This is a genomic window from Rhodanobacter sp. MP7CTX1 (assembly GCF_014205795.1).
Classification (GTDB): Bacteria; Pseudomonadota; Gammaproteobacteria; order Xanthomonadales; family Rhodanobacteraceae; genus Rhodanobacter.
The window spans coordinates 115,343-173,013 of the sequence record NZ_JACHCN010000009.1; the positions used below are offsets into that span (position 1 = coordinate 115,343).

51 protein-coding genes (2 of these 51 running past the window's edge) are annotated in these 57,671 nt (G+C 62.6%); 29 read left to right on the plus strand and 22 right to left on the minus strand.

All coding sequences use genetic code 11. From position 1 onward, the window contains the following. From HDE77_RS12680 to HDE77_RS12690, 3 genes are all read left to right on the plus strand, one after another. On the plus strand, positions 1-32 hold the 3' portion of the coding sequence (locus tag HDE77_RS12680; RefSeq protein WP_184417696.1) for an FUSC family protein. The gene continues 610 nt to the left of window position 1, outside the view; only the last 32 of its 642 coding nucleotides appear in the window; the start codon falls outside the window, past its left edge; the stop codon is at positions 30-32. Positions 33-128: 96 nt separating this feature from the next. Further along, a complete protein-coding gene (gene folE, locus HDE77_RS12685) occupies positions 129-731 on the plus strand; it encodes a GTP cyclohydrolase I FolE (RefSeq protein WP_184417697.1) in 603 nt (200 codons plus the stop codon). Next, the gene (locus tag HDE77_RS12690) at positions 731-1,060 is read left to right on the plus strand and encodes an EF-hand domain-containing protein (protein ID WP_184417698.1); all 330 of its coding nucleotides are present in this window, start codon (positions 731-733) and stop codon (positions 1,058-1,060) included. Before folE ends, HDE77_RS12690 begins: the two co-directional genes overlap by 1 nt. 191 nt (positions 1,061-1,251) lie before the next feature. On the opposite strand, the gene HDE77_RS12695 is transcribed toward HDE77_RS12690, so the two are convergent. The 5 genes from HDE77_RS12695 to HDE77_RS12715 are packed head-to-tail and all read right to left on the minus strand — an operon-like array spanning position 1,252 to position 5,634. After that, positions 1,252-2,457 carry an ABC transporter permease gene (locus HDE77_RS12695; RefSeq protein WP_184417699.1) on the minus strand — a complete coding sequence of 402 codons (1,206 nt, stop codon included), beginning with the start codon at positions 2,455-2,457 and terminating at the stop codon, positions 1,252-1,254. After that, the gene (locus tag HDE77_RS12700; RefSeq protein ID WP_184417700.1) at positions 2,454-3,188 is read right to left on the minus strand and encodes an ATP-binding cassette domain-containing protein; all 735 of its coding nucleotides are present in this window, start codon (positions 3,186-3,188) and stop codon (positions 2,454-2,456) included. Before HDE77_RS12700 ends, HDE77_RS12695 begins: the two co-directional genes overlap by 4 nt. Beyond that, positions 3,185-4,765, minus strand: a complete 1,581-nt coding sequence (locus tag HDE77_RS12705) for an alpha/beta hydrolase (protein WP_184417701.1) — start codon at positions 4,763-4,765, stop codon at positions 3,185-3,187. Before HDE77_RS12705 ends, HDE77_RS12700 begins: the two co-directional genes overlap by 4 nt. Positions 4,766-4,770: 5 nt before the next feature. Then, complete coding sequence (locus HDE77_RS12710; RefSeq protein WP_184417702.1) at positions 4,771-4,968, minus strand: helix-turn-helix transcriptional regulator; 198 nt, start codon at positions 4,966-4,968, stop codon at positions 4,771-4,773. A 48-nt stretch (positions 4,969-5,016) separates the two neighbouring features. After that, positions 5,017-5,634 carry a hypothetical protein gene (locus HDE77_RS12715; RefSeq protein WP_184417703.1) on the minus strand — a complete coding sequence of 206 codons (618 nt, stop codon included), beginning with the start codon at positions 5,632-5,634 and terminating at the stop codon, positions 5,017-5,019. 356 nt (positions 5,635-5,990) lie between these two features. Between HDE77_RS12715 and HDE77_RS12720 the strand changes: the two genes are divergently transcribed. The 8 genes from HDE77_RS12720 to HDE77_RS12755 all read left to right on the plus strand — a co-directional run bounded on the left by HDE77_RS12720 (position 5,991) and on the right by HDE77_RS12755 (position 16,765). After that, positions 5,991-6,506, plus strand: a complete 516-nt coding sequence (locus tag HDE77_RS12720; RefSeq protein WP_184417704.1) for a spore coat protein U domain-containing protein — start codon at positions 5,991-5,993, stop codon at positions 6,504-6,506. A gap of 12 nt (positions 6,507-6,518) precedes the next feature. Then, on the plus strand, positions 6,519-7,265 hold the full coding sequence (locus tag HDE77_RS12725) for a molecular chaperone (RefSeq protein WP_184417705.1): 747 nt from the start codon (positions 6,519-6,521) through the stop codon (positions 7,263-7,265). 10 nt (positions 7,266-7,275) lie between these two features. Continuing rightward, complete coding sequence (locus HDE77_RS12730) at positions 7,276-9,636, plus strand: fimbria/pilus outer membrane usher protein (RefSeq protein ID WP_255482697.1); 2,361 nt, start codon at positions 7,276-7,278, stop codon at positions 9,634-9,636. Beyond that, complete coding sequence (locus HDE77_RS12735; protein ID WP_184417707.1) at positions 9,633-10,631, plus strand: spore coat U domain-containing protein; 999 nt, start codon at positions 9,633-9,635, stop codon at positions 10,629-10,631. The genes HDE77_RS12730 and HDE77_RS12735 overlap by 4 nt, the downstream gene beginning before the upstream one ends. A gap of 761 nt (positions 10,632-11,392) precedes the next feature. After that, the gene (locus tag HDE77_RS12740; RefSeq protein ID WP_184417708.1) at positions 11,393-11,986 is read left to right on the plus strand and encodes a fimbrial protein; all 594 of its coding nucleotides are present in this window, start codon (positions 11,393-11,395) and stop codon (positions 11,984-11,986) included. A 104-nt stretch (positions 11,987-12,090) separates the two neighbouring features. Next, positions 12,091-12,831: a molecular chaperone gene (locus HDE77_RS12745; protein WP_184417709.1), complete on the plus strand. Its 741-nt coding sequence runs from the start codon at positions 12,091-12,093 to the stop codon at positions 12,829-12,831. 17 nt (positions 12,832-12,848) lie between these two features. Next, positions 12,849-15,587, plus strand: a complete 2,739-nt coding sequence (locus HDE77_RS12750) for a fimbria/pilus outer membrane usher protein (protein WP_255482698.1) — start codon at positions 12,849-12,851, stop codon at positions 15,585-15,587. Continuing rightward, positions 15,584-16,765, plus strand: a complete 1,182-nt coding sequence (locus HDE77_RS12755; protein ID WP_184417711.1) for a fimbrial protein — start codon at positions 15,584-15,586, stop codon at positions 16,763-16,765. Before HDE77_RS12750 ends, HDE77_RS12755 begins: the two co-directional genes overlap by 4 nt. A 964-nt stretch (positions 16,766-17,729) precedes the next feature. On the opposite strand, the gene HDE77_RS12760 is transcribed toward HDE77_RS12755, so the two are convergent. After that, positions 17,730-18,476, minus strand: a complete 747-nt coding sequence (locus HDE77_RS12760; RefSeq protein ID WP_184417713.1) for an FAD-binding oxidoreductase — start codon at positions 18,474-18,476, stop codon at positions 17,730-17,732. A gap of 184 nt (positions 18,477-18,660) precedes the next feature. Between HDE77_RS12760 and HDE77_RS12765 the strand changes: the two genes are divergently transcribed. The 3 genes from HDE77_RS12765 (at position 18,661) to HDE77_RS12775 (ending at position 21,227) form a co-directional block, all read left to right on the plus strand. Continuing rightward, positions 18,661-19,635 carry an ABC transporter ATP-binding protein gene (locus HDE77_RS12765; protein ID WP_184417715.1) on the plus strand — a complete coding sequence of 325 codons (975 nt, stop codon included), beginning with the start codon at positions 18,661-18,663 and terminating at the stop codon, positions 19,633-19,635. Further along, positions 19,632-20,411, plus strand: coding sequence for an ABC transporter permease (locus tag HDE77_RS12770; protein ID WP_184417717.1), 780 nt, complete (start codon positions 19,632-19,634; stop codon positions 20,409-20,411). Before HDE77_RS12765 ends, HDE77_RS12770 begins: the two co-directional genes overlap by 4 nt. A gap of 96 nt (positions 20,412-20,507) precedes the next feature. Next, positions 20,508-21,227 (plus strand): pseudouridine synthase, encoded by a 720-nt coding sequence (locus HDE77_RS12775; protein WP_184417719.1) that lies wholly within the window; start codon positions 20,508-20,510, stop codon positions 21,225-21,227. A gap of 216 nt (positions 21,228-21,443) precedes the next feature. Here the strand turns inward: HDE77_RS12775 and tsaD are convergent, their stop codons facing one another. After that, a complete protein-coding gene (tsaD, locus tag HDE77_RS12780) occupies positions 21,444-22,481 on the minus strand; it encodes a tRNA (adenosine(37)-N6)-threonylcarbamoyltransferase complex transferase subunit TsaD (protein ID WP_184417827.1) in 1,038 nt (345 codons plus the stop codon). A 95-nt stretch (positions 22,482-22,576) separates the two neighbouring features. On the opposite strand from tsaD, the gene rpsU reads away from it, so the two are divergent. The 5 genes from rpsU to HDE77_RS12805 all read left to right on the plus strand — a co-directional run bounded on the left by rpsU (position 22,577) and on the right by HDE77_RS12805 (position 26,356). Next, a complete protein-coding gene (rpsU, locus tag HDE77_RS12785) occupies positions 22,577-22,792 on the plus strand; it encodes a 30S ribosomal protein S21 (protein ID WP_077483322.1) in 216 nt (71 codons plus the stop codon). Positions 22,793-22,986: 194 nt separating this feature from the next. Then, a complete protein-coding gene (locus HDE77_RS12790; protein ID WP_184417721.1) occupies positions 22,987-23,433 on the plus strand; it encodes a GatB/YqeY domain-containing protein in 447 nt (148 codons plus the stop codon). Positions 23,434-23,653: 220 nt separating this feature from the next. After that, a complete protein-coding gene (locus tag HDE77_RS12795; protein WP_184417723.1) occupies positions 23,654-23,824 on the plus strand; it encodes a DUF1328 family protein in 171 nt (56 codons plus the stop codon). 31 nt (positions 23,825-23,855) lie between these two features. Next, positions 23,856-25,586, plus strand: coding sequence for a DNA primase (gene dnaG, locus HDE77_RS12800; protein WP_184417725.1), 1,731 nt, complete (start codon positions 23,856-23,858; stop codon positions 25,584-25,586). 131 nt (positions 25,587-25,717) lie between these two features. Beyond that, positions 25,718-26,356 carry a DedA family protein gene (locus tag HDE77_RS12805; RefSeq protein WP_184417727.1) on the plus strand — a complete coding sequence of 213 codons (639 nt, stop codon included), beginning with the start codon at positions 25,718-25,720 and terminating at the stop codon, positions 26,354-26,356. Positions 26,357-26,511: 155 nt separating this feature from the next. On the opposite strand, the gene HDE77_RS12810 is transcribed toward HDE77_RS12805, so the two are convergent. The 7 genes from HDE77_RS12810 to HDE77_RS12840 all read right to left on the minus strand — a co-directional run bounded on the left by HDE77_RS12810 (position 26,512) and on the right by HDE77_RS12840 (position 38,356). Continuing rightward, a complete protein-coding gene (locus HDE77_RS12810; RefSeq protein ID WP_184417729.1) occupies positions 26,512-27,294 on the minus strand; it encodes a DUF4239 domain-containing protein in 783 nt (260 codons plus the stop codon). Positions 27,295-27,412: 118 nt separating this feature from the next. Continuing rightward, positions 27,413-28,927, minus strand: coding sequence for an efflux transporter outer membrane subunit (locus tag HDE77_RS12815; protein ID WP_184417731.1), 1,515 nt, complete (start codon positions 28,925-28,927; stop codon positions 27,413-27,415). Positions 28,928-28,929: 2 nt separating this feature from the next. After that, positions 28,930-32,025, minus strand: coding sequence for a CusA/CzcA family heavy metal efflux RND transporter (locus HDE77_RS12820; RefSeq protein ID WP_184417733.1), 3,096 nt, complete (start codon positions 32,023-32,025; stop codon positions 28,930-28,932). After that, on the minus strand, positions 32,018-33,139 hold the full coding sequence (locus HDE77_RS12825; RefSeq protein WP_184417735.1) for an efflux RND transporter periplasmic adaptor subunit: 1,122 nt from the start codon (positions 33,137-33,139) through the stop codon (positions 32,018-32,020). Before HDE77_RS12825 ends, HDE77_RS12820 begins: the two co-directional genes overlap by 8 nt. 280 nt (positions 33,140-33,419) lie before the next feature. Then, entirely contained in the window at positions 33,420-35,081 is a 1,662-nt protein-coding gene (locus HDE77_RS12830; RefSeq protein ID WP_184417737.1) for a Na/Pi cotransporter family protein, read from the minus strand. A 219-nt stretch (positions 35,082-35,300) separates the two neighbouring features. Beyond that, positions 35,301-37,964, minus strand: coding sequence for a magnesium-translocating P-type ATPase (gene mgtA / locus HDE77_RS12835; protein ID WP_184417739.1), 2,664 nt, complete (start codon positions 37,962-37,964; stop codon positions 35,301-35,303). Between the two features lie 155 nt (positions 37,965-38,119). Beyond that, a complete protein-coding gene (locus HDE77_RS12840; protein ID WP_184417740.1) occupies positions 38,120-38,356 on the minus strand; it encodes a hypothetical protein in 237 nt (78 codons plus the stop codon). 478 nt (positions 38,357-38,834) lie between these two features. Here HDE77_RS12840 and HDE77_RS12845 point away from each other — a divergent pair, with 478 nt between their 5' ends. Beyond that, entirely contained in the window at positions 38,835-40,412 is a 1,578-nt protein-coding gene (locus HDE77_RS12845) for a tetratricopeptide repeat-containing sulfotransferase family protein (protein WP_184417741.1), read from the plus strand. A 12-nt stretch (positions 40,413-40,424) separates the two neighbouring features. Here HDE77_RS12845 and cyoE read toward each other — a convergent pair whose 3' ends face one another. The 4 genes from cyoE to HDE77_RS12865 are packed head-to-tail and all read right to left on the minus strand — an operon-like array spanning position 40,425 to position 43,869. Then, positions 40,425-41,339: a heme o synthase gene (gene cyoE, locus HDE77_RS12850; RefSeq protein ID WP_184417742.1), complete on the minus strand. Its 915-nt coding sequence runs from the start codon at positions 41,337-41,339 to the stop codon at positions 40,425-40,427. 1 nt (position 41,340) lies between these two features. Continuing rightward, complete coding sequence (locus tag HDE77_RS12855) at positions 41,341-42,516, minus strand: COX15/CtaA family protein (protein WP_184417743.1); 1,176 nt, start codon at positions 42,514-42,516, stop codon at positions 41,341-41,343. Continuing rightward, positions 42,516-43,085, minus strand: a complete 570-nt coding sequence (locus tag HDE77_RS12860; RefSeq protein ID WP_184417744.1) for a hypothetical protein — start codon at positions 43,083-43,085, stop codon at positions 42,516-42,518. Before HDE77_RS12860 ends, HDE77_RS12855 begins: the two co-directional genes overlap by 1 nt. A gap of 52 nt (positions 43,086-43,137) precedes the next feature. Next, positions 43,138-43,869: an SURF1 family protein gene (locus tag HDE77_RS12865; RefSeq protein WP_184417745.1), complete on the minus strand. Its 732-nt coding sequence runs from the start codon at positions 43,867-43,869 to the stop codon at positions 43,138-43,140. Between the two features lie 59 nt (positions 43,870-43,928). Between HDE77_RS12865 and HDE77_RS12870 the strand changes: the two genes are divergently transcribed. Further along, a complete protein-coding gene (locus tag HDE77_RS12870; RefSeq protein WP_184417746.1) occupies positions 43,929-44,144 on the plus strand; it encodes a twin transmembrane helix small protein in 216 nt (71 codons plus the stop codon). Between the two features lie 135 nt (positions 44,145-44,279). Here HDE77_RS12870 and HDE77_RS12875 read toward each other — a convergent pair whose 3' ends face one another. Then, positions 44,280-45,287 (minus strand): NAD-dependent epimerase, encoded by a 1,008-nt coding sequence (locus HDE77_RS12875; protein WP_184417748.1) that lies wholly within the window; start codon positions 45,285-45,287, stop codon positions 44,280-44,282. A 107-nt stretch (positions 45,288-45,394) separates the two neighbouring features. After that, a complete protein-coding gene (gene tviB / locus HDE77_RS12880; RefSeq protein ID WP_184417750.1) occupies positions 45,395-46,672 on the minus strand; it encodes a Vi polysaccharide biosynthesis UDP-N-acetylglucosamine C-6 dehydrogenase TviB in 1,278 nt (425 codons plus the stop codon). Between the two features lie 202 nt (positions 46,673-46,874). Here tviB and HDE77_RS12885 point away from each other — a divergent pair, with 202 nt between their 5' ends. The 8 genes from HDE77_RS12885 to HDE77_RS12920 all read left to right on the plus strand — a co-directional run bounded on the left by HDE77_RS12885 (position 46,875) and on the right by HDE77_RS12920 (position 56,187). After that, on the plus strand, positions 46,875-47,495 hold the full coding sequence (locus HDE77_RS12885; RefSeq protein WP_184417752.1) for an XrtA/PEP-CTERM system exopolysaccharide export protein: 621 nt from the start codon (positions 46,875-46,877) through the stop codon (positions 47,493-47,495). Between the two features lie 20 nt (positions 47,496-47,515). Continuing rightward, positions 47,516-49,066 (plus strand): XrtA system polysaccharide chain length determinant, encoded by a 1,551-nt coding sequence (locus tag HDE77_RS12890; protein WP_184417754.1) that lies wholly within the window; start codon positions 47,516-47,518, stop codon positions 49,064-49,066. Beyond that, positions 49,063-49,842: a CpsD/CapB family tyrosine-protein kinase gene (locus HDE77_RS12895; protein WP_255482699.1), complete on the plus strand. Its 780-nt coding sequence runs from the start codon at positions 49,063-49,065 to the stop codon at positions 49,840-49,842. The genes HDE77_RS12890 and HDE77_RS12895 overlap by 4 nt, the downstream gene beginning before the upstream one ends. 106 nt (positions 49,843-49,948) lie before the next feature. Next, the gene (locus HDE77_RS12900) at positions 49,949-51,358 is read left to right on the plus strand and encodes a surface lipoprotein assembly modifier (protein ID WP_184417756.1); all 1,410 of its coding nucleotides are present in this window, start codon (positions 49,949-49,951) and stop codon (positions 51,356-51,358) included. 166 nt (positions 51,359-51,524) lie between these two features. Continuing rightward, on the plus strand, positions 51,525-52,325 hold the full coding sequence (locus tag HDE77_RS12905) for an alpha/beta hydrolase (RefSeq protein ID WP_184417758.1): 801 nt from the start codon (positions 51,525-51,527) through the stop codon (positions 52,323-52,325). Then, the gene (locus HDE77_RS12910) at positions 52,322-53,179 is read left to right on the plus strand and encodes a hypothetical protein (protein ID WP_184417760.1); all 858 of its coding nucleotides are present in this window, start codon (positions 52,322-52,324) and stop codon (positions 53,177-53,179) included. Before HDE77_RS12905 ends, HDE77_RS12910 begins: the two co-directional genes overlap by 4 nt. Further along, positions 53,176-54,177 carry a UDP-glucose 4-epimerase GalE gene (gene galE / locus HDE77_RS12915; RefSeq protein WP_184417762.1) on the plus strand — a complete coding sequence of 334 codons (1,002 nt, stop codon included), beginning with the start codon at positions 53,176-53,178 and terminating at the stop codon, positions 54,175-54,177. The genes HDE77_RS12910 and galE overlap by 4 nt, the downstream gene beginning before the upstream one ends. 168 nt (positions 54,178-54,345) lie before the next feature. Next, positions 54,346-56,187, plus strand: a complete 1,842-nt coding sequence (locus HDE77_RS12920) for a hypothetical protein (RefSeq protein ID WP_255482701.1) — start codon at positions 54,346-54,348, stop codon at positions 56,185-56,187. A gap of 112 nt (positions 56,188-56,299) precedes the next feature. Here the strand turns inward: HDE77_RS12920 and HDE77_RS12925 are convergent, their stop codons facing one another. Together HDE77_RS12925 and HDE77_RS12930 are read right to left on the minus strand one after the other, a co-directional pair. Then, a complete protein-coding gene (locus HDE77_RS12925; protein WP_184417764.1) occupies positions 56,300-57,490 on the minus strand; it encodes a hypothetical protein in 1,191 nt (396 codons plus the stop codon). After that, on the minus strand, positions 57,490-57,671 hold the 3' portion of the coding sequence (locus HDE77_RS12930; protein WP_184417765.1) for a glycosyltransferase family 4 protein. Its footprint extends 988 nt past the window's final position; the window shows 182 of its 1,170 coding nt (coding positions 989-1,170); the start codon falls outside the window, past its right edge — the gene reads right to left on this strand; it ends in the stop codon at positions 57,490-57,492. The genes HDE77_RS12925 and HDE77_RS12930 overlap by 1 nt, the downstream gene beginning before the upstream one ends.

The window sequence follows — 57,671 nt, forward strand, 5'->3', positions numbered from 1 at the left end:
CGAACGGTCCTTCGTCGAACGGCTCTTCGTAACGTGAAGCCGCCGGCGTCGCCCGGCCAGACGGCCCGGCAATACCTCGACGGGCACGACCGTTACACTACCCGTCTGTCTGATCCCCAAGGACTCTCATGAGCAAGCAGCCACCGGATACCGGCGTCACCCAGGATCAAGCCGAGGAGGCCGTGCGCGTACTACTGCGCTGGTCAGGCGAGGACCCGCAACGCGAAGGCCTGCTCGACACGCCCAAGCGAGTGGTAAAGGCTTATCGCGACTGGTTCTCCGGTTACCAGACCGACCCCGCTGACTACTTGCGCCGCACATTCAAGGAAGTGGCCGGGTACGACGAGATGGTGGTCCTGCGCGATATCGAATTCGAGAGCCATTGCGAACATCACATGGCGCCGATCATCGGCCGCGCGCATGTCGGTTACATGCCGACCAACCGAGTGGTCGGCATCAGCAAGCTGGCCCGCGTGGTGGAGGGTTACGCGCGCCGCTTCCAGGTGCAGGAAAAGCTCACAGCGCAGATCGCCCAGTGCATCCAGGAAACCCTGAATCCCGCTGGTGTGGCCGTGGTGATCGACGCCAGCCACGAATGCATGACCACCCGCGGCGTGCACAAGCGCGGCGTGTCGATGATCACCAGTCAGATGCTGGGCGCGTTCCGCGACGACGCACGCACCCGGGCCGAGTTCCTGCAATTCATCGGTATCCACGGCAGCAGTCGTTGATGCGTCGCCTCATCATCGCAGCGGCGTTGTGCATGCCGCTGGCCACGCTCGCGCAAAGCACACCGGCCGAATACCTCAAGCTGTTCGACAGCAACGGTGACGGCAAGGTGAGCGAGGCTGAGTACGTGGCCTACATGAGCCAGGGCTTCTACCGCATGGATACCAATCACGACGGTGTACTGGAATCCAGCGAGCTACCCGGCGGCCGCGGCAAGCCGATCACGCTGAAAGAGTTCCAGGACAATCTTTGCCGCCAGTTCCACCAGCTCGACCGCCATCATCACGGCTACCTCAACGCACAGGAACTGACGGCGCCGCCGCAGGGTTGAAGCACGCCGTGTGGCACCAGCTTCGTACCGCTCCCTCCCCTGTTTGCAGGGAGGGTTGGGGTGGGGCCGCTCTTCGCCCGCAGATCAAAAGCTCCCCCCTCCCAAACTCCCCCTGCCAGCAGGGGGAGGAGCAATGCGCGCGGACTCGAACCGCTCTCTCCCCTGCTTGCGGGGAGGAACACACCCAAACGTCAGGCTGAAATCGCCAGTCGCTCCGAGCGATACAGCTGGATCGTCATCAGCACGGCCACCACCGCCGCTGCCAGGCTACCGACCAGGCACAGGCCTAGCTGTTCCGCAGTGACTCCGTCGCCGCGCAATAGCTGCATGATGCCGAGGCTTTGACCCAGTAGCGGCATTGCGTACATCCATGCCTGCGCCTTGATCGGCATGATGGCCAGCACCAGGCTGGGGATGATCGGCACCAGCATCAGCAGTGAGAGGTAGGTTTGCGCCTCGCGATAACTTTTCGCAAATGCCGCCACCATCGATTGCAAGGCAGCCAGCAGCAAGACCACCGGCAGCATCAGCAGCAGAACGTGAGCAGCGAAGTGCGGGCCAAGATCCAGTTCCATGCCGACTTTCTCGGCGGGAATGAAACGCCCCACGACGGCAAATGCCAACAGTGTGATCAGAAGGCTGACGGTGGAGAACGCGCAGATAGCCGCCAGCTTGCCGCTGAGGATTTTCCAACGGGCCACCGGGTTCGCGAACAACGGCTCCAGCGACTGCCGCTCGCGTTCGCCGGCGGTGAGATCAATCGCCAGATACATGCCGCCCATGAAGATGGTGATCACGAAGAAGTAGGGCAGCATCGCGAACATCAGTACGGCGCGCGATTGCGGCGTTGCCTGATCACGTCTGGCCACCTGCAGCGGCCACGCGGTGGTAGGCGATAGTCCACGCGCCACCAGGCGCATCGCGCCTTGCTGGCGGGCATAGCCTTCGACAAGTTGGGACACCCGCTCGACAGCAGTGTTGGCATCGCGCTGCGAAGAGTCGTAGATCAATTCGACTTGTACCGGTTCGCCCTTGCGCCACGCCTTGCCGTAGTCCGATGCAATGCGCAGCACCACATCGGCGTCCTGTTTGCGCACGGCCCGTTCCGGATCGGCAATCGGCGCGCCCGGCACCACACCGCCGGCTTTCAGCGCATCGATCAAGTTGGGCGCGTATTCGGCGCCGATCACGGGCACTGGCAGGGGCTTCTCTGCCTTATCCAGCTCGCGGTTCAGCGTGATGTTGAGCAACATGACGAACAGGATCGGCCCCAGCAGCGGGCCGGTGAGGAACGCGCTGATCAGGGTGCGGCGATCGCGCAGATTTTCCTTCACTTCCTTCAGGAATACGGTGAGGAACGCGCGACTACGCTGAGCTTTCGTCGTGTCGGTATTCATGCGGCCAGCCCCTCGTCGCTGCCAATGATCTTGACGAATGCATCCTCCAGATTGTTCTCGCCGGTCTGTGCCCTGAGCGCGTCCGGCGATTCGTCGGCCACTACGCGGCCATGTGCGATCACCACGATGCGGTCACACAGCGCAGCCACCTCCTGCATGATGTGGCTGGAAAACAGCACGCAACGGCCCTCGCCTTTCAGCCGGGTCATGAACTGACGCAGCGCACGCGTGGCCATCACGTCGAGCCCGTTGGTGGGCTCGTCAAGAATCACATTGCGCGGGTCATGCACCAGCGCCCGGGCGATTGCGGTCTTCACCCGCTGGCCCTGCGAGAAACCTTCAGTGCGGCGATCGGCGATGTCGTCCATCTCCAGCGCCTTGATCAGTGCGTCGCGACGGCTGGCCAACAGCGCTTCGGGCAGGCCATGCAGACGCGCGAAGTAGTCGATGTTTTCACGCGCCGTGAGCCGCTTGTACAGGCCTCGCGCATCCGGCAACACGCCAAGCTGCCGGCGCACGCCGAGCGGATCGACCGCCGCGTCGATACCGTCGACCAGCACCTGGCCACGATCCGGCGTCATCAGGGTGTACAGCATGCGTAGCGTGGTGGTCTTGCCGGCACCGTTGGGACCGAGCAGGCCGGTGATCTCACCATCGCGGGCGACAAAGCTGACTCCGTCGACGGCTTTCACCTCGCCAAACGCCTTGTGCAGATCCCTTACCTCGATCATGGCGTAGCTCCGTTGAAGTCGATGAAGATCGGGGTGGGTTGCAGCTGATCCAGACACTTCGCATCCAGCGTCTTGGGATCGAGTTTCTCGACAAAATGCTTGACCAGCTGCGGCGTGCAGCCGGTTGCCATCACGCTGTGGCCCTGCCCCTTGAGCACCAGCACGCGTGCATTCGACAAGCCCGCGGCCACTTCCTCGGCGTAGCGCGGCGGCGTCACCGGGTCGTATTGCCCGGCCAGCAGCAGTACCGGCGTGCTGGTTTTCAACGGCTGGTGAAAATCAGCCGGCCGGACACCCTTCGGCCATACCGAACAGACCGACTTGAGCGCGTCGATCATGTGCGTACCCAGGATGGTGTCGGCGTCTTGCGGGCGCGGCGCGAGCAGGTCCGCGTCCTCGCTGCAAATCACCGAGTACTGCATCCCGCTGCCCATCAGGTCGGCCAGATCGCCGGAGAGGATCTTGGCCTGACCCAGCAGCGGACCAACATCGCCGTGGGCCGCCGCATCGATCGATAGCGGTAGCAGCGCAGCGGTGGCCGGCGTGTAGGCAAACATGCGTACTACGCTGGCCAGCGAATCTTCGTTCAATACCCGCTTGACGGTCCGGTAGCTCTCCGGATCGCGGAAGCTGACCTGATGCGGATTTGCACGCAGCGCATCGCGTAGCTGATAGAGGGTTTGATCCGGGTCGCCGAAGTGCTGTTTGCATGCCGGTTCGGCGGTGCAGCGAGCAAATTGCGCCCTCAGCGCGTCATCGAGATTGCGCGCAAAGTCCTCACCCAGCGCCTGCGAGTTTGGCACCACGCTGTCCAGTATCACGCTACGTACCGCATCCGGATAACGCATCAGATACTGCTGCGCCATCCGCGTACCGTAGGACACGCCGACCAGATCGAACTGCGGCGAACCGAGCGCCTTGCGCACTTCCTCCAGATCCTGCGCCGCAATCGTCGTTGTGTAGTAACGCGGGTCAGCACGGTTGCGCAGCTGCTTGAGGCAAGCGGCTGCCGCGTTGCGCAGTTTGTCGACGTCGAGAGCGTCCGAATCGTCTGGCGTGGTCGCATCATCGGCACTCTTGCAAGTGAGTGCATTGGAGCCACCCGTGCCGCGCTGATCGAGCAGCAGTACGTCGCGGTGCGCACGCAGAGGCTCCAGCATCGAGGCAATCGCGCCCGCCGAATCGGTCGCCGCCTGACCGGGGCCGCCAGCGAGAAACACCAGCATGTCCTTGCTCGCCACCTGCGCGCGGGAACGCAACACCGCCAGTTTGAGAGCGATCATGCGGCTATGCGGATCGGCGCGGTTTTCCGGCACCGGATACGCCATGCACCATGCCGCCGTGCTGAGCCCGCTATTCGGCTGAGTCAGCTCGCACGCGGTCAGCGTCACGCTGCCGAGTTGCCAAGTCCGAGGTTTCGCCACCGGCATTGGCTTGCCCGCAACGACCGGGGCGGCTACGGCCGCCTCGGCCGCCACCGCGACCTGGCCCTTCGGCTGGAACTCGTGCCAGGCCAGAAAGCCCAGACCCACGATTACGGCGCCGATGCGGATGGCGGTACGTCCGTTCAATGCCATGCCTATCACTCCTCACCCGGTACAAAAATCGATTCGATCGGACGGCCAAACAGCTGCGCGATCTTGAATGCCAGCGGCAGGCTGGGATCGTACTTGCCGGTCTCGATCGCGTTGACGGTCTGCCGCGACACTTCCAGCCGTTCGGCCAGATCGGCCTGCGACCAGTTCTGTTCACCGCGCAGTTCGCGCACATGGTTATTCATGGATGCCCTCCAACATCGGGCCTCCATCCGGCCAGCACCGAAGAGACATCACGGCGCCTCCCGTTCATCAAGGCTGCGCCGGCGCCAATACGCAGCGGCGAGTATCAACCCCCAAGCGGCGAGCGCCGCACTCATGCAACACAGCGCGCCGAATTGGTAGACGCTCAACTGCTGGCGTGCGAACCCGACGATCATTGCGAGCAGCAGCGCCACCAGCAACAGCCGCCAATGCCACGCAATACCGTTATGGCACATCACTTCGCCGTTGCCGCCGTAACGACGGCTGGCCCAGCTACGCCCTGCCGCGTACACCACTACCAGGGTCGGCCATACCCAGATCAAGATCGAACCATCCAGTTTGATTATGTTGGCTGCGGCGAGGAATCCGCCGACAAGACTGAGCGTACTCACCACCGTGGCCGCTATCGCCAGACCGATCAGATGGATGCGCTGCTCCAGTTCGTCGCCACCCCGTGCCAACCGCAGCATTGCGCGCACCACGAACACCACCGGCACCACCGGTAGCAGCGCAAGGGCGATCTTCAGCCACCCGTCGTGCACCCTCGGCAGCAATGGCCACAGCAGAAACATGACCGCCACATAGGCCGCCATCGCTGGCCAGAATTCGCGTTGATAGCGCTGATGCAGTGGTCTGGGCTTGCGCACGGGATGCTCCTGCTGGCGACATGTCAAGCGACCTTGACACACCCAGAGTAGGAAGAAACTCAACCCATGTCAAGCACACTTGACATTTCAGCAGGCGTGAGCCAGACGCTTTGCCTTTTTGTGAAAAAGTTGTAATGGTTTTGTTAAATGAGTGACGCAGGTCGCATTAATCGATGACGTAATTTGTCAAAGATGACCTACAGCGTGAGCGTACATGGGGCCTTTACGCTGGAACCTTTCCCCCTCGAAACCGGCTTGTGGACCCGCGTAACCGCTACGCAGGCGGCTTGGCATGCCGTTTGCGTATGGCTTCCATGCGAAACCTCAAACCATTCCCACATCTCCGGAGAATCACCATGAACTTCAAGAAAACCCTGCTAGCCACCGCCTTCGTCGCCTTCGGCGGTTTTGCCATAAATGCCTCTGCCGCCACGGCAGCCGGCACCTTCTCGGTGTCGCTGACCATCACCAAGACCTGCGTCGTGAATACCACCTCAGCCTCCAACATCACGCTTGGCAGCACCACGTCTGGCGGCACCTCGACCAGCTCCAGCGGCGCCTTCACCGTGAACTGCTCGAACAAGACCCCGTTCACCGTAGGCCTGTCTCCGAGCAACGTCTCCAGCACCACGGGCGCAGGCACGATGAAAGGGACCGGCACCAACAACGACACCGTGACGTATCAGCTCTATTCGAATTCCGCCCTCAGCACCGTCTGGGGCAATATCGCCGCTAACCTGGTGTCGGGCACGGGCGGTGGCATGAGCTCGGGCAAGGCCGTGTCGGAAACTGTGTACGCCAACGCCACGGGCAGTACGGATGTCGCGCCGGACCTTTACGCGGATAATGTCGCCATCAACGTGACCTACTGATAGGGGAAGGCGATGACACATTTGCGGCATGCATGGCGTGTCGGCCTGCTGGCCTGCTTGACGGCAGCCAGCGGATGGGTCAACGCCAGCGGGTTGCAAGTGGCACCCGTCGGCCTGAGTCTCAAAGCCTCGCAGAATGCCGATGGCCTGTGGCTCAGCAACACCGGGGATGAAGTGATCCACGCGCAGGTGCGTGTGTATCACTGGACACAAAGCGGATCCGGCGACCAGCTCGCTCCGTCCAGTGGCCTGGTTATCAGCCCGCCCATGCTGCAAATAGCAAAGGGTGATCAGCAGATGATCCGGGTCATCCGGGTGGGGCCGCCACCGAACGGTGCTGGCGCTGTGGAAGATGCCTATCGATTGTCAGTCGACGAACTACCAGTCGATCCCAAGGGGAAGCCCGGGCTGCGTTTTGTTCTGCATTACTCCGTACCGATCTTCGTCGAGCCGGTTGGTGCAACAAGCCCATCGCCTCAACTGCAATGGAAGTTGCAGCGGGATGGCCAGCATGCGGTACTGCAAGTAAGCAACAATGGCAACGGCCATGCCCAGTTGGCCACCCTTAGTTATATTGATTCCGCCGGCCACCGAACCGAAGTCGAAGCGGGATTGCTGGGCTATGTCTTGCCGGGGTCGACGATGCAATGGGTGTTGAAGCCAGCTGCAACCGTGTTCAACACCGCCGGCACCCTGGAGGTCATGATCAATGGTCAGAAGACAACGCAAAACCTGTCGCTGGCCGGCCGATCTCCTTAAGGCATTCTTGTTGCAGAGCCTGCTCGTATCTGTTGGCCATGCAGGGGATGCATCGGCAGCAGCGGGCGCCCCCCCTGCAGCGGCCCCAGTCAATTCAGCACTCATCACGGAAAGCACTGACAGTACGGTCAACCTTGGCGGTATCGATCTGTATCTCGACGTCACGCTTAATGGCACTCACGCTGGCCTCGTCCATTTCGGCTACAAGGATGGCGAACTATGGGCAAGCCGGGCAAGCCTGCACACGCTCGGCTTCACGCTGCCGACCGACACGCCCGATCCGGTACGCCTTCAGGGCTTGCAGGGCTTGCAGGTGAAGTACGACGCCAGTGGCCAGACGCTGACCCTCATCGCGCCGCTGCGACTATTGAAGCTGGGAACCACGGTGCTCGACACCTCGAACAACACCCGTCCGGTTGCTACGGCTTCGCCCGGGATCCTGCTCAACTACGACCTGTACGGCACGTACGGCTTGCATGGCGCCAGCAACCTGAGCGCATTCACCGAGCTGCGTGCGTTCAATGCCGCTGGCGTGTTCAGTACCACCTCGCTCGCGCAAGCCACCAACGATGGGAACGGCAACTGGCATAACCAGTCGGTACGCCTGGATACCAGCTGGAGCACGTCGTTTCCCGATGATCTGCTGACCTTGCGGCTTGGCGACACGTTGACCGATGCGTTGTCATGGTCGCGCTCCACCCGGATTGCGGGCGTGCAGTTCGGCACCAATTTCGCCCTGCAGCCCTATCTGGTCACAGCCCCGCTGCCGTCGTTCATCGGTTCGGCCACGCTGCCCTCCGACGTGCAGCTGTACGTCAACGGATTGCGCCAATACAGTGGCCAGATTCCCGCTGGCCCGTTCCAGCTGAACACTCTTCCCAACATCAACGGCGCCGGCAATGCTCAGGTAGTACTGACGAACGCTCTTGGCCAGACCACAACGCTGAATTTTCCGTTGTATGGAGAACACCAGCTGCTACGAGAAGGTTTTTCTGACTGGTCGACGGAAATCGGCGTCGTGCGCGAAAACTACGGCCTGGATTCGTTTGACTACGGCCATGACGCAGCCGCCAGCGGCACCTGGCGCTACGGCTTCACGAACAACTTCACCGCCGAGGCACACGCCGAGCTCACCGATGGATTGAGCGATGCGGGTGTGGGCGGCAACTGGCTGCTCGGCGGGATTGGCGGCGTTCTGTCTGCCTCGGTGGCCCACAGCGAAAATGCAGGCCAAGGTGGCGAGCAATACAGTCTCGGCTACAACTGGAGCAACAACCGCTTCAACCTCGGCATCAACGGTACCCGCACTTACGGCAGCTATCGTGACGTGGCGACACTTTACGGCTCGCCGACACCGGACATCACGGCCCAGGCATACGTCAGCTACAACTTTGACCGTCTGGGCAACCTGGGCGTGAGCTATCTGGATCTCGATTATCCGCAACAGCCGGCGACGCGTTACGCCAGCGCCTACTGGTTCAAAACGGTCGGACGCGCGCTGTCGCTGAACCTCAGTCTCAATCAGGACCTGAACAACAGCAGCAACCGCACCATCTTCCTGATTGCCACGTTGTCGCTGGATCACAACATCACGCTAAGCGGCGGCGCGCAGCGTGAAGGCGACCGCACCGGCCTGGTGATGAACGCCTCCCAGGCACTGCCAAGCCAGGGCGGCTTCGGCTGGCGCGCCTCGCTAAGCCAGGGCGACGGCCAGAACGGTGGTCAGGGCGAACTGGACTATCTCGGTCGCTATGGACAACTGCAGGCTGGCGTCTACGACGTCGGCGACACACGCTACGGTTATGCCAGTGCCATGGGCTCGTTGGTGCTGATGAGCGGCGACGTGTTCGCCGCACGGCAGATCTACGATGGGTTTGCCGTGGTCTCTACCGATGGCATCGCAGGTGTGCCGGTAAATCTGCAGAACAATCCCGTCGGCACCACCGACAGCCATGGCCTGCTGCTGGTTACGCCCCTCAACTCCTACCAGAACAACAAAGTCGCCATCGATGCAATGAACCTGCCGGCCGATGTGAGCATCAATCGCGTCGATGCAGACGTTGCAACCACCGACCGTGCCGGCACGCTGGTGAAGTTTGGCATCACACCTGTCCGCTCGGCCTCCATCATCCTGGTCGACGCCGCTGGCAAGCCATTGCCCATCGGCAGCCTCGTGCAGTTGCATGGCCACACCGGCGAGCCCGCACTTGTCGGCTTCGATGGCGCGGTCTATCTGGACACGCTTGAGCCGCGCAATGTGCTTGACGTAGACACTCCCTCCGGCGCCTGTCATGCCAGCTTTGCCTATGCCAGGCATGGCGACGGCATTCCGCAGATCGGGCCGTTGACCTGCCAGAAGGTATCACCATGACTACTCGCATGCTGCATTACGTTGTCGCACTGCTGCTGATCGGCTGCGGACTGTTCTGGGTTGCGCCGGCACAAGCCACTATCACCTGCAGCACGGCGGCGATGACGGCCGTCAGTTTCAGCACGGTGAACCCGCTATCGACTCAGGGGACGACCAGTGCGAACCTGACCTATACATGCCAAAACAGTACTGGCGGCGGCACGCACTCTGCCACGCTCTGCTTCAGCATCGGCGAGCCGGGTGGCAACCAGACCAATCCGCGTCTGATGAAAAGCGGCAGCAATACACTGCAATTCCAGCTTTACCAGAATCCGGGCTTCACCACCGTCTGGGGCAGCCAGTACTTCGGCAGCAATACTCCACTGATAGTCAGCGTCACATTGGGCGGTGGCGCAAGCACGAACGGTACGGCGACACTGAACGCCCAGGTACTCGGCGGACAGACCACCGCCATTCCCGGCACCTATAGCGACAACTATGCAAACGGCGACACCGCCCTGACTATCAACGATCAGGCCGGCAATACGGCACCAGGTAGCTGCAGCGGCACCCAGAGCAACACCGTTTTCTTCCCCTTCAATGTCACTGCCACCGTCCAGAAGAACTGCACGGTCGCTGCAAACGACCTCAGTCTGGGCAGCGTGGCCGCGGGTACCACTCCGTCCTCTGGCAGCAGCACCCTCAGCGTGAGCTGCTCATACACCACGCCATACAACGTCGGCCTGGCCCCCTTGAACGTCGCCAACACGAACGGAGCGGGGACAATGAAGGGGACAGGCACCAATACCAATACCGTGACGTATCAGCTTTATTCGAATTCTGGGCTCAGCACGGTATGGGGCAACTCAGTCACGGCTACCAGCACGGGCAACGGTGTGGCGGGCACCGGTTCTGGCGTGGCGCAAACTCTAAACGTCTATGCCAAGGTCACCAGCACCACCGATGTCCAGCCGGACAACTACTCCGATACCGTCCAGGTCAACGTTAACTATTGAGCGACTGCTTCGCGGGCACAGGGCTTTCGCTCAACGCGAAGAGAGGTACTCCCGCACCCGACACTTCACCATAGGCATTCCCCGGTCTTCGCGTCCGTGGCCGCTGGCCGTGGCGTCGGGGCGAGCTGGCACCGGCTGAGTTGGCTCCAAGCACCGACCTTCGACGCGAGATCAAGCGCGAGAAGGTCCACCTACGCATCTAGTGACTGAGGCAACAATGCTGGGGGTGGCTCAGGGCTGGGAGTAGCTCAGGCGCGGCCTCGGCCGTACCGGCAACATCCCGCACTATCGTTTCCGTCACGGGCTGATTGAGGCTGCTCATCACGAGTGCGCCCAAAGGCCACGTGAACATCGCTGAAAATGTCAAGCATCCTTGACTTTTCCGCGACCACTTGTGATGTGCCTGACCTCTCCCTGCGCCTTCCACCCACAGTCGAATCGGCACGCACCGACTTGCGCAATGTAGAAGATATGTGATGAATCTGTTAAAAGAGTGACACAGTTCGCACTATCTAAGGACCTAAATTGTCCGGAGATGCCTGATGGAGCGCGCTTGTCCGGCCTATTTAATCCGAGCCGGGACCGCTCAAGCGGCCGAAATACGGGATCAATCGTCCAAACCACTGGTTGGCACACAACTTGCCTATGTTGGGTAGACCCAGCCGCGCGCAAGGCTGCAGTCGGGGGTAATGCAACCAAGGTTGTCCAGTAGCGCGTCGACATCAGTTAACTAAAACCAACACATCAAACAGGGAACACGCATGAACAAGACTCTTCTCTCCGCCACCCTCGTCGCCGCCCTCGGCACTTTGGCCTTCGTGCCAGCCGCCCATGCAGCCAGCAACGGCGCCGGCCCGATCTTCAACTCGACCCCGGACGGCACCCTCACCATCAACGGCCAGGTCCTGGCCCAGACCTGCACGGTCGACGGCAAGGCTGCCGGCACCAGCGACAACAAGGTCGTGACCCTGCCCGACCAGTGGAAGACTGCCTTGGCAGCTTCCGGCAACGTTGCCGGCGCCACTACGTTCACGATTGTGATCGCGGCTTGCGATCCGGCCCTGACCACGGTCCAGACTTATTTCTCGGGCGGCACGCTGGACGGCGCGACCGGCAACCTCAAGAACAGCGGCACAGCCCAGAATGTCGACGTACAACTGCTCGACGGCCAGAACACCAACGCTCCGATCGTTCTGAGCAACACCACCACGAGCGGGAGCGGCTCTCAGACGGCTACCAAGGCGCTGGCCAGCGGTGGCGCCACGCTGAGCTACCAGGCCCAGTACATCGCCACAGGCGCCGCAACGGCCGGCACCGTGATTGCCACGACCAGCTTCACCATGATCTACAACTAAACGACATGCCGGGCCCGGACTCCGTCGCGGCGCGCCATGCACCGCGATGGAGCTCCGCCCCACAGGCATCACGCAGGGCTCGACCCTGCCCCGGAGTATCACCCATGAAGCCTTTCATGCATGCCGCCTGCGCGGCCATCGCCGTGCTGTGCCTGTGCGCGCCCATCGCTGCCCGCGCCGGCGTCGTCATTGCTGGCACCCGCGTGGTGTTTCCCGCCAAGCAGGGTGAAGTGACCGTGCGTCTGTCCAACCAGAACGACCGCCCCGTGCTGGTCGAAGCGTGGATCGATACCGGCGACCTCAATTCGACGCCCAACAGCGTCAACACGCCATTCCTGATCACTCCGCCGCTGTTCCGCATGGAATCGAACAAGGAGCAGAGCCTGCGGATCATCTACACCCAGGGTTCTCAGCCGCTGCCGGCCGACCGCGAGTCGCTGTTCTGGCTGAACGTGCTGGAGATCCCGCCCAAGCCTGCCGGTCCGCAGTCGGCCGGCCACAACTACCTGCAGTTCGCGATACGTTCGCGGCTGAAATTTTTCTACCGTCCGGCCAATCTGCAGGGCGACGCGACGAAGGCGCCAGACACGCTCAGCTTCACGGCTCAGGGCACCACGCTGGACGTGCGCAACCCCACGCCGTACTACGTCACGATCAGCAAGCTTTCGCTCGGCGCAAACGGTAATCCGATCGACGGAGCCAGCGGCATGGTCGCGCCACTTGGCGACCTGCGTGTAGCGCTGAAGGGTCTGACGCAAGCGCCGTCCGCCGGCACGCCGGTAGTGTTCACCACCATCAACGACTACGGCGCGACCGACACCCACAAGAGCACCGTGACTCAATAATGACGTCGCGACGCGCCATGTTTCGCTACCCAACCGCGCGCCGTGCGGCGCTCGCGATGGCGTGCGCTGCGGCGCTGGCCATGGCCGCGGGCTGGCCGCATCCGGCATGGGCTGCCGTCGACACAAGCGCTTCGCCCGACGCCAGCGCCGCCAGCGGCGGCTCCGCCGATTTCGACCGCAGCTTGCTGCCCGGCGCCGGACACGACACCGCCGACCTCTCGCGCTTCGAGCACGGCAACCCCGTGCTGCCTGGCGTCTACAACCTCGACGTCTATCTCAACAAGAACTGGGTGGGCCGCATGGACGTGCGCTTCGCCGCACCCTCCCCCGACGCCAACGCCGTGCCCTGCGTCACCACCGGGCTGCTCGATCGCATGAGCCTGGTGCCCGCCGATGCCGCGGCGGCGGCCAAACTGTCCAAATCGTCCGATTGCGTGAGCCTGGGCGACCTGATTCCCGGCGCCACGCTGTCCTTCGACATGCCCTCCCTGCGCATGGACGCCAGCGTGCCGCAGGCCTACATGAACCAGCGGCCGCGCGACTGGGTCAACCCGGCCTCGTGGGACGCAGGCGTGCCGGCGTTCCTGCTCAACTACAACTTTGACAGCTTCCGCTCCAGCAATGACGGACAAAGCCAGACCAGCACCTACCTGGGCCTGCGCTCGGGCTTCAACATCGGTCTCTGGCAGTTCCGCCAGGACAGCACCGGCACGCTGCAATCAGACTCCAACCAACCGAGCCAGCGTCACTGGCACAACATCGATGCCTACGTGCGGCGTGCGCTGCCCAGTCTGGGTGCCGTGCTGAACCTGGGCGACAGCTACACCGACGGCGCTGTGTTCGACAGCTACGGCCTGCGCGGCGTGCAACTGGGCACCGACGACCGCATGCTGCCGCAGTCGCTGCGCGGTTACGCGCCGGTGGTACATGGCGTGGCCTACACCAACGCCAAGGTCACGGTGACCCAGAACGGCGTGCAGATCTACCAGACCACCGTCGCACCCGGCCCGTTCGTGCTCAACGACCTATACCCCACCGGCTACGGTGGCGATCTGGTCGTGAATGTGACGGAAGCCGATGGCCGCCAGCACAGCTTCAGCGTGCCCTACGCCTCGGTGGCGCAATTGATGCGCCCCGGGGTTACCCGCTTCGACATCGCCGCCGGTCAGCTGCGCGACACCACCCTGCAGAACCGGCCCAACGTGATCCAGGCCGCGGCACAGCACGGCTTCAATAACCTACTCACGGGCTACGCCGGCGTGCAGGGTTCGGACGGCTACGCCTCGGTACTGGTCGGCGGTGCGTTCAACACGAACTTCGGCGCGTTGGCGCTGGATGTCACCCACGCCCACGCGAGCATTCCCGGCTACGGCACCTACGATGGCCAGAGCTTCCGCGTCAGCTACAGCAAGGTCATCCCGGACACCAACACCTCGCTGAGCGTGGCCGCCGACCGTTATTCCACCAGCGGCTTCCTGAGCCTGAGCGACGCCGAAGCCGCACGCGATTACGCCAGCCACGGCATGGATGCGCTGCAGTACCAGCCAACCAACCAGCAGACGATCGACGGACTGCCCGTGCAGAGCCTGCTTACGCCAGCCCAGCTCGCGGCACTGAGCGGCACCGTCAACAACGTCAACAATCTATACACTCCGCATGGCCTGCTGCAGCAGCGCAACCGCTTCACCCTGACGCTCAACCAGCAGCTGGGGAGCAGTGGCGGCTCGCTGTACGCCAACGCCTCGATCAACGACTACTGGAACCGCAACGGCAACGACACGCAGTTCCAGATGGGCTACAACAACCACTTCGGGCGTGTTACTTACGGCGTCTCCGTGACCCGCGGGCGCACGGAACTTGGCGGCTACGACAACCAGGTTACCTTCAACGCCAGCCTGCCGTTGGGTGATACTCCGCACGCGCCCAGCATCTCGTTCAGCCTCAACCACGACACCAACGACGGCACGCAGGAACAGGCCACCGTCAACGGTACGCTGGGCCAGTGGAACCAGTTCAGCTACGGCGCCACAACCTCGCACAGCGACAACGCCACCGGCAGCTCCTACAGTGCAGATGCCGGCTACAACAGCCCCTACGCCACGCTCAACGCCAGCGTCGGCAACGGCAGCGGCTACTCGCAGGCATCCATCAGCGCCAGCGGCGCGGTGGTCGCGCACGCAGGCGGTATCACCTTCGGCCAGCCGACCGGCGACACCGTCGCCATCGTGTACGCGCCCGGCGCTGCCGGCGCGCACGTCCTCAGCGCCCCTGGCCTCACCTTGGACCACGCTGGCTATGCGCTGGTGCCGTACCTCACGCCCTACCAGCTCGACACTGTCCAGATCGACCCGCAGGGCCTGCCACTGGGTGTGGAACTGGACTCCACCAGCGCAGACGTGGCGCCTTACGCGGGTGCGGTGGTCATGGTGAACTTCAAGAGCAAGGCCAGCCGCGCCCTGATCGCACGCATCCAGTTCGCCAACGGCACACCCACCCCATTCGGCGCGCAGGTGTTCGACGCCAAGGATCAGCCGCTGGGCGTGGTCGGTCAGGGCGGCATGGCCCTGCTGCGCGGCGTCGGCCCGAACGGCCGGCTCAGCGTGCAGTGGAACGATGAGCAGGGCGCGGCGCATGCCTGCTCGTTCTCCTATACGCTGCCCAAGTCCAGCAAGTCTGCGTCGGCGTATCAGCAGATCCAGGCAACATGCACCATCGAAGGCGCCGCGCCAGAATCGCAGAAGGAGAACGGGACATGACCTGTCGAGCCGCCGTGGCCATGCGCCTGCGTGCCTGGATTTTGTTTCCCATTGTCGTTGCGCTGTTCGCCATGGCGCCCCCCGCAGCGGCCGTCCAGAACGCGGCTACCCAACGCGGGGTTGTACGCTTGGCCCTGCAACCCTTGGCGCAAGCCCCAGCCTCCTTGGCGTGCAGCCCGTCGTCTTCCGCGCCAAACATCACATTGCCTGCGGTCACCATTGCGCCCAGTCAAAGCAATGGATTAATCGGCTCACCCGCAAGCGTATCAGTGAGCTTCGATTGTTCCGTACCCTTTTTGAACGACACTAATTACTCAGACAGTTTCACGCTGATGACCGGCACGTTGGCGACACTCGATGCGAGCACGCCACCTCCAAGCGGTAGCGGCATCATGTTCAAAACCAACTTGGCAGGAATCGATGTACAGCTTACGGCAGTACAAAACCAAGCCAGCAGCGGCAGCGCTGGCCCGAATGGAACCCCGGGCTGGACGATGGGCACCGTTACCTGTTCTGGCACGACCGCTAATTGGTCGTGCACCCCGGCCAATACCATTTCAGTAACTTTTACCGCACAACTCGTCAAAACCGGCGCAGCCGCTGTCGGCACTGTTAACAAAATAAGCAACCTGCTGCAATTCTTTGATCAAGATATATATCAGGCCAGTAATGCCTCGAGCCCAAAAACAACAGATGCACCGTCAGCGGCATTCGGCACGATGTCATTGAGCCAGGTCACTGTGACAGCGAGTACCTGCAGAGTCACCGCCAACGGTGGTGGTACGGTCACGCTACCGGACGTGTGGCGATCTGCGCTGGCCTCGTCCGGCAAGGTGGCGGGCGCCACTGCGTTCTCGATCGCGGTCTCCGGTTGCGGCCCCGCCCTAAGCACGGTTCAGACCTACTTCTCGAGCAACACGGTGGACTCTACAACCGGCAACCTCGTGAACACATCGGGCACGGGTTTTGCCGGGAATGTCGAGGTGCGACTGCTCGATGGCCAGAACAGCAGTGCCACGATCAATCTGAACAGCACCAACGTGACCACGCAAACGGCTACCACAAACCTGACCAGCGGTGGCGCTACGCTGATGTATCAGGCGGAGTATTACGCTACTGGCGCCGCAACGGCAGGCTCCGTGAAAACCACCGCCCAGTTCACCATGGTCTACCAGTAAGCCACCAATCGCGCACAGCGGACAACAAACCGCAGGAACGACAATCGAACCAGCGAATGCCCATTCGTGGGTTCGCGTCGCCACCCACGCATTGGTGGCGCGATAGTCGTCGTAATACTGCGGCAGGGGAGTGCCGCTGGTCGCCATCGCGATGACGATGCGATGCCGCGCTCCGCATGCGGGCCGAGTTCGGCCAACAGGAAAAAGGCGTTGGGGACAATTGGAGTAACCGGCCGTCGTCCATCCACACCGTAAATTGTCTTAATGAGCGGCGGAATTAATCGGACAATGTATTTTCGCTAACTCCGAACCGGACACAAATACGAACTTGGCTCATTCGTAGGACTGTGTGATCAATATCGGATCTGCCCGGCTTGCCGAAACATAGTCGCTGAAGTACTTCAATACGCGATTGGTTTCCGTATTTGACAAATGAACCACGGTTATCGTGTAGGTCTGCGACGGAATGGCCGTTGCACCCGATTTGCTGCATGCATCCAAATGCGGCCGACCGGGCTCAGAAGGGACAGCCATCCATGTCGCTATTCGCTCAGTGCTCGGGCCGCACGTCGGCTCGACGATGGCCCCTATGAACGTGATCCGGCCACCTGCTGACGGATCTATCGATCCGCTCGCCGCAGCTGCCCGCGGGATGCACAGCATTCCGACAAGGGCAACACCAACCAACAGCAAACAGCTCGACCGCCTCATACCGCACCTCGCGGTGCCCCATAGCTATTACGGGGTACCCAAGTGCCATCGGCATCATGAATCGAAATCTTTAGAGCAAAAATCTGCTCGCACGCCGGTGTGCACAGAAATTGCCAACCGCGTCACACTATTCAGGTGTGAACGCCGAGTTTGGCGAGGCGGCCATTACGGCGATGTGAAGCTGCCGCCCAAGAGTTTATCGGCCCGCGGTGGCTGGCCTGAAGGGGCGTACATAAAGAATTTTGGAGCGGGTTCAGCGTGAGGAGATGTACTTCTCGCGCCGGATCTGGTGCACCGGCAGTCCGAATTCTTTCAGCGCGGCGAACGCGGCATCCACCATGTTCGGGTTACCGCACAGATAGGCGATGTCGCGCTCGGCGCTGGGCCGAAGTTCGGTCAGCACCGCTTGCACGTGGCCGGCGCGGTCGTTCGGGCGCGGCACCGCACGGGGCTGCCGACTGAGGCAACCGTGGAAGGTGAAGCCAGGGTGGTCCTTGGCGAACGCCTCGAACTCCTCGCCATACAGCAGCTCGCCTTCGTTGCGTGCGCCGTACAGCAACACCACTTCGCGATCGCCCGCAGCAAGCAGTTTCTCGATCTGCGGCAACATCGCGCGGTACGGGGTGACGCCGGTGCCAGTGGCGATCAGCAGGTAGCGCGGATGATGGTCGGCTTCCTGCAGACAGAAGCGACCGTAGGGGCCGCTGGCGTCGATGGTGCCCCCGTTCCGCAGCTCGCCGAGCAGCTTGGTGGCGGCTCCGCCCTCGACATAACTGACCGCGATTTCGATGCGCGTGACCGGCGAGGAACCGTCACCCACCGTCGCTACCGAATAGCTGCGTTTGGTCGCGGTGCCGTCGTCATAGTGGAAGTGCACCTGCAGGAACTGCCCGGGCTGGAACGCGAGCGGCTGGCCGTCCGCGCGCTCGAAAGCAAGGTGGCGCACGGTGGGGGCAATCATGCTGCTGTCGACGAGACGCAGCTGGAAGTGGTCGGCCATGTAACGGATTCCGGGAAACAGTGAGTGCGCCCCATAGGACCGGGCGGCGGCGTCAAGCCCGCTATAATAGGTCGCTACGAGCCGCCGACCAAGCTGCAACGCGCATTCAACCGCCGACTTTACCGGCGCATCGCGTGTCAATGCAGCTGGTTTCCCCTCGGCTTTCCACTACCCGGCGTCATCCATGACCTCAACACCCGCACTCGTCGTCGACAACCTGCGCAAAACCTACGGCAACGGCGTCGAAGCCCTGAAGGGCATCAGCCTGACTGTGCAGCCCGGCGATTTCTTCGCCCTGCTCGGCCCCAACGGAGCCGGCAAATCCACCCTGATCGGCATCCTCTCCTCACTGGTCAACTCCAGCGGCGGCGACGCGGAGATCTTCGGCGTCTCGGTGAACAAACACCGCAGCGAGGCGATGCGGCTGATCGGACTGGTGCCGCAGGAACTCAATTTCAACCAGTTCGAGAAGTTGTTCGACATTTGCGTGAACCAGGCCGGCTTCTACGGCATTCCACGCAAGATCGCGGCCGAACGCGCGGAGAAATACCTGAAGGAACTGCGCCTGTGGGACAAGGCACAGCATCAGGCGCGCATGCTTTCCGGCGGCATGAAGCGTCGCCTGATGATCGCCCGCGCGATGATGAACGAGCCCAAGCTGCTGATCCTCGACGAGCCCACCGCGGGCGTCGACATCGAGATCCGTCGCTCGATGTGGCAGTTCGTGAGCGGCATCAACGCGGCCGGCACCACGGTGATCCTCACCACGCATTACCTGGAGGAAGCGGAGTCGCTGTGCCGCAATATCGCGATCATCGACCACGGCACGATCATCGAGAACACCAGCATGAAGCGCCTGCTGGCGACGCTGGATGTGGAGACGTTCGTGCTGGATGTGGCCACCATGCCGGACCAGCTCCCCACCCTGCCCGGCGTCGTCCTGCGCCGCCGCGACGAACACACGCTGGAAGCAGAAATGGCCCGCTCGCATGACCTCAATTCACTTTTTTCGTCGCTGTCTGCGCACGGCATCATGGTGACCTCGATGCGCAACAAGACCAACCGGCTCGAAGAGCTGTTCGTGCGGCTCGTCGAGAATGGTCGACAAGAGTCGGGCAGTAACGGCCAGGTTGCCACCGGCAAGGAGCGCGCGGCATGAGCAACTCCGCAACCAATCTCGTCGCCCTGCACACGATCGCGCGCCGCGAGATCGTACGCATCATGCGCATCTGGACGCAGACGCTGATCCCGCCGGCGATCACGATGACGCTGTATTTCGTGATCTTCGGCAAGTTGGTCGGCAGCCGCATCGGTGTGATCGAGGGTGGCTTCACCTACATTCAATACATCGTGCCCGGCCTAGTGATGATGAGCATCATCACCAACAGTTACGGCAACATCTCCAGCTCGTTCTTCGGCGCCAAGTTCAGCCGTGCCGTGGAAGAAATGCTGGTGTCACCGATGCCGAACTGGGTGATCCTGCTCGGTTATGTCTCTGGCGCGGTAGCGCGTGGATTGGTGGTCGGCGCGCTGGTGCTGCTGATCGCGCTGCTGTTCACGTCACTGCATGTAGCGCATCCTTTGATCACCTTCCTTTCGGTGCTGCTGGGCGCGACGATTTTCTCGCTGGCCGGTTTCGTCAACGCGGTATTCGCGAAAAAGTTCGATGACATCGCCCTGGTGCCGACCTTCATATTGACCCCGCTGACCTACCTCGGCGGCGTGTTCTATTCGGTGAACATGCTGGGCGAACCGTGGCAATCCATTTCACGGGTCAACCCGATTCTGTACATGGTCAATGCGTTCCGCTTCGGCGTGCTCGGCATTAGCGACGTGAACATCGGCGTTGCGTTCGTGGTGATGCTGGCATTCGTGGTTGGCCTGTCGATCGTGGCGTTGCAGCTGCTCAAGCGCGGCGTCGGCCTGCGCTCCTGACAACCCCGTAGGAACGTACCCTGTGCGCGATGGCTCTTCGCCCGTACCGCAGGAAGAGCATCGCGCACAGGGTGCGCTCCTACAGAGAGCATTGAAATGCGCGTCAACAAATACATCAGCGAAGCCGGGCTGTGCTCGCGCCGCGAGGCGGACGAACTGCTGCTGGCCGGCCGCGTCAGCATCAACGGTGAAGTCGTCACAACCGGCGCCAAGGCGCTGGACGGCGACGAAGTGCGGGTGGACGGCGAGATCGTGCGCACCCGCACGCTGGCGCCTACGGCGGCGGCGAAGAAGGCCGTCTATATCGCGCTGAACAAGCCAGTCGGGATCACCTGCACCACCGAGAAAGACGTCGACGGCAACATCATCGATTTCGTCGACCATCCGCAGCGGATTTTTCCGATCGGCCGACTCGACAAGGATTCCGAAGGGCTGATCCTGCTGACCAGCAACGGCGACATCGTCAACGAGATCCTGCGCTCGGAGAACCATCACGAGAAGGAATACCTGGTCGGCGTGAACAAGGCGGTCACCGACGAATTCCTTGCCGGCATGGCCAAGGGCGTACGCATCCACAACCAGATGACGAAACCCTGCAAGGTGCGTCGGATCGCGAAGTTCGGCTTCTCGATCGTGCTGACCCAGGGGCTGAACCGACAGATCCGACTGATGGCCGCGGCGTTCGGCTACCGCGTGACACAGCTACGCCGCGTGCGCATCGACAACGTCCGACTCGCCCACCTGAAAGTCGGCCAGTGGCGCAACCTCACTGAGGCGGAGTTGAAGGGGCTGCTGCCCCAACGCACGCAGTGGTGACCGCACAGGTGCCTGCCTGAATGAGCACCCGGTGCGTTGGTCAACGAAGCGCTTGATGCGGTGCGCTCGATTCTCGAATAGCCACTGGCTCGGCTGTCGCTCGCAGTGGCGCGTTCGCCGTTCTTGTGGGAGCGACTTCAGTCGCGATGCCTTTCCGTACATCCCAAGAGCATCGCGACTGAAGTCGCTCCCACAAGGGCGGGCTAGAACGGCGCGTTAAGCTGCCGGTAGGCTTTGCAGGTCCCAGCGTGGATAGACCTGCACCGATTCGTCCTGATGTTGGCCGCTGGCCAGCCGGATTGCGCCAGCCAGCGCGATCATCGCGCCGTTGTCGGTGCAGAAGTCCAGTCGCGGGAAATACACCTTGAAACCATCTTTGGCGGCAGCCGTAGCCAGCTCGCTGCGCAACCGCCGGTTGGCGCCGACGCCGCCGGCAATGACCAGCCGCTGTGCGCCGCTGGCCTGCAGGGCGCGGCGGCACTTGATGATCAGCGTGTCGACGATCGCCTCCTCGAAGGCGCGGGCGACGTCGGCGCGGGTCTGATCGCTGCGGTCGCTGGCCTGCCACGCCAGCAGGACCTGGGTCTTCAGGCCGGAGAAGCTGAAATCCAGCCCCGGCCGGTCGGTCATCGGACGCGAGAAACGGAATGCGCCGGCCCGGCCCTGTTCGGCCAGTTTCGCCAGCGCCGGACCGCCGGGATACGGCAGGCCCATCAGCTTGGCAGTCTTGTCGAAGGCCTCGCCGGCAGCGTCATCCAGCGTATCGCCCAGGATCGTGTACTCGCCGATCGCCTTGACCTCGACCAGCATGGAATGGCCGCCGGACACCAGCAGAGCCACGAACGGGGGTTGCGGCGGGTCGTCTTCCAGCAGCGGCGCCAGCAGGTGGCCTTCCATGTGGTGCACCCCGATCGCGGGTACACCCAGGGCCCAGGCCAGCGCCCGCCCGGCGGAAGCACCCACCAGCAACGCACCGACCAGACCAGGACCGGCGGTATACGCCACCCCACCCAGGTCCTGCACAGTCAGCCCGGCTTCGGCCAAGGCCTCGCGGATCAACGGCAGCAGTTTGCGCACATGGTCGCGGCTGGCCAGCTCCGGTACCACGCCGCCGTAATCGGCGTGCAGCTTGATCTGGCTATACAGGGTATGGGACAGCAGCCCGCGACCTGGCGCATCCGGCTCCCAGCGCAACAGCGCCACGCCAGTCTCGTCGCAGGACGTTTCGATGCCCAGAACGGGCTTGCCAAACATCGGCTTTGAAAATTCTATGTTATCCACGGTATACTTCGCGGCTCGCCCTATTCAACAGTCCCGTATCCGCGGGAAGACTACCACTCGGAGTTTCCATGCCCAACGTAAAAGTTCGCGAGAACGAGCCGTTCGAGATTGCTCTGCGTCGTTTCAAGCGTACCTGCGAAAAGGCCGGCGTGCTCGCTGAAACGCGCAAGCGCGAGTTCTACGAAAAGCCGACCCAAGAGCGCAAGCGCAAGCGCGCCGCTGCGGTGAAGCGTCATCTGCGTCGCCTGTCGCGTGACGTTTCGCGCAAGACCCGTTTGTACTGAGTTCCCCGATCCGTCGCCTTTTGGCGGATCTTGCTGCGTCTTGGCGCAGCGTACTTGGGAAACACGGTCGGCGCGGGTTCTCGCAGCCACCGCATGCACTTTAGATCGATCTGGCCGGTGTTGTCCCCTTCGGGCAACGCCGGCTTTGTCGTTTCCGTAGAATGGCTTTTCTTGCCCCCTCAGAGGCTCCCCGCATGACACTCAAGCAGCAGCTCACCGAAGACATGAAAAACGCCATGCGCGGCGGCGACAAGCACCGGCTGGGGGTGATCCGGCTGATGCTGGCGGCGATCAAGCAGCGCGAAGTGGACGAGCGAATCGAACTCGATGACGTGCAGGTGCTGGCCACGCTGGAAAAGATGCTCAAGCAGCGGCGCGACTCGGTCAGCCAGTTCGATGCCGCCAAGCGCGAGGATCTGTCTGCGATCGAACGCGCCGAGATGGTGGTGATCGAGACCTATTTGCCGACCAAGCTGAACGACGCGGAGATCGACGCGCTGGTTGACGCGGCGATCAACGACACCGGCGCCAGCTCGGCTCGCGACATGGGCAAGGTAGTGGCTGCCGTCAAGGAAAAGGCCGCCGGCCGCGCCGACATGGCCGTCGTGTCCGGCAAGATCAAGGCGCGCCTGGCGGGCTGAAGCCGCGCAAGCCCCTGTGCGCGAAAGCTCTTGTGGGAGCGACTTCAGTCGCGATGCTCTTGCTGCCGGCCCAGAGCATCGCGACTGAAGTCGCTCCCACAAAAGCCGCACCCCCTTGGCCAGCCCAGGACTCATGCATTCCCTTCACGGCGCTGCCCCAAGAATGCCGCCTTCGAACTGGGCGGCCGCTGCGGCCGTCATCCACCAACAGGGGAATTCCATGCTGAAGTGGGCCATCATTTTCGCCATCATCTCGCTGGTCACTGGCCTGCTCGGTTTCCGGGGTGTATCCGGTGTCACCGGCACCATTGCCAAGGTGTTGTTTGCGATCTTCCTGATTCTGTTCCTGCTTGCGCTGCTGGCGGTGATAGGTGTGTTCCATATCCTGTAGCCGCGCCTGCGTCCGGTAGACTAGGCCGCTTATGCGCGGCCTGATTCCCGACAGTTTCATCGATGAACTGCTCGCTCGCGTCGACATTGTCGACGTGATCGAGCGGCGCGTGCCGTTGAAGAAGGCGGGACGCGAGTGGACGGCGTGCTGCCCGTTCCACAACGAGCGCACCCCCTCATTCTATGTAAGCCCGGCGAAGCAGTTCTTCCACTGCTTCGGCTGCGGCGCGCACGGTAGCGCGGTGAAGTTCCTGATGGACTACGAGCGACTGGAGTTTCCCGACGCGGTCGAGGAACTGGCGCAGACGGTCGGCCTGAAGGTGCCCCGTGAAGGTGGCCGCGAGGCCGCGCCGCGCGAGGACAAGACCGACCTGTACACGCTGCTCGATGCTGCCGCCAGCTGGTACGAGGGCGAACTCCCGCGCAATGCCGAAGCTCAGGCGTATTGCCGCAAGCGCGGGCTGGATGCGGAAACCATTGCGAAGTTTCGCATCGGCTGGGCACCGGCTGGCTACGACGGCGTGATCAAGTCGCTCGGCAACAGCGAGCGGCGCATGCAGCTGCTGAACGAAGCAGGCATGGTTGCCAGCAGTGAACGCGGCAGCAAGTACGACCGTTTCCGCGAGCGGCTGATGTTTCCGATCCTCGACCGCCGCGGCCGGGTGATCGCATTCGGCGGTCGCGTGCTGCAAGCCGACCAGGCGCCGAAATATCTCAACTCACCCGAGACGCCACTCTTCCACAAAGGCCGCGAGCTGTTCGCGCTATGGCAGGTGAAGCAGGCCAACGCGAACCTGACTCGGATCATGGTGGTCGAGGGCTACATGGACGTGATTGCGCTGCACCAGGCCGGCCTGCCGATCGCGGTGGCGACGCTGGGCACCGCGACCACGCCGGAACACACCGAGGTGTTGTTCCGCGCTGCGCCGGACGTGGTGTTCTGCTTTGACGGTGACCGCGCCGGTCGAGCCGCCGCGTGGAAAGCGTTGGAGTCGGCGCTGCCGCGGTTGCGCGATGGCCGCCAGGCGTATTTCCTGTTCCTGCCCGATGGTGAGGATCCGGATTCATTGGTGCGCAAAGAGGGCAAGGAAGGCTTCGAGAAGCGCATCAAGGAGGCCATGCCGCTGTCGGACTACTTTTTCGGCGAGCTGTCGCATGACGTCGAGATGGGCAGCCTGGACGGCCGCGCCCGCCTTGCGGAACGCGCCCGCCCGCTGATCGCAAAACTGCCCGACGGCGCATTCCGCGACCTTATGGCGCAGGAACTGGAAAAACGCAGTGGCGCCCGCGCGCATGCCACGCCCTCCGCGCAGCGTGCCATCGAGCGACCGATGGCCGTGCAGCGCAGTCTGGTGCGCAGCGCGATCTCGCTACTTCTGGCGCAGCCTGGAGTGGCCGATCAGGTGGAAAAGCCCTACCGCTTCCTGCGCCTGGACAAGCCCGGTGTGGAGCTGCTCGCCGAACTGATTGACCTGGCCCGCTCCCGCCCCGGTATCAACTCCGCCATGCTGGTGGAGCATTTTGCCGAACGGCCGGAATACCCGTCACTCCAGAAATTGATGGCGGCGATGTCGGTGGGTGAACCCGAGGCGCAGCGTGCCGAGTTCTTCGATGCGCTCATTCGGATGGACGACCAGGCCACTACCCAGCGCCGCGATGCGCTGACCGCGAAGAGCCGCGAAGGCTCGCTGGACAGCGCCGAAAAGACCGAGCTGCGTGAGCTGCTGGCGGCGCGTGGCAAGCCGCAGGTGACGTCTACCTGAATGCCGACGTTTTACAGCCCATCGATCGACTCTGCCGTCTCATGCAAAATCGCAACCCTTCAACGACAACTCGACTGTGGGATCATGTGAAGTCGCCACCGTGCGACTTCGCTTGAAATGCAGGGACCTCGATGGATTTGCTCCAACGCCTGATCACGATTTTCGCCGAGAACGGTTACGTCGCTGTATTCATCGCGTTGATGATCTGCGGTGCGGGCCTGCCCCTGCCGGAAGACATCACCCTGGTCGCCGGCGGCGTCATCGCCGGGCTTGGCTACGCGAATGTGCATGCGATGTTCGCGCTGGCGATGTTCGGCGTGCTGCTCGGCGATGCGGGCATCTTTCTGCTCGGCCACCACTACGGCGCGCGCATGCTGAAATGGCGACTGGTCGCGCACGTACTGACGCCAGCGCGCTACGCCGCCGTGCAGGATAAATTTGCGCGCTATGGCAATCGCATGCTGTTCATCGCGCGTTTCCTGCCGGGCATGCGCACCACGGTCTACATCACCGCCGGCACCAGCCATCGCGTATCGTTTACGCGCTTCCTGCTGATCGATGGACTGGCTGCGCTGATCAGCGTGCCATTCTGGGTGTATCTGGGCTACATCGGCGCCGACAACCACGAATGGCTGGTGAAGTGGGTTCGCCGCGGCCAGGGCAGCTTGTGGGTACTCGTCGGCCTGGTCGTGTTGGCGCTGCTGGCGCTGTGGTGGCGTCACCATCGGCGACACCAGCAGGCTGCGGCGTCGCATCACAATGAGCGATAGCGCGCAACGGATGCTGTCGAGTCATGCGCTATGTGCTTATTGATACGGCACGCAAATGGTTTCCAGAATGCCCTTCGACTCCGCTGCGCTACGCTCGGGACGATCGGTTCATACGTAGTATTTGCGGCTGGATCATTAAGCAGGCGATACCGGCGCTAATGCTCTGTCGCTGGAGCGCCCGCTTTGAGATCAACACTCAGACTCTGCAAGCTTTGTTGATCCACCCGGATCAGCCCATGCGTGGGTGAGTCGAGGTCAGCAATCAGGCTCATCGCAATCGCAATCGTAAGCACGGGCACGAAGGTCGTAAGTGCAGCACGTCGCCGCTGACCGTAGCCCACGACGATCGTCGTCATGATCGAAAGAATGCCCAATAGAAACCAGATGTCCGAGGGAATTCTGTTCGCCGTCGCAGCGACGCGCTTGCCATCGAGGTCGATCATCTCGTTCAACGCCTGCACGTAGATCGATGTGATCGGCGTGGGACTGAGCTGACTCGCCGCCACAGCTCCTGCCCAAAGCTGATCTTGAATCTGCTTGGAATGCCTGCCGCTGGCCTCGCGTTGTGGCTCGGTCGTCGCATCGCCAAACATCACAATGCGCGTATCGACATAGTCCCGCAGCAACCCACTTGCCTGGGTCCGCATCGGCTCCGGCTGCATCATCGCGCGCAGATAGCTCGTGCCAATCGCATTCGCTTCATCGACCACGAGTTGCTTGCGGTAGTCGAAGCGGGTCAACGCCATCGAAAGCGTGAACCCGATCAGCAGACTGAGCAGTACCGCGATCTGATTGCGCGTCTCCTCGATCTGCTTGTCCCCATCCTGTCCGATCTTGTCGTGATTTCTGGCGCGCAGCCGAAAACCGATCTCGTAGGACAGCAGCAGCACGACGCAGATGACGAAAAAGAGTAGCCCCGGATACTCGAACAGGAACATGCGCACCCCTCCGTGTCATACAGAAGTTGTTCCGCAACAGGCAACGGCTCTCGAAGCCCGACGCCACTTTATCTACTTCCTTCGGTCCGTGCTCCGGCAAACGCAAGCAAACCATCGGTCAAGGCGTGGGTGTCGCCTGCGACGATGCCACATCATGCCGGTTCCACCAGCCGCCACCGAGCGCCTGGAACAATGCCACCGTATCGGCGTAGCGGTTCGCGCGTGCCTGCGCCAACGCGATGGCAGCCTGTCGCCAGGTCTGCTCGGCATTGAGCATCACCACCTCGCTGATGTCACCGAGCGCGAGCTGCTGTTGCGCGATGGCAAAGCTGCGCGCGGCGGCGCGCTCAGCCAGGTCGGCCGCGACCAGCGCAGCGGCATCGGATTGCACCGCGTGCAACACGTCGGCGACGTTCTGCACGGCATCGATCACCGTGCTGCGGTATTGCGCCGCGCTTTGCCGATAAGTCGCCTCGGCCGCCCGCTGCTTGTGCTTCAACGTGCCGCCATCGAACAGCGGCGCGGTGATGCCGGCACCGATGCTCCAGAAGCCGGTGCCAGTGGTCAGCAGTGAGCTCGCCTGCACCGCCGCACTGCCGACGCTCGCACTGATCTGCACGTTCGGCAGCCGGTTCGCGATCGCCACACCGACTTGCGCACTGGCCGCATGCAGTTGTTCATCGGCCATGCGTACGTCGGGACGCTGCTCGACCAGCCGTGCCGGCAGGCTCAGTGGCAACTCGCCTGGCAGTTGCAACGTATCCAGCGTGAAGCGATCGTCGATGGCGTCACTCGGCATGCGCCCGCTGAGGGCAGCGAGCAGATCGCGCTGCTGGGCCAGCTGTTTCTCCAGCGGCGGCAATGTGGCGCGACTTTGCTCGAGGGCGGCCTGCTGCGCGGCTACCGCTGCTTCAGGGGCATCGCCAAGCGCAAACTGGCGCTGCAACGTCGCCATGATCCGCTGCTGGTCGTCGACGATGTGCCGGGTGGCTTCGATCTGCTCGCGCAGCGAGGCCTCCTGGATCGCCGCATTGACCAGATTGCTGGTCAGCGTGAGGTAGGTCGCCTCCAGCTGGAAGCGTTGCGCATTCGCCTGCGCCACCAGCGATTCCACCTGCCGACGATTGCCGCCCCACAGATCCGGCGAGTACGACACGCTGACCTGGGCCGTAGTGAGGTTGTACAGCGTGCTGTTCGATGCGACGCCGCTGGACAGCACCGTGCCGGTTTTCTGCCGGGTCGGATCGACGCTGGCCTCGATACTGGGGAAGAACGCGCCACGCTGCGCACGCACGTTCTCCCACGCGACCTGCAGGGCTGCCTGCGCGGCTTCCGTATCGGCATTGTGCTTCAGCGCATCGTCGATCAGCGCGTTCAATGGCGCGCAATGGAACATTGTCCACCACTGCCCCGGGATGTCCATGTCCTGCACCAGCTGTTGTGCATTGCCACCCTGGCCGGATGCAGCTGCCGTGGTCTGCGGTAGCGCCGTCGGCGCGTAGCTATGGGCCGTTGGGGCGGCCGGCCGTTGATAGTTCGGCCCGACCGCGCACGCAGTGAGCAGCACGCCAAGGCCAACGCCAAGCAACTCGCGGCAAGCGCGCCATGGATTGATTTTGCCAAAAGCGAACATGCTCAGACCTCCTTCGCCGGCTGCACGCGGCGCTTATGCCTCTCGACGAAGTGCTCCATCGCGAAATAAAAGCTCGGCAGGATGTACAGCGTAAGCAGCGTAGCGATCGGCAGGCCGCCGACGACCACGGTAGCCAGTCCACGCTGCACGTCCGTGCCAATGCCGGTGGCGAGGGCGGCCGGCAGCATGCCCACGCTGGCTACGGTTGCCGTCATCAATACCGGACGGAAGCGTTCAGTCGCACCGGCGATGACCGCATCGGCAATCGACAGGCCTTCGGCGCGGACACGATTGATGTTCGACACCATGATGATGCCGTTCTGCACAGCCACGCCGAACAAGGCGATGAAGCCGACCGCAGTGGCGATGTTGAATGTCTCGCCGCGCAAGTGCAGCGAGAGCAAACCACCGAGGGTTGCCAGCGGCACTACCGCAAGCACCAGCAGCGCCTGGCGCAGCTTGCCGAATTCGGCGAACAGCAGCACCGCCATGATCGCCAGCACCAGCCCTAGCACCACGATCAGACGTGCCTGCGCACGCTGCTGGTTCTCGAACGTGCCGGCCCATTCGAGGTGATAGTTCTGCTTGTCGTAGTGCACCTTCGCGTCGATCTGCTGCTGGGCATCAACGAGATACTCCGACAACGCGCGATCGCGATTGTCGATGCGGATGGTCAGCTGACGATGGTTCTGCTCGTGCGAGATGGTGCTTTCGCCGGTCTTCATGCTGATATGTGCCACCAGCTTGAGCGGAACGGCTGCACCGGTGCTCGAAGTCAGCGGCAACTCCCCGATTGCCTCGATGCTGTTCGCTACCGTATTGGATACGCGGGCGGTGACGTTGTAGATGCGATCGCCCACATACACCTGGGTAATCGGCGCACCGCCGATGCCCGTCTGGATCAGGCTGCTGATATCGGCGACGTTGATGCCATAGCGCGCTGCCGCGTCACGATCAGCCTCGATCGCCAGCTGCGGGATCGGTGGCTCCTGGAAGATCGATGCATCGGCTGTTCCGCGCACGTCCCTGAGCACGTCGACGATCTGCCCGCCGATGCGGCGCAGTTGCTTGAAGTCATCTCCATAGATGCGCAGTACCAGGGGGCTATGCGCGCCGCCGATCATGTCGTTTTCGCCGTCGACGATCGGCTGGCTGATGCCTGCGCTGATGCCCGGTATCTGCTGCAGACGCGTGTTGAGCTTGCGCACGAACGCGGCCTTGTTCTCGCCTGACGGCCAGCTGTCGTAAGGCTTCAGGCCGACGCCGGATTCAATATGCGACGACGTCCAGGGATCGCTGCCGGTATCGTTGCGACCGAGCTGGGTGACCACGTAGGACACCTCGGGAAACGCGCCCACCACGCGGCGGTATTCACTGGCCATCTCACTGGCCTTGTCCAGCGACAGTCCGCTCGGCAGCTGCACCTGCACCCACAGGGAGCCTTCATCCAGGTCTGGCAGAAACTCGCGGCCGAGTGTCGCACCCAGCACCAACACGCTGAGCAGCGCCACCGCCGTTACCGTGTAGACCACCGGCATTTTATACAGCAGCCGACCCAGGCTGCCGCGGTAGGCCGCCTGCAATTTCTCCAGCGGTTTGTTGTGGAACAGCTTGCGCGGCTTGCGCAACGCGATGTATGCAATTCCGGGCGTCAGCGTGACCGTGCACAGCAACGCGGCCAGCAACGCATAGCCCACGGTGAATGCCATCGGCCGGAACAGCTTGCCTTCCGCATGCTCGAACGCGAACAACGGCAAATAAGCCGTAATGATGATCAGGGTTGCAAAGAAGATCGAACGGCCGACGTGCTTGGTCACCGTCATCACGTCGTCTTCGGTGAGCACCTCGTGGGGCTTTTCTTCACGACGGCGCAGGATCGCTTCCATCACCACGATGGTGCCGTCGACGATCACGCCGAAGTCGATGGCACCGAGCGAAAACAGATTCGCCGGCATTTTGGTGAAAAACATCAGGATGAACACGGTGACCAGGGACATCGGTATGGCCACCGCAGCCACCAGCGCCGATCGCGCACTACCCAGGAAAAGGATCAGCACGATGCAGACGAGGCCGACGCCTTCCATCACGGTGTGGAAGACTTTTTCCTTGGTCGCGTTGACCAGGTCGTCGCGGTCGATGTAAGGCACGATGCGCACGTCCTGCGCAGCGAATTGCTTGTTGAGTTCGTTGACCTTGGCGTGGATACCGTCCAGCACCAGCGACGGATTTTCGTACTTGAGCAGATCAACGATGCCTTCGACCGTGTCGGGATTGTTGTCCTTGCCCAGGATCCCTTCGCGCACCTGGTGGCCGTACTGCAACTTGCCCAGATCGCGCACCAGCACCGGCACGCCGTTGCTCTGGGTCACCACGATGTCGCCCAGGTCCTTCAGCGTGTGCACCATGCCGATGCCACGCACAATGTATGACTGCTCGCCGCGCGTGATGCGGCCACCACCGGCATTGGCGGTGTTGGCGGAAATCGCGCTGGTCACCTGGCCTGCGCTGACGCCGTAGCGCAACAGCTGTGCCGGGTCCAGTTCGAGCTGGAACTCCTTGGTGAAGCCGCCAAAAAAATCGACGTTGGCAACGCCGGGAACTTGCTCCAGCGCAGGGATGATCACCCAGCTCTGCAACTCTGACAGCTGCATCAGGTTCTTGCTGTTGGATTCCAGCGTGTAGCGATAGATCTCGCCGGCCGGGCCCGACACGGGATCAAGACCGGGCGTGATGCCGGGTGGCAGCGTGACCTGTCCAATCCGCTCGACCACACGCTGGCGTTCCCAGTAATCCTCGGCGCCATCCTTGAACGCCAGCGTGATCAGCGACAGACCGAACGTGCTGCTCGAACGGATGCTCACCAGGCCGGGCGTACCGGCGAGGCCGCGCTCCAGCGGCGTGGTGATCTGCTGCTCGATTTCCTCGGCGGCCAGGCCCGGCACCTGGGTGGTGACCTGGGCGGTGACGTCGCTCAACTCCGGGTAGGCCTCGATCGCCAGCTGGGTCCAGGAGTAATAGCCAAAGCACGCGACCAGGATCGTCACCACAATGAACAGCAGGCGCTTCTGGAAACAGAAGTGGAAGATCGCGTTAATCATTGAGCAGGACTCCGCCCCTCACGATCACACGGTCACCGGCCTTCAGGCCTTTCACGACGCGGGCGCCGGCGGCTTCGTCGTAGCTGAGCTCGACAGTGCGGCGCTCGAACGTCCACGGCGACACTTCGACGAACACCGTGATGCTGTCGTTGTTCATCAGCAGCGCGGACTCCGGCACAAACACCTGTGCCGGTTGCGGGATGCTGAAGCTCGCCTTCGCGAACATGTTCGGCTTCAGCCGTCCATCCGGGTTGGCGACGGCGATCCGCACCATGTCCCTGCGCGTGTCTGCCTGCAGCACGGGGCTGACAAAACTCACGCGACCATGAAATACCTCATCCGGATACGCGGCCAGAGTGGCGTCCACCGGCTGCCCCTTCGCGACCAGCCCGACATCGCTCTCCGGCACATTCGCGGTAATCCACACGGCGTCGAGATTGGCGATGGTCATCATCGCCGCGGTGGGGTCGTTGACATACATGTCCGGCGAGACCGACAGCGCGGTGATGTAGCCACTGACCGGCGCGGTGACCTTCATCGTCCGCGCAGAGCCCGGCGCACCGCCCACCGCCGCAAGCCGTGTCTGCGCGCGGTCGAACTCGGCCTGCGCCTGGCTATAGCCGCTTTGTGCGGCTTCCAGATCCTTTTGCGCCGCGCCGCCGGCTGCCTTCACGCCGCGCGCCCGGTCCAGGGTTTTCTTTGCCAGATCCAGCGTATCGCGCGCCTTCTCGACGTCGGCATAGGCTTGTGCCAGATCGCCTGAATCGACCACTGCAAGCAACTGGCCGCGCTCGACGCGATCGCCCAGGCCGACTTTCAATTCAACGACCTTGCCGGTCAGCGCTGGCAGCACATTGGCGGTACGAGATGGATCGGCTTCGATCGTCGCCGGAAAAACGAGCGCATGCGGAGCGTTGTGCAACTCGACTGGCTGCACCACCAGCTGCGAACGCAACGGTGAATTTTTTGGCACCTGCAGCAGACCGTGTTCGGCAATGACCACGGGCGCTGGCGGTGCCGCCTCGGTCGATCCATGCGAACAGGCGGCGAGCAGCAGCGTCAGGATGCTGGCGGTGACGAGCTGCGAAAAATTTCCAACGGAACGGAACAACATGAGCTTCCCCTTCGACATGAAGGTATGAACGAACCCGCTGCGGTCAATGACCCGCGGGCGATGCATACGGCGAGGAGAAGGCGGGCAGTTCAGTGGTGAACTGCGAGCGCATCCCGGGCCGCGGTGAGACCGTCAAAGGCCGCCGCGTTCCGGGCTCACTTCAGGACGAAGTGTGCGCAGTGCGGCGTCGATGCAGCCGTTTTGGAGGTGGTTTGTCGGTTGAGCCACTACTGTGCAAGGTCTGTGTTCTCCTGTTTGCTCGAAGTCGATGACAAAACGGTTACACCACGCCCGTACGATGGTTTGGCGCCTCGCGTACCAACCGCTCCTGCAGCAGGCCCGCACGCTCCAGCACCGGATAGGCAAGCGCAGCCAGGTGTGAATGGATGCGCTTGAGGTCGCGCAGGATGCGCAGGTAGACGTCGCCACCGCCGCCATCGCGGTGCTCGCGCAGCGCACGGATGTGCCGCTCCGAGCTCTCGTTCTCCATCCGCCACAGCAACGGCTTTCGCGCCACCAGCTGCTGCGCGGCGCGCGTGTCGCTGCGCAGGAACACCGCCACCGCCAGTTGCAGGCTCTCCATCACCTGGGCGTGCATCGCGAAAAGGTCGAGGATGTCGTCGGCACTGAAGTCCTGGCCTCGTTCGGCCTTCTTCGCGGCGAACTCCATCAGGTTGTTCGCAGTGATGTCGCCGATGTGCTCGATGTTGATGACGAATGCGAGGATGTCCTGGCTGCGCTCGCCGTCCTCCTCGTTCAGGGCTTCGCCGCCCAGCCCGGCGAGGTATTCGCGAATCGCCACGCCGAGACGATCCAGCGTCGGATCCATCCGGCTGATCGCCGCGGCGCGCGCACGGTCGTCCTTGCCGAATACTTCGACCAGTCCCTTGAGCATGCCTTCGACCATGTCGAGCATGCGCATCGCTTCGCGCGCCGCATTTGCCAGTGCCACGTTGGCGCTGTCCAGCGCCGCGGGATCAAGATATTGCGGCACCGCCGGATCGGACGGCTGTGGCGGCTCCGGCAGCAGGCGTACCAGAAACTGCGCAAAGCGCTCCACTGGGAGGATGAACAACAACGCCAGCGCGAGATTGAACCCGGTGTGGAAATTCACCACGATGCGCGCAGGCGAAGCACCCAGCGGTGCCAGCCATTGCGCGAGCGGATGCAGCAACGGCAGGCAGACCACGCAGCCGAAGCCGCGCACCATCAAATTGCCGAGCGGCAGGCGGCGCGCGACGGGCGTGGCCGCATCGAACAACGCCGGCAGCGTGCCACCGAGATTCGCGCCCAACACCAGCGCCAGTGCGCCGGGTGCATCGACTACGCCAGCGGTTGCCAGCGAAACGATCAGTAGCACCACTGCCACACTGGAATGACATGCCCAGGTAAGGATGGCCGCAACCAGCAGTGCGATCACCGGCTCATCGGACAGGCTCTGCAAGACCGCGCGCAGCGCCTGCGCGTTCTCCACCGGGGCCATCGTCAGCACCAGCAGATGCAGCGCAAGCAGCATCAGGCCCAGCCCGATGCCGACACGGCCGATGTTCTTGTAACGCGCGTCATCGCTGCGTTTGTGCATGGCCGTGCCGAGCAGGATAAAGATCGGCGCAATGATCGCGATGTCGAACGACATCACCTGCACGATCAGCGTGGTACCAACATTCGCGCCCAGCATCACGGTCAGCCCAGGCGCGAGACCGAGAAAGCCGCCGGCCGCGAACGAGGTCGCCATCATGCCGGTCGCGGTACTGCTCTGCAGCACGGCGGTGATGCATATGCCAAACGCGAACGCCGCCGGACGCCGGCCGAGATAACGACCCAGCCAACGACGCAATGCGCTGCCGTAACCGCGCAGCACGCCGCTGGTGACCATGTGCGTACCCCACAACAGCAGGGCGACATAGCCGGCGATGTCGAACAAGGCGAAGGTGCCTTTCATGTCAACTCAGCTCCAATTAGTTACACGCTCTTCGCGTTCGCCCCTTCTCCCCGGCGGGGAGAAGGTTGGGATGAGGGGCGGGTGCTTGCGCCGATGTTGATCGAATCAAAGCACGCTTAGGTGCAGCTAACCCGCGAGCACCCGCCCCTCACCTCAAGCCTCTTCCCCAAAGGGAGAGGAGGCTATTCATTCCCACCTCAAACTAAAGAGGTTGGGCAATCAGAGCCAGCGCCCGAAGCGACGGATGTAGACCACCTTCACCAACTGGGTCAGCGCGCAATACGCCAGCACCGTAATCGCCAGCCACCCGAAGTACACCCCCGGCATTTCCATCATGCCGATCTTGGTACCGATCGCGGTGTACGGCAGCAACATGCCGATCACGATGATCGCGGTGGTCAGCCCGAGCACTGGCGCAGCAGCACTGCTCTGCAGGAACGGGATCTTGCGCGTGCGGATCATGTGCACCACCAGCGTCTGCGTCAGCAGGCTTTCGATGAACCAGCCGGACTGGAACAGCGATTGGTGTGCCGCCGAATTCGCGCCGAACACGTACCACAGCAGCAGGAAGGTGGTCATGTCGAACACCGAGCTGGCCGGTCCCACCCACACCATGAAACGGCCGATGTCGCCGGCGTCCCACTTGCGCGGCTTGCGCAGATAGTCGTCGTCCATGCGGTCGAACGGTATCGACAACTGCGAGATGTCGTACAGCAGATTCAACACCAGCACCTGCAGCGGCAGCATCGGCAGGAACGGAAGGAACGCGCTCGCGATCAGCATGCTCAACACATTGCCGAAGTTCGAGCTGGCGGTCATCTTGATGTACTTCATGATGTTGCCGAATGTGACGCGCCCCTCGAGCACGCCCTCCTCCAGCACCATCAGGTTCTTCTCGAGCAGGATGATGTCGGCCGACTCCTTGGCGATGTCGGTCGCGGTATCCACCGAGATGCCGACGTCCGCCTCGCGCAGCGCTGGCGCATCGTTGATGCCGTCGCCGAGGAAGCCGACGGTGTGTCCCTGACGCTGCAACGACTTCACCACGCGGGCCTTCTGTGCCGGCGACATCTTTGCAAACACCGTGACACGCGCGACCAGCGCATCCAGTTCGGCATCTTGAAGCGACTCGATATCGCGACCCTGTACCGAGTGCGTGACGTCCAGTCCGACCTCGCGGCAGATCTTGCGCGCCACCGCTTCGTTGTCGCCGGTAATTACCTTCACTTCGACGCCGTGCGCGTGCAGTGCGAGGATTGCCGTAGCAGCAGAGTCCTTCGGCGGATCGAGGAACGCGAGACACCCGACCGCGATCAAGCCGCTTTCGTCGGCCACGCTGTAAGGACGCTCGTGACTCGGCTCACGCTGCATCGCCACGACCAGCACGCGCAGACCGTCTTCATTGAGGCGATGCGTCATCGCCTTGATTTCCTGTCGACGCTCATGGGTCATCGGCTCGATGACGTCGCCCACTCTGGCAAACGCACAGATCGACAGCATTTCCTCGACCGCACCCTTGCAGATCAGCAGGTGTTCGCCATCGTCCTTGGCCACCACCACCGACATGCGCCGGCGCTGGAAATCGAACGGAATTTCGTCAACCACCCGATAACGCGCCACCGTCCCTTCAAGATCGCGATGAGCCAGGACCGCCTTGTCCATCAGGTTTTTCAGACCGGTCTGGAAGTGGCTGTTGAGATAGCCATATTCGAGAGCCTCGTCGGACTCCTCGCCATCCAGATCCAGATGTCGCTCCAGCACAATCTTGTCCAGCGTCAGGGTGCCGGTCTTGTCGGTGCACAGCACATCCATCGCACCGAAATTCTGGATCGCGTTGAGCCGCTTCACCACCACCTTGCGCTTGGACATCGCCAGCGCGCCCTTGGCCAGGTTCGCGGTAACAATTAGCGGAAGCATTTCCGGAGTGAGACCCACGGCGACCGACAGCGCGAACAGCAGCGCCTCGAAGAAACCGTGCTTGAACCACTGGATACCCAGCACGATCGGGACCATGACCAGCATGAACCGGATCAGCAACCAACTGACGCTCTTGACGCCTCGATCGAAGCTGGTCTGCACGCGTTGACCGGTGATCGTTCGCGCGATCGAACCAAGGTAGGTGCGCGCACCGGTCGACACAACTACCGCGCTGGCGGTGCCGCTGACCACGTTGGTGCCCATGTAGCAGACCGTGGTGAGATCGAGCAGGCTGTCGTGCGAAGTTTGTTGTTTATGTTGCTCGATCTGCGCGTGGGTCGGCGCGAGTTTCTCCACCGGCAACGATTCGCCAGTGAGGATCGCCTGACTGATGAACAAATCTTTCGCCGTCAGCAGGCGAATGTCCGCCGGCACCATGTCGCCGGCTGCCAGATGCACGATGTCGCCGACCACAAGCTCGCTGACCGGCACTTCGATGCGCTCGCTGTGGCCGTCCGATGCCCGACGGGTGACCGTGGCGGTATTGCGCACCATCGCCTTCAGGTTTTCGGCAGCGCGCGAGGAGCGATACTCCTGGCTGAAGCTGAGCAGCACACTGATGCTCACCATCACGGCGATGATGATCGGCCCGGATAGATCGTCGGGCGTGATGACCACCTGCACCACTGCCAGAATCAGCAGCACGATGATGAAGGGGTTTTTGAACGTGCGCAGCAACTGCCGTGTCCAATGCGGCGGTTTCTCGTGCGAGACCTCGTTGGAGCCGTCGCGATTCAGCCGATCTTCTATTTGCTCTTCATCGAGGCCGGTCAGATTCGTGTCCAGCGACGCCAGCAGCGCATCGTTGGCCTGGAACGCCTCCTGCGCGACGGCGGCGTGCAGTAACACTGCCGCGCCCTTGCCCGCCGCCTTGACTGCGACGGCTTGATTGGATTGCTTGGTCATGACCCGCTTCCGTGATTCGCTGATGCCTGCCTACGGTGCGAGTCAGCGGATTCAATCCGCCGGCTGCGCTACTGTCAGCGCGTTTGGCCGCGCAAACGGCCAGAACGGCGCCGCCGCTGGCGGAGGCCATCCCTTGCATGACGTCAACGCAACCATCAGCGACTGGATACCAGTGCGAGATGTACAGAAGATGGCAGTGCATCGCCCTGGGCGTGCGTCGGGCGACTGTCGGCCACGGTGGGCCGGCGATGCAATTCGATCACGTTGCTGGCGGACGGCTGTTCGAGCGGTGCGGGCACGGTGATGGTGTAGGGGCGACGCACAGCATGACGACGACCGGCAAAGAGCCGGCGCAGTGCGCGCAACAGAAGGGTATCGCGAAGGAGCTTCATGGGCCCATCTCCTCGTAACGACGCCGTAGGCGTCGTCAGGGGTGGGCCGGTGTTTTCCTAGTCGAGGAAAGCACCAGCCGACCGCAGGCGGTCGCCGCAGGCGTTCAGCTTGTTGTTATGCGGCGTCGGCACCCGAAGCGAGCGGATGTCGACGTTGCGACTAGGGTAAACGTCCATATGCCTTTGTTTGTCAGGACTGGGAGCTGGTGGCAAGACGCGCCATTCAGCCCGCGTATTTTGCGGGGCAAACGAGCCCGAGTCAACGCAAAAACAGGCATCCGTCGGGGAATTCGTTCACATTCGGCCACATCGGGCCGGATCACAGGATCCGTTGGCCGGATCCACCAGCGTGATGGGTGAAATACGGCGTATTACTATCGATCGGGCCCGCAAATCCGCATAGGGACCGTTCGCCCTGAGCGTAGCGAAGCGGAGTCGAAGGGCATGCATTTCACCTCTTGCCACGATCTGGAACCTGATGATGGATCCCGCTCAACTCTATGCCCAGGCCACCGCCGCCTTCAGCCAGCGGGAGTGGCGCAAGGCGCTCGACATGGCGACGCAGCTGCTGCCACTGGCACCCAACGGGGCCGAGCTGCATCACCTCGCAGGGGTGTCGGCGCTGGAGCTGCAGCAAATGCCGCAGGCGCTCCAGTATCTGCAGCGGGCCATGTTCCTGTATCCGCTACGGGCCGACTATGCGACCCAATTTGCCAAGGCGCTCTCTATGGTCAACCTGTCGGCCGATGCCGTGACCGTTGCGGAGCGGGCACTGACACTGTTGCCGCTGGACGCACAGACACTCGACACACTTGGCGTGATCTACACCCGCGCGAATTCCCATGAACGCGCTACTTCGCTATACGACCGCGCCGCGACGCTGGCGCCGAGCCAGCCGAACTACCGGTACAACTTCGCCAAATCGCTGGTGTTCCTGGGCGACCTGGACGCCGCGGAACGCGAGCTTGAGGCTTGCCTGGGACTGGCGCCGTGGCATTGGAGCGCGCATCTGACGTTGTCACAGCTGCGCAAGCAGAGCGCCACCCGCAATCACCTGGAACGCTTGCATGCGCTGTTGCCGAAGACGGTGGCAAACCATGACGCGCAGTTGAATCTCCATTTGGCGCTGGCCAAGGAATACGAGGATCTGGCGGACTATCCCAAGGCATTCGAACACCTTGTAGCGGGCAAGGCAGCAGCCATGGTCAAACCCGATGATTCGTCTCAACGGGACGAGGCGCTGTTCGAGGCAATCACCCGCGCATCGCCCCGACAGCAGCCCGCCTCGGCCGGCTTCGCCACCGAGGAGCCCATTTTCATCATCGGCATGCCGCGTTCGGGCACCACGCTGGTGGAGCGCATCATCTCCAGCCATCCCGACGTGCACTCCTCTGGCGAGCTGCAGAACTTCGCCCTCGCGCTCAAACGTGCCTCGGGTAGCCGCACGCCGCAGCTGATCGACGTCGATACCATCACCCGTTCGCAAGACGTCGATTGGCGCCAGCTGGGGGAGAGCTATCTGGCCAGCACCCGACCCGATACCGCAGGCAAGCCTCGCTTCATCGACAAGCTGCCGCACAACTTTCTGTATGTCGGCGCGATCGCGAACGCACTGCCCAACGCAAAGATCATCTGCCTGCGGCGCGACCCGATGGACACCTGCCTCAGCAACTTCCGCCAGCTGTTCACGCTGGCATCGCCCTACCACGAATATTCGTTCGACCTGCTCAACACCGGCAGGTATTACATCCTGTTCGATCGCCTGATGGCGCACTGGAAGCAGGCGTTCCCGGGGCGCGTCCTGGAAGTGGATTACGAAACGCTGGTGAATGCGCAGGAGGCCAGCACGCGGCAGCTACTTGAATTCTGCGGCCTGCCCTGGAACGACGCCTGCCTGAATTTCGAGAGCAATCAGGCACCCGCCAGCACCGCCAGTGCGGCACAGGTGCGCGAGCCGATCTACCGCAACGCGCTCAAGCGATGGAAGCACTACGAGGCGCAATTGGCTGAACTGCGCGAGCTGCTGGGCAACGCAGGCATCGCGCTCGATCGGTGAGTTGCAGCGCGCTCAGACCGTGCGTTGAAACATCAATCCCTGCTGCATGATCGGCGCGACCAACCAGTGGTCGGCCAGCAAGAGTGCGAACAACGCCATCAGGTACACGATGGAATACTTGAAGACGCGCATCGCAAAAAATTCGTCCGGCGGATTCAGCAAGCGGATCGCGTAGTACAGGAAGCCCAGGTCGAGCACGACCGCACCGCCCAGATACATCAGGCCGCTCATGCCGGTCAGCGCCGGAAGCAAGGTCACCAGCACCAGCAGCACGGTGTAGAACAGCACGTGCCAGCGCGTATAGACGACGCCATGCGTGACCGGCAGCATCGGCACTTTCGCTCGCGCATAGTCCTCACGGCGGAAGATCGCCAGCGCCCAGAAATGCGGCGGCGTCCATACGAAAATGATCAGGCACAGTTGCAGCGCAAACGGATGCAGCGCATCGGTCACCGCGGTCCAGCCCAGCACCGGCGGGATCGCGCCAGCCAAGCCGCCGATCACGATGTTCTGCGGCGTCGCGCGCTTGAGGTAAGCGGTGTAGACCAGCGCGTAACCGATCAAGCCGCCGAATGTGAGCAACGCGGTGAGCGGGTTCACCAGCAACGCCAGCACCAGCATCGAAGCGATGCCGAGCAACACCGCAAACACCAGCACCTGATGCGGCGTGAGCTTGCCGGTGGCCAGTGGGCGACGCGCCGTGCGCGCCATCAACTTGTCGATGCGCTCGTCGATAAGGTGATTGAATGCGGCAGCCGAACCGGACGCCATCCAGATGCCCAGTGTGCCGAACACCAGTGCGCGCCATGGCGGTATGCCTGGCACGGCGAGAAACATGCCGATCACCGCGCAGAACACCAGCAACGCAACAACGCGCGGCTTGGTCAATTGCAGGTACTCGCCCACCAGATCTCCGAACTGTGCCATCTCAATACCTTCCGGACGTCTGGAACATCAATGCATCATGCCGCTTCTGCGTGCGCGCCAGCGCAACCAGCAAGGTGAACAGCAACAGCTCGGCAACGCCATTGTGAGCGGTTGCCACAGCCAGCGGCAATCCGAAATACACATTGCTGATACCCAGCAGCACTTGACCCACCAGCGCCAGTGCGATCGCGATACCGTACCCGCGCAAACCACGCCTGACCAGCTTGTACGACAGCCACAGGAGATAGCAGAACACCACCAGCGCACCGGTGCGGTGCGCGACCTGGATCGCGCTGCGCGCGGCCATGTCCAGCACACCGCCTTCGTAATTGACGCCGATGCCACGCGACAACACGAAGCCCTGATGAAAATCAGTCGGCGGCATCCACTGTCCCAGACATTGGGGGAAAGAACCCGGGCCGTAACCACAGGCCAGCGCCGCGTAGTTCGCCGAGGTCCAGCCGCCCAACGCGATTTGGCAGAACAGCAGCACGATGCCGATCGCCACCAGCTTGCGCAGATCGGCCATGCGGTCATCCACCGAACCCACCCCGGCAAACCGCAGCGCGGCGTACGCCAGCAAGGCAAACGTGGTCATGCCGCCGAGCAGATGGCCCATCACTACCACCGGCCTCAACAACAGCGTCACCGTCCACATGCCGAGCATGGCCTGGAAGATGATCACCGCCAACGCCAGCACGCAGAGCTTCCATGCGCCGGGCCGCCTCAGCCCCATCGCCGCAAGCAGCGGCAGCGCGATCGCACAGCCGCCCAGCAACGATGACCATTCACGTTCGCCATGGATGTAAAGGCTTACCCCGACCGCCGCGAACACTGCGCCGCCGAGCACTGCGATCTGCGCACCGCGCTTGCGCCAGGTAGCAAGCAGCGCCAACCCCAGCACCAACACACCCAGCGTGCCGGCAAGGAAGCGGTGCACCTGCTCGCGCCAGGCCTTGTGTGCCTCGTACGGCCGATCCGGGAACGCGGCATCGGCGTGCGCCACCGCCTGCGCATGCTGCGGCCACGTCACCTGGCCATAGCAGGTCGGCCAGTCCGGACAGGACAGGCCAGCATTGGACAGCCGCACGAACGCGCCGAACATCACCAGCCCCAGCGCGAACACCGCCGCCAGCAGCGACAGCCCGCGCAGGATTTTCAGCAAACGCGACGACATCAGTGGATCACCTTCTGCAGATCCTTGCGCAACCCGGAAGGATCGAAGCCGGCAGGATACAGTGACAGCGCGGTGCCGTTGGACTCCACCAGCAAGGCACTGACACTGTCTGGCGTGCTTGGCCGGAACATCGCGAGCTTGCCGTCGACGTCGGTACCGAGCTGCCAGTAATTCCTGATGCCGTCGCGCTGGTCGTTCACTGGCGGGGTGCCCAGATAGAGCAATCGCAGTCGCGACATGTTGCTGCTGAGCGTGACGCGTGCGGCGGCCATCTTGGTCAGCGTCGCCAGACACTGCGCGGCGCAATCCGGGCCGGCCAGCGCCACCAGGGTCATGCGCGGCTCACTGTCACGCCAGGCATAGGGCTGGCCATTCGCCAGCTGGACGACCAGCTTCTCGCTGACGAAATTGCGCTGCGGCTGCACCGGCTGGCCGTTGCCCTTGGCATCCGGTTGCCAGCCTGCATAGGTGAGCCAACCGGCAACCATCATCGGCGCGGCAAACACCAGCGCAATCAGCAGCAGAAACATGCGGCTTTTGCGCAACGCGGCGGGGTCAACGCTATTCATCGGGCTTCCATCGGGTTTCATCGACATGGGTTGGTCAGGTGACGTTCGTGGTTCAAGATTTTCGCGGGCCGCGTTTGCGATTCAACACCAGCAGGATCACCACCGCCGCGAGCGCAAACGAGAACCACTGGAAAGCATAGGCGCGGTGCCGTGCTGGCGGCATCGAGGAAAAATCGAGCGTATGCACACGCTCATAGATCGCGGCCGGATCGGCATCCAGCGCCAGCACCCGTGGATACAGCGGGCGGGCGAGATCGTGGCTGATTTCCGCCGGATCCAGAAAGATGCTGCTCTTCGGCCAATGGGTCTGGCGTGCCAGCGCGTCGCCACCCATCTCGAAACCGACCGGCGGTGGCGGCACGTACAGGCCCTGCAGAGTCAGCTCGGTGGCTGGCAACGGCGGTACCTGCGGTGCCTGGCCGGTACCGTTGCCGGCCAGAAAACCCAGATCCACCAGCAGCAACTGCGGCTGGCCCTGCCATTCGAACGGCGCAAATACCTCCACACCACCGCGCTCGTCGTGCTTGGGGTTGTCCAGCAGATACAGCCGGTCGACGAGGTAGTGACCACTCACCTGCACTCGCGGAAACGCATCGGAAGGCGGTGTCTGCGCCACCTTGGCGAAGTCCTGCCATGGTGCGGATGACGATGCGGCATACCGCCGCAGAAGTGCTTCCTTGAAGTCCGCGCGATCCAACTGCCAGACGCCCAAACGTATGAACAGCAACGCGCCAGCCACTGTCAGCAGCAACGCCCACCACGACGGACGGCGAAATCCGCTCACGCGGAGCACCGGCTTGCGGCCGTTATACTGCCAAGGTCGAAATGGATCGGATCAATCACGTGGAAACCATCTACAAATATGCGCTGGTGGGGTTGCTGCTGGTGGTGATTTTCAGCCTCGGCCAGGCGCTGTACTTCATGATGACTGACAAGGACGACGACAAGCGCACGGTATGGGCGCTGACCCGCCGTATCGGCCTGTCATTGCTGCTGATCGGCATGGTCGCGCTCGGCATCTGGATGGGTTGGCTGCATCCGCACGACGTCGGCCGGTGATTGTAACCGGCCACACCGGCCGCTGCGCCTTATCCGCGACAAATCGCGCCGGATGCCACGACGCCTGACCCGGGGACTGATCGCTTTTGCGACGATCCAGGGGTCAGCCGAGAGCCCTGACTCCCGCCGCTGCCATCACTTCTGGTAGTAATCCCGGTACCACTGAACAAAGCGGCTCACGCCCTCTTCCACCGGCACGCTCGGGCTGTACCCCACCGCTTCAGCCAGCGCCGACACATCGGCCTCGGTATCGGGAACGTCGCCCGCCTGCAACGGCAACAGCTCCATTTGCGCCTTGCGGCCAAGACACTGCTCCAGCACCTCGATGTACCGCAGCAACTCCACCGGCTGCTCGTTGCCGATGTTGAAAAGGCGATAAGGCGCGAGGCTGGTGGCCGGGTCCGGTGCCTTTCCGTTCCACTCGGGATCGCCTGTGGGCACGGCGTCGAGCGTGCGAAGAACGCCTTCGACAATGTCATCGACGTAGGTGAAGCTGCGCTTGTGCCGGCCATGGTTGAAGACCTTGATTGGCTCGCCAGCCAGAATCGCGCTGGTGAACAGGAACAGCGCCATGTCGGGCCGTCCCCACGGGCCATACACGGTGAAGAAACGCAGGCCCGTACACGGCAGGCCATACAGATGGGCGTAACTGTGCGCCATCATCTCGTTCGCTTTTTTCGATGCCGCATACAGCGTCAGCGGATGCTCGGTGGGTTCGTGCTCGGAGAACGGCATCAGCGTATTCGCGCCATACACCGAGCTGGTGGAAGCAAACACCAGGTGCTCGACATCGTGGTGACGGCAACCCTCGATGATGTGCAGAAAACCGGTGATGTTGGATGACACGTAGATGTGCGGATTCTGCGCGGCATAGCGCACGCCGGCCTGCGCGGCGAGGTTGATGACACGCCGCGGCTTGTGCGTCGCAAACGTCGCATCGATTGCCGCGCGATCGGCCAGATCCGCCGTCACGTGGGTGTAGTTCGGGTGATCCATGAAGCGCGCCAACCGCGCCTTCTTCAGGTTCACGTCGTAATAGTCGCTGAGGTTGTCGATGCCGATGACTTCATCACCGCGCTCAAGCAATCGCAGCGCGACGTGCGAGCCGATGAATCCAGCAGTGCCGGTTACCAGAATCTTCATTGCGTCCTCATCCAACCTGTCCATTCCATCCCATCATCCGCGTATTCATGGCCGTGATCGATACACGCCACGCTTCGGCGAACGCACCAACGGCAGCCTTCCCAAGCTCAAAGACGCCCATCGACCGCATCGCGTGGCAACACGTACTTGACGTCGTACAGCACCGATGAGGGCTTGCCGAACGCGCGAATGCCCACGCTGCCGATATCGGCGAATTGCCGGTGGCCCACCGCCACGATGACCGCATCATACTGGTCTGGCTGCGGCGCACCGATCAGGTCGATGCCGTATTCGTGCATCGCCGCCGCCGCGTCCACCCAGGGGTCGAAGATGTCGACCTGCGCGTTGTAGCCGTTCAAGGCCTCCACGATATCGACCACGCGGGTGTTGCGCAGATCCGGGCAGTTTTCCTTGAACGCCAGCCCCAGGATCAGGATGCGTGCGCGCACTGGGTTGATGCCCTTGCACACCATCAGGCGGATCACTTCGCCGGCGATGTACTGGCCCATGCTGTCGTTGGTGCGACGACCGGCCAGGATCACGTCGGGATGATGTCCAACTTCCTGCGCCTTGTGGGTGAGGTAATACGGATCCACGCTGATGCAATGGCCGCCGACCAGGCCTGGCCGAAAGGGCAGGAAATTCCACTTGGTGCCGGCCGCCTGCAGCACTTCCAGCGTGTCGATGCCCAGTTTGTTGAACAGTTTGGCCAGGTCGTTCACCAGCGCGATATTCAGGTCGCGCTGGGTGTTTTCGATGACCTTGGCCGCTTCGGCCACCTTCAGCGAGCTGGCCCGGTGCGTACCGGCAGTAATGATGGATGCGTACATCCGGTCTACAAAATCAGCCACCTCAGGGGTGGAGCCGGAAGTCACCTTGAGAATGCTGGTAACCCGGTGCTGCTTGTCACCGGGGTTGATGCGTTCGGGGCTGTAACCGGCAAAGAAGTCGCGGTTGTAGCGCAGGCCCGAGACCTTTTCGAGGATCGGGATACACACTTCCTCGGTGCAGCCCGGATACACGGTGGACTCGTAAACCACGACATCGCCGGCCTTGATGACCTGGCCCAGCGCTTCGCTGGCCTTGATCAGGGGCGTCAGATCGGGGCGCTTGGCCGAGTCGATCGGGGTCGGCACGGTGACGATATAGACGTTGCAGTCGCGGATGTCATCCAGCGCGGCGCTGAAACGCAGCCGCCCGGCACCGGCCAGTTCATCGGCATCCACCTCCAGCGTGATGTCCGTGCCGGCGCGCAATTGCTCGACGCGCGTTGCATTGATGTCGAAGCCCAGCGTGTCGTAGCGCTTGCCGAATTCGACCGCCAGTGGCAGTCCGACGTAGCCCAGGCCAACGATGGCGATCTTGGTATTTTCCAGTGCCTGCATGCGGAACATCCCCGGTTTTTCTGGTTTTTGGCGGTATCGGCCCGGTCTTGCGAACGGCTACAACGAGGGCCAGAGTAGGCGAAAGCGTCATTGGAGCGGAAACAGGGGCTAAAAATCGCGGCAATGGGCGCTAGCTAGCTTATTTCTTGACTTTATTTTGTGATACTGTTCACAACCTGCAAGTCAATCAGGGGTGGTTGTCATGACGAGCCTGTATCGCTTCATTGCGTTAGTCCTCCTATTGATCCTGACCGGCTGCGCCACGGCGCCCGGCTCCAGCCACGCTCCCAAGTTCAATGCCGACGCCCAGGCCGTCTCCACGTATCACATCGGCGTCGATGATCAACTGCAAATCACGGTCTGGCACAACCCGGATCTCAGTGTAAGCGTACCGGTACGACCCGACGGCAAGATCACGGTGCCGCTGATCGGTGACGTCGTGGCCGGCGGCAAGACGCCCGAAGAGGTCGCTTCCGAGGTCAAGGACAAGCTGCAGGCCTATGTGCGTGATCCCCAGGTGGCGGTGATCCTGACCGAACTGCGCAGCCACGAGTACCTGTCACGCGTACGCGTGACAGGCGCGGTGCGCACCCCGGTCTCGTTGCCCTACCGCCAGGGCATGACGGTGCTCGACGCCGTGCTGGCCGCTGGCGGCACCACCGAATTCGCTGCCCCGGATCGCACCGAGCTCTATCGCAAGGACGGTGATACCACCCAGTCCTACGCCGTGCAGCTGGGCAATATCCTGCAACAGGGCGAATTGACGACCAACTATCCCGTGCAGCCAGGCGACGTGATTACCGTACCGCAACGCTCGTTCTGAAGCCGGGGAAGGGGGCAGCCATGAGCGAAGAGATCTCTCCTTTTGCGGCGCTTGTTCCGGTGCTGGTCAGCGAGGCGCGCCGGCGGCGAATTGCCATGGGCGTCGTGTTTGCGGTGGTCGCGCTGGGTGCCTTGATCGTCGGCATGCAATGGCCGAAAAAATATGATGCGTCGACCACCATCCTGGCGCAGGAAAGCAGCATCATCACCCCGCTGATGGAAGGTGCCGCTTCGCCCACCGCGAATGCGAACCGTGCCGGTATCGCGCAGGCCGTGATCTTCAGCCGCAGAGTGATGGGCCAGATCCTGGTCATCGGCGGCTGGATGGCCAATAACCCGAATCCCGTGGAGCAGGATCGCCTGATCGAAGCGATCAAGGCCCGCACCAAGGTCGTGATCTCGCATGACAACCTGATCACGATCAGCTACTACGACTCCGATCCGAAGCGGGCGTATGACGTTACCCGCGAGTATGCGCGGCTTTTCATCAGCGAAAGCCTGGCATCCAAGCAACGCGAAAGTCGCGACGCGTTCGAGTTCATCAACAGCCAGGTCGAGACCTACCGGAAAAAATTGACCGACGCGGAAGACAAGCTCAAGGACTATCGCGGGGCCAACGCCGATGCCCGTCCTGGCAGCGAGACCGATACCGACGCGCGCATCAGTCAGTTACGCACGCAGATCGAAAATGCACGCCTGGACCTGATGGAAAAGCGTTCACAGGAAGCTTCGCTGAATTCACAGCTGTCCGGCGAGTCGGAGGTCAACGCGGTACAAACCACCCAAGGCATCAATGAAGCGCAGCTCGCCCAGCTGCAGACGCAGCTCGACACGTTGCTGATGTCCTATACCGCCGACTATCCCGACGTCGTCCGCGTCCGTCACCAGATGGAGGATCTGCGGCAACAGATCGCCCAGGCTAGCCAGCGCAGGCAGAGCGCGCCGGTGTCGAATTCGCCGACCTCGCTCGAAAACAATGTGCAATTCAATCCGCTCTACGCGCAGCTGAGAAGCCAGCTGTCCGCCAGCCGTGCCGAAATCGCCTCGACGAGTGCGCGCATGGGCGCGAGTGAATCCATGCTGCAGTCCGAGCTGGAGCGCAGCAACCGTATCGCCAACTCGGAAAACGTCACTTCCGAACTGACCCGCGACTACAACGTCAACCGCGATGTCTATCAGGATCTGCTCAAACGCCGCGAAAACGCACGCGTATCGATGAACCTGGATGCCAAGCAGCAGGGCCTCACGTTCCTGATCCAGAATCCCGCCATGATGCCGCTCAGCCCTTCGGGCCTGCGGTTCATGCATTTCGGTCTCGGCGGCATCGTTCTCTCGCTGGCGATCCCGTTCGGACTGCTGTTTGGTATCGCGCGGCTCGATCCGAGAGTACGCTCGACCGCACAGCTTGAGCGTTCAACCGGCTTGATGGTGCTGGCCACCGTTCCGTTCTACCCCACGCCGCAGGATCGTCAGCGGGAGCGGTTGCGAAACGTCTTGCTGGCGCTGATCGTTCTGGGGGTTGCATTGGCCTATCTGGTCCTGTTCTGGCTCAAGCTGAGGGGAATGGCATGAACGGGCCTGAAGACGACAAACTACTGGTCGATTCCGGTGGTCTCGTACACGGGGCCAAAGTCGGCGCGCTTCCTCAGCGTGCCTCGGCCGGCCATTCGATCGCGCGCATGTCCGAGACCGATACGCTGCCTGCGAAGCAGCTCGAACAGCGTCGGCTGATCCATCGCGAGAACTCGGTGCGTGGTCAGTCGGATGCTTTTCGCGAGATACGGACGCGGCTGCTCTGGTTGGGTGGCGAGCACAATTTCGTGACCCTGGTGGTGCCGGTGAGCCCGGGCTCGGGTGGCAGTTTCGTCGCCCGCAACCTGGCAACGGCATTCGCCTTTGACGAAGCCAAGACCAGTCTGCTGATCGATTGCAACCTGCGCTATCCGGCCCAGCACACGGCATTGGGTGTGGACGCCAGCAGCGGCGGCCTGATCGATTATCTCGAACATCCGGCAAGTGGCATTCAATCGGTGTTGTATCGCACCGGCATTCCGCGCCTGCGCCTGATTCCGACCGGCAAGGCTCGTGAAAATGGAGGCGAGTACTTCTCGTCGTTTCGCATGCGCGCGGTAATCGACTCGCTGCGCTGCCGCTACCTTGATCGCTACCTTTTCCTTGACGGCCCGGCCATCAAGGGCTCGCCTGACGCACGAATCCTGTCTGATCTGGCCGACTTCGTGGTGGTGGTTGCCAGCTACGGGCGCGATACGCCGGCAGCGATCAGCCAGGCCGCCGCGAACTTCGACGCCAACAAGCTGACCGGAGTGGTATTCAATCACGCGCCATAGTCCATTTCGCCGATTCAGAACGCTGATCCAGAACGTCGATCCAAAAAGCTGATTTACCGCGTCGCAATCAACAGGCCTAGCGACGTGTTCCACGGGGGATGGAAACATGCCTGCACCCAGCACGCTCAGTTATGCGGTTGCGCTAGCACTCGCTGTCGCCTCGGGCACGGCATCGGCAGCACAGTTCGAATATTCGCTGTTTGCTGGCATCGAACACAGCGACAACATCAACCTGAGCGGAACGGATCCGGTCAGCCAGAACGTGCTGAGTCCTGGCCTCAACTTCACTTACTCACAACAAGGCTCGACCGTCCAGGCGAACGTGGCGGGTACCCTGGAATACTTCGATTACCTTGGCGGCGCGTTCAACAATCAGACGTTCGTGCAGCTTTCAAGCCAGCTCAACTGGACGGTGCTGCCACAACGGCTGGACTTCACCGTCCAGGATTTCGCGGGAGTGGAACCACTCTCGACGCTCTCCAGCAACGCACCAGACAACCAGCAGCAAACCAACGTGCTGGCGCTCGGGCCGATCCTGCATTTCAGGCTTGGCGATACGCTGCGCGGTCAGGCTGAGCTGCATTACATCAACAGCTACGCGTCGAAGAACAAGGAGTTCAATTCTTCGCGTGGCGAAGCCGCGCTGCGCGTATTCAAGGATCTCAGTCCCACCGATGTGCTGTCGGCCAATGTGGAGGTCCAGCGCGTCAATTTCACCAATAACTCGAACGACCTCAACCCGATTGCCGGCACGCCCGACGACAACCTGGTCGCTCCCACCAACAACCCTAACTACAACCGCGATGAGGTGTTCGCCAGCTACGTCAGAACACTGGCCCACTTCAATCTCAATGTCGCACTTGGCTGGTCACAGATCGACTTCGATGGAGCGCCGACGGTCTCCACTCCGCTAGAGCGACTGACGCTGAGCTGGGAGCCCACGCTGCGCAGCAGTTTCTCTCTCACGGCCGCACACGAATACTCCGACGCGGCGCAAGACATGATGGTGCAGCCCGGCCAGATCATCGCCGGTGCCGGCGCGCAACTGGACAACAATACGACCGGCCCCGTCGGCCCGATCGGCGGAACCTCCGCACAGGGGATCAATGTCGGAGGTCTCGTGATCGATCCGCAGGTGTATCTGGACAGCCGCCTGGAAGGCAATTACACCTTCAACACCGAACGGCTGACACTGAGCGTGTCACCGCTTTACAGCCGGCTCAACTATCTGAACGACTCCACGTTCGACCAGACTGACCGCGGCGGCAGCGCAGGCATCAGCTACCGGCTGACACCCTTGGTTTCGCTCTCGACGTTTGTCGACTACGAGAGGCTTACCTATCGCTCACTCGACCGTCGCGACAACTCAAGCGACTATGGCTTGCGCCTGACTGACAGAAGAACGCCGCACTGGAGCTGGCAGGTCTCGCTGACTCATCGCCAGCGTGACAGCACCGCGCCCGGTCAGGGATACAGCGAGAACGAGATCTATTTCGGCGTCGTGTTCACAAGATGAACGTTCACGACAGGCAGTTCGTCCGTGACGATGCCAGCAGCGACATCATGAAGTCCCACCTGTTTGCTAGCATCGCCATCAGCACGTACGACCACGGTCGTCGGAGCATTGCGATGGACAGATATTCTCTCAGCCCGGCCACCCATTGTCGTCCGCAGGCCGAATCGTGACGGGTGCGCCGACTCCGTTCTGGCTTGGCAGCCCCGGACGCCGCCTGTTCGCGACCTGGTACGCCAGCCCCTCGGCGCCGCGCGCGACTGTCGTCATCTGTCCACCGTTTTTCCACGAGCAATTCCTGAGCAGCCGCCTGTTCAGCCTGGTCGCGGCGCGACTGGCGCAGGCCGGTATCGCCTGCCTGCGCGTCGACTATTACGGCACCGGCGACTCCGAAGGCAATGAAGCCGAATTCAGCATCCATGGCGCCCGCGAAGATATCGCCGTTGCCGTAGCGGCGGCGCGGGCGCGGTCCGGCAACGCCCCGACGGCGCTGCTGGCGGTGCGCGGCGGCGGATGGCCTGCGTGGCTGTTCGCCGCGGCTGACAGCTCGATTTCCCAGCTCTGGATATGGCAACCCATCCTGAGCGGCAGCTCGTATCTGGCCGAACTGCATCGCCTGGACGAAGCCGAGCGTGCACTGCGTGCGGACTATCCATTTTGCCGACAGCTCGGCTCCTATCGGGAAGACGGTCAATTGGTGGGCTATGCATGTCCGGATGCATTGCACAGCGAAATCATGGCTGCCAAGTTTCCGTCTCAGCCGTTGTCAGGCAACACGATCCTGGGCGTGCTTGCCGACGATCGCATAGGGGAAATACCCGGACACACCACTCAGCGGATCGAACTTCCCGAGTCAAGGACGCACTGGAAAGACACGCTGGAAGTACGCGCGACCTTCCTGACCCGAGACCTGCACGAACCGATCGACCGGCTGACGGCGATCCTGGGTACTCCGCGGGCCGTTGCATGATCGACGAAATCGTCCACATCGCCGACAACAGCTCGCTTTTTGGGCTACTGACGCGTCCGGATGCCGGGCCGGTGCGCGGCCCAGTGCTGGTCGTGCTCAACGCCGGACTGATCCCGCGCACAGGCCCTTTCCGCCTGCATGTCACGCTTGCCCGCCAGATGGCCCGGGCCGGCAACGCGACGTTCCGCTTCGATCTGCCGGGCATCGGCGACACCATGCTCGACAGTCCGATCACTTCGTTGCCTGCCGTTACGCTGGCGCTCGACGCGATCGAGCGTCATCTTGGCAGTACCCGCTTTGTGATCGCCGGCCTGTGCCGTGGCGCGGATCTGGCGTGGAAAGTCGCGTTGCACGACCAGCGCGTGATCGGCGTGCTGCAGATTGATGGCCTCGCGCGCGCAGGCCCATGGTTTCACCTGGCGCAGGTTCGGCATCATCTTCGATGGCCTCCCACGCGTTGGCTGACGACAGCTTCCCGACTGGTGTCCAGGCACCTGCGGCGGGAACCACGGCCGATGGAGGATCTCGATATCGATCGCGAGTGGCCAGCGGCCGGCGCAGAACGCACCCAGCTGCGCGAACTGCTGGATCGACGCGTTCACATTTTCTCGCTATTCACCGGCGGCATCACCAACTATTTTCTTGACTCCCGGCAGTTCGCATCCACCTACGGCAAGTTGGCGAACGACCCGGCGATCCGCTTCGCGTATTGGCCCGAATGCGATCACATCTTTTTTTCCGAGACGGATCGTGCGCGGATGATTGGCGAGGTGCTCGACTGGTATTCGGCGGCATTCGGCCAGATCGAGAACACAGCACCCTCCGCGTCGACCAGCATGGGAGCGAGCGCATGAACCACCCAGCCATACTCGTGACTGGCGGTGCCGGCTACATCGGCAGCCATGTCGTGCAGCAATTGAGCACGCGGGGAGAACGCGTCGTAGTGATCGACAACCTGGTCAGCGGCTTTCGCGACGCGGTGCGCGGTGCTGAACTGGTCGTCGGAAACGTCGGCGATCGCGCGTTGGTGGCGCAGATACTGGCTGAGCACCGTGTGGGTGCCGTGCTGCATTTCGCCGCGCATACCGTGGTTCCCGAATCGGTGCGCGATCCCCTCAAGTACTACGGCAACAACACCTGCAACACACGCAACCTGCTGGCCTGCTGCGCGGATGCCGGCGTGCGCCAATTTCTGTTCTCCTCGACCGCCGCGGTCTACGGCATGCCCGCGAGCGGCGTCGCCGACGAGGACACGCCTACGCAACCGATCAATCCGTACGGCATGTCCAAGCTGATGTCCGAGACCATGCTGCGCGACCTCAGCGCCACCGGCGCAATGCGGCATGTGATTCTGCGCTACTTCAATGTCGCCGGCTGCGACCCGCAGGGCCGGATCGGCCAGTCCACGCCCAATGCAACCCTGTTACTCAAGGTCGCCTGCGAACACGCGGTCGGCAAACGCGACAGCCTTTCGATTTTCGGCACTGACTACGACACGCCGGACGGTACCGGCATCCGCGATTACATCCACGTCGAGGATCTGGCCGCAGCGCACTTGCGCGCACTCGATCACCTGCGCGCCGATGGCGAGTCGCTGACGCTCAATTGCGGGTATGGTCATGGCTACAGCGTGCGTGAAGTGATCGATACGGTCCGTCGCGTCAGCGGTCGCGAGTTGAAGGTGATCGAGCAGCCACGCCGCGAGGGCGATTCACCCATGCTGATCGCGCGCGCGGATCGCCTGCGCAGCCTGCTCGGCTGGGAGCCGCGTCACGACAACCTCGAGTTCATCGTGCGCACCGCGCTCGCGTGGGAGCGCAAGCTCGCGACGCAATCCACCGTGAGCAGCTGAGGTGGGCGCCGTCCGCATCGGCTGTGGTTCAGATGCGAACGGCAGGCAACCTGTGATCAGCGTCGCCCGCTGCGCACGCCCAATGCGACATGGACATCGAAGCGAGTATCTTCAGCTCAGCGAGAGCCCTTCCGACAAAGTGTTACTCACCTTGGCAGGACGCCTGGCATGACCATGACCACATCACGTGTTCGAACGCGCTCTGCCCTGCGGTGGCTGCTTGCTGTGCTTGCCACCTCGTCATTGTGTGCCAGCGTCTATGCGGCGAGCCCGCATGCCGAAGTTGTCGCAGGCAGGGCTGCCGTGCCTGCCAATACCGATGTCGGACAGCCCGCATCACCGAGCGAAGCCAGCACGGCATACCCGATGCCATCTTCGTCGGCGAGCCCCGCTCAGCAAAGTACGAATACCGGTGCCGCTGTCACCCGGCTGCCACAAGTGGTGGTGACCGGGGCCAAGGCGATGGATCCGCGCTGGCAGAGCATCGAGCTGCGCCGCCATGGAGCGATCGGCAAGAACGTGGCCGTCACGTTTGGCCTTCCGTTTCCGCCTGGCATGCTGCGCGATGCGGCCCAAGTGCATATTGTCGACGAGCACGGCAATGCGCTGCCGGTGCATGTCGAGCCGACGTTGAACTGGCATTTCAAGGACGGCAGCATCCGCGCAGTGCGCGTGCAGCTGCATACCGAACTCGATGGCGACAGCCGTACGCTCCGCTTCACCCTCGGCCCTCCCGACAGCACGACCAAGGCGGATGGCTGGCCGTATGTCGACGGGCTCGTCGTCAATAGCGATGGAGTGCGCGTACCCGGCGTGCTCGCCCTGCTGAGTCCCGAGTGGATGTCGGCGTCCCTGATCGCCGGGCCGCAGCAGCCGGCTGCATCACCCGGACCCTACGACCACTTCTTCGCCACCCAGTTCAAATGGGCCGAACCCCTGCCACGCACCGAAGGGCCATCCTGGCTGTTCGACCGCACGAGCACGCTTTTCCAGCAATACGTGCGCACCGGGCGCGAAGAATACCTGGCCGCGGCCAGCGAAAGTTACCGCTACTACATGGAACATCTGCGCCGCGTTGGCGCCCCGGGCTGGCCGCTATGCGGGGGCGGCTGGAGCGTGGGCGAGGTGAATGTCTGCGACCCGAAGTACGTCTATGTCGAGCCCATCCTGCTCGCACTTGGACTGACCGGTGACGACAGCGAGCATGACGATGCGCTGATCCAGCGCATGATCGGTTCCTGGGATACCGGTGGCTGGAACTTCCCCGCGGGCCCTTACGCCAAGCCCGAGCAGCGCTTCACCGAACGCGAAGCCGGGCTTGGTCTGCTGGCGACTGTCAGCGCCTACGAGATCACCGGCGACAAGAGCTATCTCAAGCGCATCGACAACCGCCTGGGCTGGCTCTACCAGCACCAGCAGCACAATCCCGATGGCCTCGGCAACGACGGATCATGGCGCAACAGCTGGCAAATGCATGAAGGCGACACCTACGACCCCGCCACCGATGTGCGTGGCAGTTCGCCGTGGATGACCGAGAACATCATCGACGGGCTCTGGCATGCATGGCTGGTCACCGCCGACCCGCGCATCCCCACCATGGTCACCGGTTTCGGCCGCTACCTCGAACACTATGGCTGGGTCGACCTGAAAACCATCACCGACAAGGAAAAGGACTGGCGCAACCCCTGCAGCGGTCCCAATGGCCAGATCACCTGGTACTGGTCGTCCGCCCACGCCAGCAACAAGCAGCTCATCGACATCGAAAACTCCGAAGGCTGGTACAGCGACGCCCACGACGTCGAGATGACCCTGCCCGTAGCGGCGGCCCGCTACTTCGAGACCGACCCCGCGCAACAGCATGCGCTGGACCAGCGTTTGTCATGGCTGACCAGTTCGTACAGCCTGGATTGCGCCGACAACGCCAAGACCCCACGACGCTTCAACTGGAACAACCACGGCGTCGGCGTCGTGCAGTGGTTCATGCAGCAGTTTGCGCATGAGGGGCACTGAAGCCATGGCGGGAAAGGGCAATCGGGCTAAACGCAGTTAGAGCCAATGCGCTGGGGCCTGCCCTGGCCTCAAGGTCGAGCGGCCCCGGCAGGCATCGTCGAACCACGCAAGCTCACGCGCGATCGGCAACCCACAAATGCGCCCGATGCGGTGGCGGCGGCAGCGCGTAGTCGCGGTACTCGTGCGGGTTGCCGACCTCACCCGCCTCGGCGGCCTTGATGATGTTGTAGACCTCGCGCGCGGTGACGTAGTGCAGGACGTATTGCTTGCCGTCGTTGTAGGCGCTTTCGAGATGGGCGTGCATGGCGTGCGCGGCATCGCCAAGCAACGTATCCATGTCGCGCTCCTGCGTGCCGTGGGTATGCACCTTGACGAAGACCCATTCCGGGCGTCCCTCGACGTGGACGCCGGTGCGCACCCAGGCGTCCACTCGCGCGGCCGTGGGCGGGCAACCGCGGCGCACATCGGCGTTTTCGATGCGCGGGATCAGGCCAAACCGGCGCTCGCGCCAGTTCAGCCCCAGTGGGCCCTGCACGATCATCAGGTCGCCACTGGCGCTGCCGCCAACGTGCACCGGCTCGCCGGTGTTGTGCGACTTTGGGCGCAACGGATCGTCGGTGGCGTAGTAGATCGCGTTGACCATGCGCGTCTGTGTATCGCTAGGTGCGGATGGCAGGGTGAAGTCAGCGTAGCAGCCCAGTTCGCGCAGCAGGGTGAGCTCATTGTTGATGCCGCACCAGCGTCCATCGGCGCGTGAGTTGTCGAGGCTCCAGTTGCCGTGGATAAAGCCGAAGCGCAGCCGGCCGGTGTGCGGATCGCGCGACAGAGCGCCATGGCGTTCGTGCAGCAATTCATTGAAGCGACTGATCGTCGCGTTGAAGTTTTCCGCGGTGTCGTCATCGTGATGCAGGTGGATTTCGATCTCGCCGTAACCTTGCGCGCACAACGCGGAGATTTTCTGCAGGTGTTCCTCGAGGTATTCCTCCTCGGGATAGAAGAAGCTGTGCTGCGGCGGTCGCCCATCGGCGTCGCGGTGGGCATCGGCGAGTGACCGGTAGTCGCTGCACCAGCGATCGACGCGTTGGCGTTGCGTGGCGAGATCGACCCGCCCCCACGCTGGCTCGAAGTGATCGACGAAACAGAACATCACGTGCACTGGGCCATTGGCGGGCGGTCCCGGCAACCGGCGACGCAGATAACTGGCGAGCCAGATCTGCATGTTTCGTGCGCGGATCGCCCAGCTCAGCGCCAGCACACCGAGCACCAGCAGCAGGATGACCGACAACAGAACGGTGACTACCATCAAAGTGAAGCTCCTTGCGGCAACAGGGTCAGCAGCTGCTCGGCGTTGTTTCGCCACTGGCGTTCGCGAATGATGTAGCTGCGTGCCGCCGCACCAACGCGCTGGCGTTGGTCGGCCTGCATGGCGAGGTCGAGCACGCGCTGCACGCAGACCTCCGTCTGGCGACGAGGAAACAGCCAGC

Excerpts from the sequence above, each read along its gene's own strand:
- HDE77_RS12690 (WP_184417698.1), top strand. The coding sequence starts at position 731 with ATGCGTCGCCTCATCATCGCAGCGGCGTTGTGCATGCCGCTGGCCACG.
- HDE77_RS12755 (WP_184417711.1), top strand. The coding sequence starts at position 15,584 with ATGACCTGTCGAGCCGCCGTGGCCATGCGCCTGCGTGCCTGGATTTTG.
- tsaD (WP_184417827.1), bottom strand. The coding sequence starts at position 22,481 with ATGTTTGGCAAGCCCGTTCTGGGCATCGAAACGTCCTGCGACGAGACT.
- HDE77_RS12805 (WP_184417727.1), top strand. The coding sequence starts at position 25,718 with ATGGATTTGCTCCAACGCCTGATCACGATTTTCGCCGAGAACGGTTAC.
- rpsU (WP_077483322.1), top strand. The coding sequence starts at position 22,577 with ATGCCCAACGTAAAAGTTCGCGAGAACGAGCCGTTCGAGATTGCTCTG.
- HDE77_RS12910 (WP_184417760.1), top strand. The coding sequence starts at position 52,322 with ATGATCGACGAAATCGTCCACATCGCCGACAACAGCTCGCTTTTTGGG.
- HDE77_RS12895 (WP_255482699.1), top strand. The coding sequence starts at position 49,063 with ATGAACGGGCCTGAAGACGACAAACTACTGGTCGATTCCGGTGGTCTC.
- HDE77_RS12740 (WP_184417708.1), top strand. The coding sequence starts at position 11,393 with ATGAACAAGACTCTTCTCTCCGCCACCCTCGTCGCCGCCCTCGGCACT.
- HDE77_RS12760 (WP_184417713.1), bottom strand. The coding sequence starts at position 18,476 with ATGGCCGACCACTTCCAGCTGCGTCTCGTCGACAGCAGCATGATTGCC.
- HDE77_RS12725 (WP_184417705.1), top strand. The coding sequence starts at position 6,519 with ATGACACATTTGCGGCATGCATGGCGTGTCGGCCTGCTGGCCTGCTTG.
- dnaG (WP_184417725.1), top strand. The coding sequence starts at position 23,856 with ATGCGCGGCCTGATTCCCGACAGTTTCATCGATGAACTGCTCGCTCGC.
- HDE77_RS12925 (WP_184417764.1), bottom strand. The coding sequence starts at position 57,490 with ATGGTAGTCACCGTTCTGTTGTCGGTCATCCTGCTGCTGGTGCTCGGT.
- HDE77_RS12770 (WP_184417717.1), top strand. The coding sequence starts at position 19,632 with ATGAGCAACTCCGCAACCAATCTCGTCGCCCTGCACACGATCGCGCGC.
- HDE77_RS12795 (WP_184417723.1), top strand. The coding sequence starts at position 23,654 with ATGCTGAAGTGGGCCATCATTTTCGCCATCATCTCGCTGGTCACTGGC.
- galE (WP_184417762.1), top strand. The coding sequence starts at position 53,176 with ATGAACCACCCAGCCATACTCGTGACTGGCGGTGCCGGCTACATCGGC.
- HDE77_RS12750 (WP_255482698.1), top strand. The coding sequence starts at position 12,849 with ATGTTTCGCTACCCAACCGCGCGCCGTGCGGCGCTCGCGATGGCGTGC.
- HDE77_RS12710 (WP_184417702.1), bottom strand. The coding sequence starts at position 4,968 with ATGAATAACCATGTGCGCGAACTGCGCGGTGAACAGAACTGGTCGCAG.
- HDE77_RS12705 (WP_184417701.1), bottom strand. The coding sequence starts at position 4,765 with ATGGCATTGAACGGACGTACCGCCATCCGCATCGGCGCCGTAATCGTG.
- HDE77_RS12810 (WP_184417729.1), bottom strand. The coding sequence starts at position 27,294 with ATGTTCCTGTTCGAGTATCCGGGGCTACTCTTTTTCGTCATCTGCGTC.
- HDE77_RS12790 (WP_184417721.1), top strand. The coding sequence starts at position 22,987 with ATGACACTCAAGCAGCAGCTCACCGAAGACATGAAAAACGCCATGCGC.
- HDE77_RS12885 (WP_184417752.1), top strand. The coding sequence starts at position 46,875 with ATGACGAGCCTGTATCGCTTCATTGCGTTAGTCCTCCTATTGATCCTG.
- HDE77_RS12900 (WP_184417756.1), top strand. The coding sequence starts at position 49,949 with ATGCCTGCACCCAGCACGCTCAGTTATGCGGTTGCGCTAGCACTCGCT.
- HDE77_RS12920 (WP_255482701.1), top strand. The coding sequence starts at position 54,346 with ATGACCATGACCACATCACGTGTTCGAACGCGCTCTGCCCTGCGGTGG.
- HDE77_RS12860 (WP_184417744.1), bottom strand. The coding sequence starts at position 43,085 with ATGAATAGCGTTGACCCCGCCGCGTTGCGCAAAAGCCGCATGTTTCTG.
- HDE77_RS12840 (WP_184417740.1), bottom strand. The coding sequence starts at position 38,356 with ATGAAGCTCCTTCGCGATACCCTTCTGTTGCGCGCACTGCGCCGGCTC.
- HDE77_RS12875 (WP_184417748.1), bottom strand. The coding sequence starts at position 45,287 with ATGAAGATTCTGGTAACCGGCACTGCTGGATTCATCGGCTCGCACGTC.
- mgtA (WP_184417739.1), bottom strand. The coding sequence starts at position 37,964 with ATGACCAAGCAATCCAATCAAGCCGTCGCAGTCAAGGCGGCGGGCAAG.
- HDE77_RS12815 (WP_184417731.1), bottom strand. The coding sequence starts at position 28,927 with ATGTTCGCTTTTGGCAAAATCAATCCATGGCGCGCTTGCCGCGAGTTG.
- HDE77_RS12700 (WP_184417700.1), bottom strand. The coding sequence starts at position 3,188 with ATGATCGAGGTAAGGGATCTGCACAAGGCGTTTGGCGAGGTGAAAGCC.
- HDE77_RS12765 (WP_184417715.1), top strand. The coding sequence starts at position 18,661 with ATGACCTCAACACCCGCACTCGTCGTCGACAACCTGCGCAAAACCTAC.
- HDE77_RS12830 (WP_184417737.1), bottom strand. The coding sequence starts at position 35,081 with ATGAAAGGCACCTTCGCCTTGTTCGACATCGCCGGCTATGTCGCCCTG.
- HDE77_RS12745 (WP_184417709.1), top strand. The coding sequence starts at position 12,091 with ATGAAGCCTTTCATGCATGCCGCCTGCGCGGCCATCGCCGTGCTGTGC.
- cyoE (WP_184417742.1), bottom strand. The coding sequence starts at position 41,339 with ATGGCACAGTTCGGAGATCTGGTGGGCGAGTACCTGCAATTGACCAAG.
- HDE77_RS12720 (WP_184417704.1), top strand. The coding sequence starts at position 5,991 with ATGAACTTCAAGAAAACCCTGCTAGCCACCGCCTTCGTCGCCTTCGGC.
- HDE77_RS12735 (WP_184417707.1), top strand. The coding sequence starts at position 9,633 with ATGACTACTCGCATGCTGCATTACGTTGTCGCACTGCTGCTGATCGGC.
- folE (WP_184417697.1), top strand. The coding sequence starts at position 129 with ATGAGCAAGCAGCCACCGGATACCGGCGTCACCCAGGATCAAGCCGAG.
- HDE77_RS12820 (WP_184417733.1), bottom strand. The coding sequence starts at position 32,025 with ATGATTAACGCGATCTTCCACTTCTGTTTCCAGAAGCGCCTGCTGTTC.
- HDE77_RS12695 (WP_184417699.1), bottom strand. The coding sequence starts at position 2,457 with ATGAATACCGACACGACGAAAGCTCAGCGTAGTCGCGCGTTCCTCACC.
- HDE77_RS12855 (WP_184417743.1), bottom strand. The coding sequence starts at position 42,516 with ATGTCGTCGCGTTTGCTGAAAATCCTGCGCGGGCTGTCGCTGCTGGCG.
- HDE77_RS12775 (WP_184417719.1), top strand. The coding sequence starts at position 20,508 with ATGCGCGTCAACAAATACATCAGCGAAGCCGGGCTGTGCTCGCGCCGC.
- HDE77_RS12825 (WP_184417735.1), bottom strand. The coding sequence starts at position 33,139 with ATGTTGTTCCGTTCCGTTGGAAATTTTTCGCAGCTCGTCACCGCCAGC.
- HDE77_RS12845 (WP_184417741.1), top strand. The coding sequence starts at position 38,835 with ATGATGGATCCCGCTCAACTCTATGCCCAGGCCACCGCCGCCTTCAGC.
- HDE77_RS12890 (WP_184417754.1), top strand. The coding sequence starts at position 47,516 with ATGAGCGAAGAGATCTCTCCTTTTGCGGCGCTTGTTCCGGTGCTGGTC.
- tviB (WP_184417750.1), bottom strand. The coding sequence starts at position 46,672 with ATGCAGGCACTGGAAAATACCAAGATCGCCATCGTTGGCCTGGGCTAC.